49 protein-coding genes (1 of these 49 only partly in view) are annotated in these 51,343 nt (G+C 72.1%); 20 read left to right on the top strand and 29 right to left on the bottom strand.

What is annotated here, in order from left to right; translation table 11 throughout:
• On the top strand, positions 1-731 hold the 3' portion of the coding sequence (locus J4557_RS09710) for a glucose 1-dehydrogenase (protein WP_208266109.1). The gene continues 34 nt to the left of window position 1, outside the view; only the last 731 of its 765 coding nucleotides appear in the window; its start codon lies beyond the left edge, outside the window; it ends in the stop codon at positions 729-731.
• A 262-nt stretch (positions 732-993) separates the two neighbouring features.
• On the opposite strand, the gene J4557_RS09715 is transcribed toward J4557_RS09710, so the two are convergent.
• Positions 994-2,610 carry a carboxylesterase/lipase family protein gene (locus J4557_RS09715; protein ID WP_208266110.1) on the bottom strand — a complete coding sequence of 539 codons (1,617 nt, stop codon included), beginning with the start codon at positions 2,608-2,610 and terminating at the stop codon, positions 994-996.
• A 178-nt stretch (positions 2,611-2,788) separates the two neighbouring features.
• Here J4557_RS09715 and J4557_RS09720 point away from each other — a divergent pair, with 178 nt between their 5' ends.
• Together J4557_RS09720 and J4557_RS09725 are read left to right on the top strand one after the other, a co-directional pair.
• Entirely contained in the window at positions 2,789-3,415 is a 627-nt protein-coding gene (locus J4557_RS09720; protein ID WP_208266111.1) for a TetR/AcrR family transcriptional regulator, read from the top strand.
• Positions 3,412-4,659 carry a PucR family transcriptional regulator gene (locus J4557_RS09725; protein ID WP_208266112.1) on the top strand — a complete coding sequence of 416 codons (1,248 nt, stop codon included), beginning with the start codon at positions 3,412-3,414 and terminating at the stop codon, positions 4,657-4,659. Before J4557_RS09720 ends, J4557_RS09725 begins: the two co-directional genes overlap by 4 nt.
• Positions 4,660-4,770: 111 nt before the next feature.
• Here J4557_RS09725 and J4557_RS09730 read toward each other — a convergent pair whose 3' ends face one another.
• The 5 genes from J4557_RS09730 to J4557_RS09750 all read right to left on the bottom strand — a co-directional run bounded on the left by J4557_RS09730 (position 4,771) and on the right by J4557_RS09750 (position 11,658).
• Entirely contained in the window at positions 4,771-5,943 is a 1,173-nt protein-coding gene (locus J4557_RS09730) for an ATP-binding protein (RefSeq protein ID WP_208266113.1), read from the bottom strand.
• A gap of 159 nt (positions 5,944-6,102) precedes the next feature.
• A complete protein-coding gene (locus J4557_RS09735) occupies positions 6,103-8,238 on the bottom strand; it encodes a SpoIIE family protein phosphatase (protein ID WP_208266114.1) in 2,136 nt (711 codons plus the stop codon).
• Between the two features lie 174 nt (positions 8,239-8,412).
• Positions 8,413-9,549 (bottom strand): PD40 domain-containing protein, encoded by a 1,137-nt coding sequence (locus tag J4557_RS09740; protein ID WP_208266115.1) that lies wholly within the window; start codon positions 9,547-9,549, stop codon positions 8,413-8,415.
• A complete protein-coding gene (locus J4557_RS09745; RefSeq protein ID WP_307799588.1) occupies positions 9,546-10,013 on the bottom strand; it encodes an RNA polymerase sigma factor in 468 nt (155 codons plus the stop codon). The genes J4557_RS09740 and J4557_RS09745 overlap by 4 nt, the downstream gene beginning before the upstream one ends.
• Before the next feature lie 130 nt (positions 10,014-10,143).
• Positions 10,144-11,658 (bottom strand): glycosyltransferase family 39 protein, encoded by a 1,515-nt coding sequence (locus tag J4557_RS09750; protein ID WP_208266117.1) that lies wholly within the window; start codon positions 11,656-11,658, stop codon positions 10,144-10,146.
• Between the two features lie 272 nt (positions 11,659-11,930).
• Between J4557_RS09750 and J4557_RS09755 the strand changes: the two genes are divergently transcribed.
• Complete coding sequence (locus J4557_RS09755) at positions 11,931-12,884, top strand: ferritin family protein (RefSeq protein ID WP_208266118.1); 954 nt, start codon at positions 11,931-11,933, stop codon at positions 12,882-12,884.
• Between the two features lie 153 nt (positions 12,885-13,037).
• On the opposite strand, the gene J4557_RS09760 is transcribed toward J4557_RS09755, so the two are convergent.
• The 3 genes from J4557_RS09760 to J4557_RS09770 all read right to left on the bottom strand — a co-directional run bounded on the left by J4557_RS09760 (position 13,038) and on the right by J4557_RS09770 (position 17,198).
• Positions 13,038-14,462: a DUF1254 domain-containing protein gene (locus J4557_RS09760; RefSeq protein WP_208266119.1), complete on the bottom strand. Its 1,425-nt coding sequence runs from the start codon at positions 14,460-14,462 to the stop codon at positions 13,038-13,040.
• Between the two features lie 151 nt (positions 14,463-14,613).
• Positions 14,614-16,206 (bottom strand): DUF1254 domain-containing protein, encoded by a 1,593-nt coding sequence (locus J4557_RS09765; protein WP_208266120.1) that lies wholly within the window; start codon positions 16,204-16,206, stop codon positions 14,614-14,616.
• A 203-nt stretch (positions 16,207-16,409) separates the two neighbouring features.
• Complete coding sequence (locus J4557_RS09770; RefSeq protein ID WP_208266121.1) at positions 16,410-17,198, bottom strand: alpha/beta fold hydrolase; 789 nt, start codon at positions 17,196-17,198, stop codon at positions 16,410-16,412.
• 62 nt (positions 17,199-17,260) lie between these two features.
• Here J4557_RS09770 and J4557_RS52160 point away from each other — a divergent pair, with 62 nt between their 5' ends.
• Positions 17,261-17,572, top strand: a complete 312-nt coding sequence (locus tag J4557_RS52160) for a LysR substrate-binding domain-containing protein (RefSeq protein WP_372442456.1) — start codon at positions 17,261-17,263, stop codon at positions 17,570-17,572.
• Here the strand turns inward: J4557_RS52160 and J4557_RS09780 are convergent.
• The 3 genes from J4557_RS09780 to J4557_RS09790 all read right to left on the bottom strand — a co-directional run bounded on the left by J4557_RS09780 (position 17,565) and on the right by J4557_RS09790 (position 18,982).
• Positions 17,565-17,792, bottom strand: coding sequence for a hypothetical protein (locus J4557_RS09780; protein ID WP_208266124.1), 228 nt, complete (start codon positions 17,790-17,792; stop codon positions 17,565-17,567). The two genes, J4557_RS52160 and J4557_RS09780, sit on opposite strands and share 8 nt — an antisense overlap.
• 87 nt (positions 17,793-17,879) lie before the next feature.
• Entirely contained in the window at positions 17,880-18,074 is a 195-nt protein-coding gene (locus J4557_RS09785) for a hypothetical protein (protein ID WP_208266126.1), read from the bottom strand.
• Entirely contained in the window at positions 18,071-18,982 is a 912-nt protein-coding gene (locus tag J4557_RS09790) for an arginase family protein (protein WP_243775491.1), read from the bottom strand. The genes J4557_RS09785 and J4557_RS09790 overlap by 4 nt, the downstream gene beginning before the upstream one ends.
• Positions 18,983-19,076: 94 nt before the next feature.
• On the opposite strand from J4557_RS09790, the gene J4557_RS09795 reads away from it, so the two are divergent.
• Positions 19,077-19,727, top strand: a complete 651-nt coding sequence (locus J4557_RS09795; RefSeq protein ID WP_208266127.1) for a CGNR zinc finger domain-containing protein — start codon at positions 19,077-19,079, stop codon at positions 19,725-19,727.
• Positions 19,728-19,884: 157 nt separating this feature from the next.
• Here the strand turns inward: J4557_RS09795 and J4557_RS09800 are convergent, their stop codons facing one another.
• Positions 19,885-20,532 (bottom strand): nitroreductase family protein, encoded by a 648-nt coding sequence (locus tag J4557_RS09800; RefSeq protein ID WP_208266129.1) that lies wholly within the window; start codon positions 20,530-20,532, stop codon positions 19,885-19,887.
• 11 nt (positions 20,533-20,543) lie between these two features.
• Positions 20,544-21,923: an MFS transporter gene (locus J4557_RS09805; protein WP_208266131.1), complete on the bottom strand. Its 1,380-nt coding sequence runs from the start codon at positions 21,921-21,923 to the stop codon at positions 20,544-20,546.
• Positions 21,924-22,060: 137 nt separating this feature from the next.
• Here J4557_RS09805 and J4557_RS09810 point away from each other — a divergent pair, with 137 nt between their 5' ends.
• Entirely contained in the window at positions 22,061-22,510 is a 450-nt protein-coding gene (locus J4557_RS09810; protein ID WP_208266133.1) for a MarR family winged helix-turn-helix transcriptional regulator, read from the top strand.
• 70 nt (positions 22,511-22,580) lie between these two features.
• On the opposite strand, the gene J4557_RS09815 is transcribed toward J4557_RS09810, so the two are convergent.
• Both J4557_RS09815 and J4557_RS09820 read right to left on the bottom strand, forming a co-directional pair.
• A complete protein-coding gene (locus J4557_RS09815; protein ID WP_208266135.1) occupies positions 22,581-23,471 on the bottom strand; it encodes a class I SAM-dependent methyltransferase in 891 nt (296 codons plus the stop codon).
• 125 nt (positions 23,472-23,596) lie between these two features.
• Positions 23,597-24,190, bottom strand: a complete 594-nt coding sequence (locus J4557_RS09820; RefSeq protein ID WP_208266136.1) for a helix-turn-helix domain-containing protein — start codon at positions 24,188-24,190, stop codon at positions 23,597-23,599.
• Positions 24,191-24,301: 111 nt separating this feature from the next.
• On the opposite strand from J4557_RS09820, the gene J4557_RS09825 reads away from it, so the two are divergent.
• Positions 24,302-25,894, top strand: a complete 1,593-nt coding sequence (locus J4557_RS09825) for an MFS transporter (RefSeq protein WP_208266138.1) — start codon at positions 24,302-24,304, stop codon at positions 25,892-25,894.
• Between the two features lie 30 nt (positions 25,895-25,924).
• Here J4557_RS09825 and J4557_RS09830 read toward each other — a convergent pair whose 3' ends face one another.
• Positions 25,925-26,503, bottom strand: coding sequence for a TetR/AcrR family transcriptional regulator (locus J4557_RS09830; RefSeq protein ID WP_208266139.1), 579 nt, complete (start codon positions 26,501-26,503; stop codon positions 25,925-25,927).
• A 113-nt stretch (positions 26,504-26,616) separates the two neighbouring features.
• Here J4557_RS09830 and J4557_RS09835 point away from each other — a divergent pair, with 113 nt between their 5' ends.
• Positions 26,617-27,696 (top strand): Gfo/Idh/MocA family protein, encoded by a 1,080-nt coding sequence (locus J4557_RS09835; RefSeq protein ID WP_208266140.1) that lies wholly within the window; start codon positions 26,617-26,619, stop codon positions 27,694-27,696.
• A 30-nt stretch (positions 27,697-27,726) separates the two neighbouring features.
• Here the strand turns inward: J4557_RS09835 and J4557_RS09840 are convergent, their stop codons facing one another.
• The 7 genes from J4557_RS09840 to J4557_RS09870 form a co-directional block, all read right to left on the bottom strand.
• Positions 27,727-29,001, bottom strand: a complete 1,275-nt coding sequence (locus J4557_RS09840; protein ID WP_208266141.1) for a glycosyltransferase — start codon at positions 28,999-29,001, stop codon at positions 27,727-27,729.
• A gap of 190 nt (positions 29,002-29,191) precedes the next feature.
• The gene (locus J4557_RS09845; protein WP_208266142.1) at positions 29,192-29,434 is read right to left on the bottom strand and encodes an acyl carrier protein; all 243 of its coding nucleotides are present in this window, start codon (positions 29,432-29,434) and stop codon (positions 29,192-29,194) included.
• Positions 29,431-30,813, bottom strand: a complete 1,383-nt coding sequence (locus J4557_RS09850) for a dihydrolipoamide acetyltransferase family protein (protein WP_208266144.1) — start codon at positions 30,811-30,813, stop codon at positions 29,431-29,433. Before J4557_RS09850 ends, J4557_RS09845 begins: the two co-directional genes overlap by 4 nt.
• Positions 30,806-31,834: an alpha-ketoacid dehydrogenase subunit beta gene (locus J4557_RS09855; RefSeq protein ID WP_208266145.1), complete on the bottom strand. Its 1,029-nt coding sequence runs from the start codon at positions 31,832-31,834 to the stop codon at positions 30,806-30,808. The genes J4557_RS09850 and J4557_RS09855 overlap by 8 nt, the downstream gene beginning before the upstream one ends.
• On the bottom strand, positions 31,831-32,934 hold the full coding sequence (pdhA, locus tag J4557_RS09860) for a pyruvate dehydrogenase (acetyl-transferring) E1 component subunit alpha (RefSeq protein ID WP_208266147.1): 1,104 nt from the start codon (positions 32,932-32,934) through the stop codon (positions 31,831-31,833). Before pdhA ends, J4557_RS09855 begins: the two co-directional genes overlap by 4 nt.
• The gene (gene acsA / locus J4557_RS09865; RefSeq protein ID WP_208266149.1) at positions 32,931-34,706 is read right to left on the bottom strand and encodes an acetate--CoA ligase; all 1,776 of its coding nucleotides are present in this window, start codon (positions 34,704-34,706) and stop codon (positions 32,931-32,933) included. The genes pdhA and acsA overlap by 4 nt, the downstream gene beginning before the upstream one ends.
• Before the next feature lie 186 nt (positions 34,707-34,892).
• Entirely contained in the window at positions 34,893-36,107 is a 1,215-nt protein-coding gene (locus J4557_RS09870; protein ID WP_208266150.1) for an NAD(P)/FAD-dependent oxidoreductase, read from the bottom strand.
• A 451-nt stretch (positions 36,108-36,558) separates the two neighbouring features.
• Between J4557_RS09870 and J4557_RS09875 the strand changes: the two genes are divergently transcribed.
• Both J4557_RS09875 and J4557_RS09880 read left to right on the top strand, forming a co-directional pair.
• Positions 36,559-37,056, top strand: a complete 498-nt coding sequence (locus tag J4557_RS09875; RefSeq protein ID WP_208266152.1) for a SigE family RNA polymerase sigma factor — start codon at positions 36,559-36,561, stop codon at positions 37,054-37,056.
• The gene (locus tag J4557_RS09880; protein WP_208266153.1) at positions 37,053-38,048 is read left to right on the top strand and encodes a CU044_5270 family protein; all 996 of its coding nucleotides are present in this window, start codon (positions 37,053-37,055) and stop codon (positions 38,046-38,048) included. Before J4557_RS09875 ends, J4557_RS09880 begins: the two co-directional genes overlap by 4 nt.
• Positions 38,049-38,140: 92 nt before the next feature.
• Here J4557_RS09880 and J4557_RS09885 read toward each other — a convergent pair whose 3' ends face one another.
• Positions 38,141-39,016 (bottom strand): hypothetical protein, encoded by an 876-nt coding sequence (locus J4557_RS09885; RefSeq protein WP_208266154.1) that lies wholly within the window; start codon positions 39,014-39,016, stop codon positions 38,141-38,143.
• Positions 39,013-39,357 (bottom strand): PadR family transcriptional regulator, encoded by a 345-nt coding sequence (locus J4557_RS09890; RefSeq protein ID WP_243775493.1) that lies wholly within the window; start codon positions 39,355-39,357, stop codon positions 39,013-39,015. The genes J4557_RS09885 and J4557_RS09890 overlap by 4 nt, the downstream gene beginning before the upstream one ends.
• 274 nt (positions 39,358-39,631) lie before the next feature.
• Here J4557_RS09890 and J4557_RS09895 point away from each other — a divergent pair, with 274 nt between their 5' ends.
• Positions 39,632-40,204, top strand: a complete 573-nt coding sequence (locus J4557_RS09895) for an RNA polymerase sigma factor (RefSeq protein WP_208266156.1) — start codon at positions 39,632-39,634, stop codon at positions 40,202-40,204.
• Positions 40,197-41,081 carry a CU044_5270 family protein gene (locus J4557_RS09900; RefSeq protein ID WP_208266157.1) on the top strand — a complete coding sequence of 295 codons (885 nt, stop codon included), beginning with the start codon at positions 40,197-40,199 and terminating at the stop codon, positions 41,079-41,081. Before J4557_RS09895 ends, J4557_RS09900 begins: the two co-directional genes overlap by 8 nt.
• A gap of 298 nt (positions 41,082-41,379) precedes the next feature.
• Here the strand turns inward: J4557_RS09900 and J4557_RS49420 are convergent, their stop codons facing one another.
• Positions 41,380-42,006, bottom strand: a complete 627-nt coding sequence (locus tag J4557_RS49420) for a TetR/AcrR family transcriptional regulator (RefSeq protein ID WP_243775494.1) — start codon at positions 42,004-42,006, stop codon at positions 41,380-41,382.
• 183 nt (positions 42,007-42,189) lie between these two features.
• On the opposite strand from J4557_RS49420, the gene J4557_RS09910 reads away from it, so the two are divergent.
• From J4557_RS09910 to J4557_RS09930, 5 genes are all read left to right on the top strand, one after another.
• On the top strand, positions 42,190-43,617 hold the full coding sequence (locus tag J4557_RS09910) for an MFS transporter (RefSeq protein WP_208266158.1): 1,428 nt from the start codon (positions 42,190-42,192) through the stop codon (positions 43,615-43,617).
• 151 nt (positions 43,618-43,768) lie between these two features.
• Positions 43,769-44,005: a VOC family protein gene (locus tag J4557_RS09915; protein WP_344407149.1), complete on the top strand. Its 237-nt coding sequence runs from the start codon at positions 43,769-43,771 to the stop codon at positions 44,003-44,005.
• 252 nt (positions 44,006-44,257) lie between these two features.
• A complete protein-coding gene (locus J4557_RS09920) occupies positions 44,258-45,295 on the top strand; it encodes an LLM class flavin-dependent oxidoreductase (RefSeq protein WP_243775495.1) in 1,038 nt (345 codons plus the stop codon).
• A 228-nt stretch (positions 45,296-45,523) separates the two neighbouring features.
• On the top strand, positions 45,524-46,204 hold the full coding sequence (locus J4557_RS09925) for a GAP family protein (RefSeq protein ID WP_208266159.1): 681 nt from the start codon (positions 45,524-45,526) through the stop codon (positions 46,202-46,204).
• The gene (locus J4557_RS09930) at positions 46,197-47,858 is read left to right on the top strand and encodes a SulP family inorganic anion transporter (protein WP_208266161.1); all 1,662 of its coding nucleotides are present in this window, start codon (positions 46,197-46,199) and stop codon (positions 47,856-47,858) included. Before J4557_RS09925 ends, J4557_RS09930 begins: the two co-directional genes overlap by 8 nt.
• A gap of 50 nt (positions 47,859-47,908) precedes the next feature.
• Here J4557_RS09930 and J4557_RS09935 read toward each other — a convergent pair whose 3' ends face one another.
• Complete coding sequence (locus J4557_RS09935; RefSeq protein WP_208266162.1) at positions 47,909-49,183, bottom strand: MFS transporter; 1,275 nt, start codon at positions 49,181-49,183, stop codon at positions 47,909-47,911.
• A gap of 73 nt (positions 49,184-49,256) precedes the next feature.
• On the opposite strand from J4557_RS09935, the gene J4557_RS09940 reads away from it, so the two are divergent.
• Positions 49,257-50,243, top strand: a complete 987-nt coding sequence (locus tag J4557_RS09940) for an ArsR/SmtB family transcription factor (RefSeq protein ID WP_208266163.1) — start codon at positions 49,257-49,259, stop codon at positions 50,241-50,243.
• Between the two features lie 277 nt (positions 50,244-50,520).
• Here J4557_RS09940 and J4557_RS09945 read toward each other — a convergent pair whose 3' ends face one another.
• Entirely contained in the window at positions 50,521-51,096 is a 576-nt protein-coding gene (locus J4557_RS09945) for a dihydrofolate reductase family protein (RefSeq protein WP_208266164.1), read from the bottom strand.
• Between J4557_RS09945 and J4557_RS09950 the strand changes: the two genes are divergently transcribed.
• Positions 51,074-51,343 (top strand): hypothetical protein (locus tag J4557_RS09950; RefSeq protein ID WP_208266166.1); only part of this gene is annotated, 270 nt, incomplete at its 3' end. The two genes, J4557_RS09945 and J4557_RS09950, sit on opposite strands and share 23 nt — an antisense overlap.

The following is a 51,343-nucleotide window of genomic DNA, read 5'->3' on the forward strand; positions in this document are numbered from 1 at the left end:
TCACCGGTGCCGCGCAGGGCATCGGCGCCGCGACGGCGCGCCTGTTCGCCGCGCGCGGCGCGCGCGTGGTGGTCGCCGACGTCAACGAGGACGGCGGCAAGGAGACCGTCGCCGCCATCGAGGCGGACGGCGGCGAGGCGGTCTTCGTCCGGACCGACATCACCTCCGGCGCCGACGTCGAGGCGGCGGTGGCCGCCGCCGTGCGCGCGTACGGCCGTCTCGACTGCGCGGTCAACAACGCGGGCATCGAGGAGCAGGGCTCGGCGCTGCACGAGATCACCGAAGAGGCGTGGGACAAGCTCGTCGCGGTGAACCTCAAGGGCGTCTGGCTGTCCATGAAGTACGAGATCCGGCAGATGCTCGCGCAGGGCGGCGGCACGATCGTCAACATGGCGTCCGTGGCCGGGCTGGTGGGGCTGCCGCTCGGGATCTCGGACTACTCGGCGACCAAGGGCGGCGTCGTGTCGATGACCCGCACCGCCGCCATCGAATACGTGAAGCAGGGCATCCGGATCAACGCGGTCTGCCCCGGGGTCGTCCGCACCGCGCTGCTCGCCCAGGCGATCGAGGGCGGCATGTTCACCGAGGAGCAGGCTGCGGCGCTGCACCCGTCCGGCGTCCTGATCGACCCGGCGGACGTCGCCGAGACGTTCTCCTTCCTGTGCTCGGACGCGTCCCGGCACATCACGGGCCAGTCGATCGCCGTCGACTGCGGCATGTCCGCCGGCTGACGGGCGATCGGTCCGTGCCGGACACGGACCGTCCAGGTGACGGCGGTCCGCTGCCCCGCGGCAGCGGACCCCGGCCGTCCCCGGCGCGCTCACCGGCGCCGGCGGCGCCGCTGCCGGGCTTCGAGACGAGCCGGTCGCCGGTCGGGCATCGTCACCGACCGTCCGTGGACATCGGTGAGATCACCCGCCGGAAACCGGCCGGCCGAACGATCGGGCGGCGAACCTCGACCGGCGGTCGGCGTCCGTTCCCGGAAGGTCCGGCTCAGCCGGTCGCCCCGGCCCAGAGGTCGCAGTGATGGTCGCGGGTGAACGTGGTGAACGGCCCGGTTCCCTGGGAGGTCAGGCGCTGGATCGGTGGCCGTCCGGGAGTGACGGCCGGCCAGGTGGGGGTGCCGGAGCCGTTGGGGGCGCCGGTCTTCGCGAAGGTCGTCCAGTAGCTCAGCATTTGCTGCGACAGCCGCTGCTGGGCGGCGTTCAGGCCGGGCAGTGGCGGGAGGCTCTGCACTGTCCTGAAGAGGTAGAACAGTTCGGACGAGTGGTAGTCGCCCAGGGGCATCAGCGGGTCGAAGTCCGACAGCGGCGGCTTGGGGTCGGCGAATTCGTACTGGTAGACCGGCTGGGAGCCGGACGACGCCGCGGCTTGGGCGATGAAGTGGGCGGGGCAGGCGAAGAGGCCGTCGGTGGTGTAGGCGGACAGGGCGAGGTCGGCGTCGCCGGCCGACGCTGGCGGGTAGGCGGCGCGCATCGCACCGGCGGCCGCGGGCGTCCGGAGGTCGATCACCCTGTCCAGGTCGTCGGCCTTCGCGCGCCGCAGCTGCTGCACGTGATATCCGAGGGCCGTGAACAGCCGGCCTTCGTCCTTGTTGCTCCCGACGATGAGCGGCACCTTCTGGTAGCGGCCGGCCTTGATCGCCGACGCGGGGTCTTCGGTGACCACGCTGCCGTCGATCACCGGTTCCCAGCCGGGGTCGTCCAGCCTGAACAGGCCGCCGAAGTCGCCGACGAGCTTGTTCGCGGGCAGGCCGCGCAGGCACGCGACGACCGTGCGCGGATCGGTGCATCCGAGGGAGTCCGCGAACGCCTGGCCGGTGCGGTAGGCCTTCGCCAGGGGCCTCGGTCCCAGGGGCGTGCCGACGCATCCCCCGCTTTCGGAGATCGCCTTGTCGAACAGCCCCCGCGCGGTCGGGGAGATCAGCTGCATGCAGACGCTGTGGCCGCCGGCGGATTCGCCGAAGACCGTGACGTTGCGGGAGTCGCCGCCGAAGGCGCCGATGTTGGCGCGCACCCAGCGGAGGGCCGCCTGCTGGTCGAGGAGACCGTAGTTCCCCGTCGTCGCGGACTCGCCGGAGAGCCCGGGCAGCGCCATGAACCCGAGAGGCCCGAGCCGGTAGTTCATCGACACGACGATGACCTGGCCCGTGGCCACGAGTGGGGCGGGGTCGTAGCCCGCCCCTGATCCGAGGATGTACGCGCCGCCGTGGATCCACACCATCACCGGCAGCTTCCGGTGGGCGGCGCCGGGCGGCACGTAGACGTTGAGGGAGAGGCAGTCCTCACTGGTGCTTCCCAGCGGGACCGACTGCGGGCACAGCGGACCCTGCTCGGTGGCGTCGCGAACGCCCGACCACGCCCGGGGCGGCGCCGGGGGCCTGAACCGCAGCGCGCCCGTGGGGGGCGCCGCGTACGGGATGCCGAGGAAGGTCTCGCCGGTGGCGTCGGCTTTGCCGCGCACCGCGCCGCCGGCGACGCGGACCACCGGGCCCTGGCCGGGGGGCGCCGCCGATGCGGGCGCCGGGCTGATGACCATCGCCGCGAGCAGGACGAAGAGCGCGCTGGCGGACAGGGTGCTCCCTCTCGGGCGCCGGCGGAACGGTTTCATGATCACACTCCTGATCGACGGGTCCGCCGACCATAGGCGGCGCCGCGGACGGGCGACCACGCGTGAATCCGAGCGCGGGAGGCGCCCGGGTTGTCGCGTCCATGACAGTCGACCGGGCTGACCTGGCATCTTGAGTGGACACTTGCCTTTTTATTGACACTTGTCCATTATCGTGGGCGTGGCAGCCGAGCCGGCGTCGATCGCCCCCGCCCTGGACCGCCGGGTCCGCCGGTCGAGGTCCTCCCTCATCCGCGCCGCGATCGACCTGGTGTCCGACCGCGGGACGGCGGCCGTCCCGCTCTCGGAGATCGCCGAAGTCGCGGACGTGAGCCGGCAGGTGGTGTACCAGCAGTTCGGCAACCGCGACGTGCTGCTGCTGGAGGCCGCACTCGACCTGCTGCGCCGGGAACTGCTGCCGGGACTGTCCGATCTGCCGGACAGCCCCGACCTGCGCGCCGCAGCGGTGGCCGTGGTCGCCCACTTCGCGGACCACCGGCCGTTCTACCGGGCGATCCTGACGAGTTCGTGCGCCTTCGGGGTCAACCAGGCGCTGACCCGGTTCTTCCTGCCGCACAACCGGCATGCCGTCCGGCTTCTGTGGGGCCAGGACCTCGCGCCGCAGGAGATCGAGGATCTCTCGGCCTTCCTCACCGGCGGCTGGGCGACCCTGATCAACACCTGGGTCGTGGAAGGCGACGACCCCCTCGACATCGAAGGGTTCGCCGACCGGCTGGTGCGGACGGTGTCGGCCGTCATCGGGGCGATAGGGCCGTCCATCGCAGCCGGCAAGGAGCACGGCGGATGAGCGGATCCTTCCACGCGGCGCCGGTACCCCCGCCTTCCTCCGAGGCGGGCGACGGCCTCGGAGACCAGTCGCTCGCGCTGTACTTCCAGTCCCAGCTGCCGGATCTGCCGGAGAGGGTCCTGGAGGACGTCTGGCGGTCGATGCCGGAGGTCGCCCGGGCTTCGCCGCACTGCTCCGAGCACGACGCCCCGTCCGCCGTCGACCCGAGACTGCGCGCCTTCGTCAGGAACATCGCGGACCCGACGAGATCCCCCGAAGACCGGGCGAGGATGCACCGTGCCCTGGGGCGAAGCGCCTACCTCCACGGCGTCGACCCCGTCCTCCTGCAAAGCGCCTACCAGGCCGGCGCACGGTTCGCGTGGCGCAGGCTGGCCGAGGCCCTCCGGCGATCCGGCGCGACCGCCGACCAGCTCCTCCGTGCGACCGAGGCGGTCCTCGCCTCCGCCGAAGAGCTCTCCGGCCACGCGCTCGCCTCCTACAGGGAACTGTCCGAAGACGGCACCGAGGCGCTGCGCAGGAACCGGCAACGCCTGCTGCAGGTCATCCTGGCCGAGCCCGGGAGCGTCGCCCCGGACGCCCTGTCACGGGCGGCGAACGCGGCACGGTGGACCGTCCCGCGATCGATCGCCTGCGTCGTCCTCGACCGGAGGTGGGAGACCGGCGAGCGCCTGTCCCCGGCCCTCGACCCCGACGTGCTCAGCGACCTGCGCCACCCCGAACCCCGCCTGATCCTCCCCGAACCGGACCGCCCCGGCCGGATCGACCGGCTGCGCCGCGCGCTCCAAGGGATGCGTTTCGCCGTCGGCACCCGGGTCGGCGTGGCCGAGGCGGCGCAGTCGTTGCGCATCGCCGAACACGCCCTGTCGCTTCTCCGCCAGGGGGCCTTCCGGGACGCCGACCACGTCCGCTGCGACGATCACCTCTCCACCCTGCTGCTGCTCAACGACGAACACCTGGCACGCCGGCTGGTGGAACGCCGCATGGCCGCGTTGGAACGGCTCGAGACCGAACCGCGCCGGCGGCTTCTCGAGACCCTGCTGGCCTGGCTGAGCACGGGCTCCCAGGCGCAGGCCGCCGTCCGGCTCCACCTGCATCCCCAGACCGTCCGGTACCGCATGCGCCGCCTCGACGAACTGTTCGGAGACCAACTCCACGACCCGGCATGGCGATTCGAGATGGAACTCGCCATTCGCGCCCACCGGCTGCTCCCCCACCCCGCGACGAGCCTGCAGAGAACCGACTGAAGTCCTGCGCTCCGGTGCCGATCAGGAGACACCCGCGGCATCGAGCAGGACCGTGGCCGTCTCCACGGCCAAGCCGTCGAGCCAAGCGCCGATGGGGGCGGCGCCCCGTGACTACGGCGACGTGCTGGGCAAGCGGAGAAGCATGCGGGTCCCGTGAGGGTGGTCGGCGATGTGCAGGTCGCCGTGGTGGGCGCGGGCGATCTGGCGGGCGATCGGCAGGCCGAGACCGGTGCCCTCGGGGTCGCTGCGCCGGGCGTCGGCACGGCGGTAGAAGCGCTGGAACACCGCTTCCCGCTCCTGCGCCGGAATACCGGGACCGTCGTCGATGACCTCGACGACAGCCTCCCCCTCCCGCACGCCGGCCTTGACCTCGATCAGGCTGTCGGCGTGCCGGTCGGCGTTGCCCAGCAGGTTGGCCAGCACCCGGGCGAGCCGGACCGGCGAGCCCTCCACCGTGATGCCGGGGGCGACGTCGACGGCGGTGCGGCAGGCCGGGCCGGCGCGCTCGACCTCGGCGGCCACCAGTGCCGACAGATCGACGGGCTCGGTCGGGAAGGGCGCACCGCCCTCCAGGCGCGCCAGTTCCAGCAGGTCGCCGACGATGTCACCGAGGCGTTCGGCGTCGTGCAGAGCCGCGTGCAAGACCTTCTGCGAGTCGACCTGCGGGTCGGCCAGCGCCTCCTGCAGCCGGGTCTGGAGGCCCGTCAGCGGGCGGCGCAGGTCGTGGGAGGTGTCCGCCACCGCCTGCCGCTGGTGGTTCAGTGCCGCGCGAGCCGCGTCGGTGGCCCGCCGCTCGCGGGCCCGCGCCCGCCGCAGCCGCCGGTTGGTCTCCTCCAGTTCCTGCGCGCGCAGGAACAACTCGGCCTCGGCGGCCTCGACCTGATCGGCCGCGGACCGGCCGCCGCCCGCCCCCACCGACCGCAGTTGCTGGACGTAGGAGGTGACCTCCTCCACCCGGTTGATCACGTAGGCGGCCCGGCCGTCCGGGCCGGGCAGCGGCGCGTTCACCGCGGTCCAGTACCGCTCCTCGAACGTCCCCGGCCGGCCGGGCACTTCAAGGTCATAGCGGACCAGGGGCATCACGTCGACATCGCCTTCGGCCAGCGCGCGCTCCAGCGAGGCGCGCAGCTCCTGGACGCCGCGTCCGGACGGCCCACCGGGGAACACCTCGAAGATCCGATGGCCCAGGAGGTCCCCGCGCCGTCGCTCCATGAGGCGCTCGTAAGCCCGGTTCACCGAGACGTACACCAGGTCCGAGGACAGCACCGCGCACGCGACGGGCAACGCATCGAACGTGGCTGAGAAGTCAAGGCCGGTCACAAGGACCGTTTACCCCGAGCACGCAAAAGCGGCTTCACGCGGTGCCCCGCCCGCCCCAAAGATGACCCGGCCGCTCCAGGTGCATCGGCGGTCGCGATGGTGTCGACCGTGCGGGCGGGCAGGTCACCGGCTGTCCGCCGGTCGATGCGAGTTCCGGATGCGCTGGATGAGGAGGAGCGCGGTGTCGTCGTGCCGCTGCGCGGCCGTGGGGGCGTTGTTCTGGAGGGTGTCGGCGACCTCGTCCATGGTCCGGCCCGTTGCACGGGCGAGTTGGCGAGCCAGTTCGGCCGTGGTTTCGTCGATGTCAGTGCCCGGGACCTCGACCATCCCGTCGGTATAGAGGGCCAGAACGGTTCCGGCCGTCAGGGGGATCTCTGTGGTGGGGTAGTCGGCGTCGGGGTCGATGCCGAGCAGGAGCCCGGGTGCCAGAGGAAGCGTTCCGGTCCTCCCGTCGGGATGTCGGATCAGGGGTGGCGGGTGGCCCGCGGTCGCGAACTGCGCGCGCCCGCGTTCCAGATCGAGCCGGGCGACCAGGCAGCTGGTGAACAGCCCGCGATCCAGGTCGACGAGCAGACGGTTGGTGCGGGCGAGGATGTCGCCGGGCGGTGCGCCGATGGTGGCGTGGGCGTGGACACCGGTGCGGACCTGGCCCATGAGGGCGGCCGCGGTGGGGTGGTGTCCCTGGACGTCGCCGATCGTGGCGACGGCGGTCGTCCGGTCGATGCGGACGAAGTCGTAGAAGTCTCCGCCGATGTCCATGCCGCGGCCCGCGGGCTGGTACCGGGCGGCCAGCTCGAGGCCGTCGATGTGGGGCAGGGTGCGGGGCAGCAGCGCCTCTTGCAGGGCGCGGGCCAGCTGGTGCTTGGTGTCGTAGAGGCGGGCGCGGTCCAGCGCTTGGGCGATGAGCCCGGCCAGCGACATCAACATGGCGCGCTCTGCCCGCGAATAGTGGTGCGGGTGGTCGTAGGTGAGGATGAGGGAGCCGATGACGCGGTCGGACGCGATCAGGGGCAGGAAGGCGCGCGCGTCCATGCCTTCCACGGGGATCGCCTGGGGGTAGGCGCGTGTGAGGTCGGCGAAACCGGCGAAGAAGGCGGGTCTGCCGGACACCAGCGTCTGCGCGGCCGGCACGGCGGAGGTCAGCGCGGTCCCGTCGAGGCGTTCCACCAGTTCGGTGATCTCTCCCCGGTGACCGACGACGCGGAGTCTGCCGTCCTGCGCCGCCATCAGCGCCATGCCGCTGGGCCCGAAGGCGGGCACGATCTGGTCGGCGACGAGGCCGACGACCTCGTCGAGCCCCACCGCCTCGGTGAGGGCGGCGGCCAGATGCGTCAGCTGGTAGATCGCCGACACCCCGGTCGGCTCCGCAGGGACGGGCGGCCGGTGGGGCGCCGTCACCGGTTCCAGGTCGGCGGAGGCATCGGTGCGGGCCGGCTCGATCTGGACGCTGATCCCGGATGCGTCCGGGTGAAGGTGGAATGCCAGCCGGGTGCCCGGCGGGCGCACGGCGGTGAAGGACGACGGCTGGCGGCTGACCACGGCGGCCCGGTAGTGGCCCTCGAAGAGCGTGGGATCGCTGAGCCACGGCACCACCTCCCACGGACGGGAGCCCTTCAGATCGGCGAAGTCGGCGCCCACCAGGTCTGTCGCAGCGGAATTGGCGAAGACGACCCGACCGTCCAGGTCGAGTGCGCAGCAGCCCAACGGCAGGCGTTCGGCGAACATGACCGCCGCCTGCGCCTCCTCGTCCGCCGATGGGCCGGGCAGGACGAGCCGAGGGGGCGGGAGGACGCGCGGTCTGTCCGGGAACCGGATCCGCCCCCCGCCGGGGTTCCCCCGCAGCAGCAGGCTCGCACGCCGGCGGAAGACCGTGATCGCCTCGTGCTCGTCGGGACTCAGCGCCCGCGGTCGCGAGACCGGCCAGAACAGCACCAGTCCCCCCGCCGCTTCCGCGTCGTCGGCGATCGGTACCGCCGCGAGAACGTAGTCATAGGGCAGCGCGATCCCCAGCCGGGGATAGCGGCGTGCGACCTCCTCGGACCCGTTCAGCCACACGAGGCTCCTCTGGCGGACGGCGTCGGGGACCGGGTTCGGGTCGTCCATGGGAATCCGTTCCCAGGGTGCGGCGATCTGCTGGGGTGCTCCGCAGAGCACCGCCAGCCTCAGGACCCGCTCCCCCGCGGGCAGCAGGAACAGCGCCCCGATCGAAGCGTCGACCTCCAGCATCAACTCGACCAAGGCCGTCTCGAGTCGCTCCATGCCGGTGTCGGGAGCGGCGCTCGCAGGAGAGCGTCGCGATCCCATGGGTCCTTACCTCCGTCCACGTACCGGCGGACGGCGGGTACTGAACGTTCGCATGGCGGCCTCCTCGGTGGCGGCAGGCATACCCGCCCTACCTGGACGTACTCCGGGGCGGGTGGAGCCATGCGGGACTCACCAGGCGATCAGGCCCAGGTCAGTGCGGTGCATATCGGGGAGGCGGCGGAAGCCGCCGTCGTCCATGCGGAAGACGGCCCGGTCGTGGCGCGAGCTGACGAGAAGGTGCCTGCCGGTCGCGTCGAGGGCGGTCCGGAAATCCACCGGTGCCGCGGGCGCGATCTGCTCGGCCGTCATGCGGGCGACTTCGCGGACGGGCGCCTTGCGCGACCCCGCCCTGACGGGCAGGGCCAGCTCCACGACCGCCACGGACCTGAGCGTCCCGTCGTCGCCGGTGTCCTCCTTGACGGCCGTGACGGTACGCCCGTCCGGGGAGAGCCTGAAGGAAGCCAGGTCGATGGTGGTCCCCAGGACGGTGCGGGCCTGGGTGAGGTCGGTGCCGGCCGCGCGGGTGTCGAGTTCACGCAGAACGATCCCGGGGTCCTCAACCCTGAAGCTCTCCGGGTTGTCGGCCGCGAAGAAGAGGGTGCGTCCGTCCGCCGCCCACGCCGGGGACCGCACGAACCCCGGTGAGTCGGCGCTCGGCTGCGGCAGGCGCCATCCCCGGCTGCCACCGGACGAGGAGTCGACGACCGCGACGTCGTCGCCGCTGCAACCGGTGAGGTTGTTGAAGACGAGCGCGAGGCGGCCGCCGTCCGCCGTGGCGGCCATCTCGTCCACCCGGGTGTCGAACCCGCCGGGCAGGGTCGTCCTGCTCGCCACGGTCCCGTCGCTTCGGAGGGTCGCCTTGTCGATGCGCGTGCGGCAGGGGCCGGTCTCGTCGGCGAGGAAGGCGGTGCGCCGGTCGGCCGAGACGGCGAGCGCGGAGTAGTGCCCGGCGCGGGGCCGGATGTCGGCGATCATGCGTCCGGTCCAGGAGTCGAAGACCCCGGCGCCGCCCTTGCGGTGGGTCGCCAGGAAGTACGGAGGGCCCTCGTGCGCGCCGAGCGCTTCCGGGCCGCGCAGCGCCCCGCGCAGGGCGACGGTCACGGCCACGACCGCGATCACGGTGAGGACGGCGGCGACGGGCACGGTCCACCGTCCCGCCGGCCGGCGGCTGCGGGCGGCGGGCAGCGTCAGGTGCGGCAGCGACTCGCGCGTCACCTCGCGCGTCTCGGCGGCGGCGGCGTCCTTCAGCAGCCGTTCGATGTTCATGAGGTCTCTCCCAGCATGCGCTCAAGGGCGGTGCGCCCGCGGGACGTGTTGGACCGGACGGCGCCCCGGCTCACCCGCATGATCTGCGCGGTCTCCTCCTCGGACAGGTCGAGGACGAACCGGAGCACCAGCGTCTCCCGCTGCCGGTGCGGCAGGCGGCGCAGCGCGTCGAGGATCTCCTTGCCCTGCTCCATGTCCAGGACCCGGCTCTCCGCCGACGCGACGGGCGGGTCCTGGGCGCCGAGAAGGCGGCGACTCCTGCGGCGCAGCACGGACCGGCAGTTGTTGAGCACCGACGACCTCAGGTAGGTCAGGGCCTTGCCGGTGTCCTTCAGCCGGCCCCACCGCCGGTACAGGCCGAGGAAGGAGTCCTGGACGACGTCCTCGGCCGTCTGCCTGTCGCCGACCATCACCATGGCCAGCCTGACCAGGTCCAGGGCGTGCGCTTCGTACAACTGCGTCACCGCTCTCTCGGGAGAGTGCACCACCAGTTCTGGGGGGCCTTCCTGACGGAAGTTGAGGAGGCTCACGGGGAAGAGACGCATCCGGGGCGGCGATGTTGCACGGGCGGCCGATCTTTTTTCGGCGGGCCGTCTACCGCTGGAACAGCGACAGCGTGACGCCGCGGACGCGCCAGACACCGGCCTGCCGGAAGTCCCGCTGGAGGGCGTCGACCTTCGCGCGGTCCCGCGGGACCAGGGACGGCGCGCGCCAGGGCCCCTCCAGCAGCCAGACCCGGGTCGTCGCGGCGCCGGTCAGCCGGCGGACGATCTCGGCCGGGTCGAACTCGGTGCCGCCGAAATTGCCCGCCTGGGCGGGGGTCCGCCGCAGCGCGACGTCGCGCAACCCGCGGAACGCCTCCGGGTACGCCTCGGCGATCGAGCGCCGGTCCGCCGTGAGAAAGAGGATCCCGTCACCCGGCCGGGCCTCCCGTTCGACGATCGCCGCGGCCCCGCGGAGGTCGTCCCACCAGTTCTCCGGACGGCGCTGCGCGACCTGCAACGGGGCCACCAGGACGGCCATCGCGACGAGCGGCGCGATCCACGTCCGGTGCGGCAGCCGGGCGAGTCCGGCGGCGGCCGGCAGCGCCATGGCGGGCAGGCTGCCGATCACGTAGCGGCCCGTGTAGAAGGGATGGAACTGGGAGACCAGGAGCAGCACCGTCGCGGGCAGCAGCAGCCACGGCAGGGCCAGGGCCTGCAGGCCGATCGGGCCGCGGCGCCGTGCCGTGAGCAGGCCCACCGCCATCGCCGCGCCGAGCAGGTACGCCACGCTGGGAGGGCCGGTGAACGCCTCGGCCAGGTAGAGCGCGTCGCGCCATCCCGGACGCGTCAGCCAGTCCAGGGCGTTGCGCTGGGTCACCGCCAGCGCGATCAGCGGACTCACCGCGACGACCGCTCCGGCCGCGGCGGCGGACCACCGGCGCAGCATCGTCCTGGTGCGGCGCGTCAGCAGCAGGGTCGCCAGGTGGGCGGGCAGGATGAGCAGTGCGAACAGATGGACCAGCCCCAGCAGGGCGATGCCCGCGCCGTAGGCGGCGTACCGGCGCCGCGAGCCCCGTTCCGCCAGGTCCACGAACAGCACAGTCAGCCACACGGTGAGCGCCGCGACCAGGGAGTAGGACCGGGCCTCGTGCGCATAGTGGTTGGCGAACGGAGCCCCGGCGCAGAGCAGGCCGGCGATCAGCCCGACCGATCCGGACATGATCCTGCGGCCGAGGGCGGTGACGCCCGCCGCCATGGCCGCGAACGCCGCGATCGACGGGAGCCGCAGCGCGAACTCGCCGGCCCCGAAGACCTGCACGACGCAGTGCATGAACAGGTAGTAGACGGCGTGGACGGCGTCGATGTGCCGGGCGCACCACAGGATGTCGGGGACCGAGCGGCGGGCGATCTCGGACGTGATCGCCTCGTCACGCCACAGCGGCAGCCGTCCGGCTCCCCACAGGCCCATCGCCAGCGCCGGCAGAGCCGGAACCGAGGGCAGGAGCCAGGCCCTCCACCGCTCCCACCCCGCCTCCCCGCGCCGACCTGCGTCTTCGGTGGGCGGGCCGGGCTGCTCGGCCGGGGCCGGGCGTTCGTCGGGCAGAAGATCCAGTTTTGAGTTCACGCCAAGAGACGCAGGGACCCCCGCCCTGTTGCATCCCTCCGGCGCCCATTTCGCGAAGCCCGCGACCTTCGGAGCCTTGGGACCTCCCGTCCCGAGGCGGTCCCGGATCGCCAAAAGGCATGTTGACCAAGCCTGGACCCTGTTCGGGTGGTCGCGACCGATGCCCGGCGATTATTACAGAATGTGAGCGAATATACACATGGAGTGCATGGCCGGGCCATGCCTCGTGTCCGCTCGCGTGCCACATGTCTTCGAGCATCGAGGTAAACAACGTGACCGTAGCTAAATCCGCCCTGTGCCGGGCCGGCGCCGGGATCGCCTGCACGACCGCCCTCGCGATCGGCGCCCTCAGTCCGGCGGGCACGGCATCGGCGGCCGAGGCCCATCCCGTCACCATGCGCAACACCCTCACCGCCATGCAGGGCGAGGCCATGGCCAACGCCAGCTACCACTTCTACGCGGCCCAGGCAGGGCGCCAGCACCTGCGCGAGGCGCAGGCCCTGTTCGCCAAGACCGCCGAGACCGAACTCCACGACCACTTCACCCAGGAGGCCCGCCTCATCCACTTCGTCCACGACGACGCCGACAATCTCCGCCAGAGCATCAAGGGAGAGATCGAGGAGGCGACGCACCTGTACCCGCGCTTCGCCGCCGAGGCCCGCCAGGACAAGGACGACAACGCCGCCCGGCTGTTCATGGAGATCGCCCAGGACGAGAAACGCCACGCCAAGGCGTTCCAGATGGCGCTCCACGCCATCACCCATCACCACGGCCGCATCCCGACGGGCTACCCCGCGCATCCCGTCACGGTCGTCGCCGGGAAGCCGAAGGTGCACTCGGCACGGACGCTGCGCAACCTGGACACCGCCATGCGCGGAGAGGCGTTCGCCCACGCCAGGTACACCCTCTACGCCGAACACGCCCAGAAGCACCGCCCCAGGCTGGCCGTCCTCTTCCGGCGGACGGCCGCGGTGGAACTGACCGAGCACTTCGCCGAACAGGCGAACCTGGCCGGAGCCGTCCACGACACGGCGGACAACCTCCGCCGAAGCATCGCCGGGGAGACCTACGAGGCCACCACCATGTACCCCGGCTTCGCCCGCGCCGCACGAGCCGAGGGCGACCTCAAGGCCGCACGGCTGTTCACCGAGATCGCCGGCGACGAGGCCGCGCACGCCCGCGCCTTCCGCCGGGCACTCCACCACCTGGACCACAGCCGCCTTTGACGCGGACGGCGAGGGTTCACGCGCCGCGCGCCCACCCCTGACACGGCGGCCGCACGCACGCATCCGATGGATGCGTGCGTGCGGCCGTGGCCCGGTGTCACTCCGCCCCTGTACCGCGGGTTCCGGCCGATCGCCTCCCCATGGCCGTCCGCGTCACGCGGGTTCGATCTCGCCGGGCCGCCAGCTCTGGTCGAACCAGCTTTCGAGCGGGCCGTAGAGCCGCAGGACGACGAACCATCCCTTGCCGGGGACCGTCCGGATCCAGTTCGCCTCCCTGCCGGCCGGCGCGGTCGGGCCGAAATGGACGACCGTGTCGCCGCCGTCCTCGGTCCGCACGGCGTCCGAGAGGCCGTTCACGCTCGGGTAGGGGTCGCCGGTGCGCAGCAGCGACCGCGTCTGGGAGTCGTAGACGTCGACGGCCCAGAAGTTCTTCGCCGGGATGTCCTTGGGAAGGGTGAGCGTGTAGCTCTTCCCGCCGTCGAGCCAGGCGCCGGTGGAGTCCTCCGCCGTGTAGGCGTACTGCGATCCGGCCCCGACCGCCGCCGTCGACATCGCCGGCGTGACCACGATCGCCGCATGATGGTAGATGGCGCGAGCGTCCAGCAGGCGCGCACCCTGCGGCGAGAGGAACTCGTGGCTTCCCGAGGGGAACATGTTCTTCCACGAGCTGCCCCGGTAGTAGTAGAAACTCGGGTCGCGCGGTTTGAAGGTCAGCGTCCGCACGAGCCCCGAACCGATCCGCGCGGCCTTGCCGAGGATCGAGCGCATGCGGTCGTCCGGCCGGAAGGGCTCGCCGGGCACGATGCCGATCGAGGCGAGCTGCCCCGCGCGCTCGGGGTCGAGTGCCTCGGGCGGTTCCTCCTGGACGATCTCGTCGACGTCCCGGAAGAACGACAGGTCGTTGGCGGGGACCGTGGTGAAGGCGGAGTCGGCGAAGTTGACGAAGCGCTGCTCGGGCGGGTCGGCCGCGGCCGAGAGCGGGTACATCCGCGTCTTGAGCAGGCTCTCGACACCCCCCAGCACGCGGAACGTCGCCAGGCAGGCGGAGGTCGGCGACCGCGAGACGAAGTAGCCGTCCGGGACGTCGCCGTCGTAGCCGGGCGGCAGGAAGAGGTACCTGCCCCCTTTGCCCTCGTCGGGTCCGGCGATCCCCATGTCGGCGACGTAGCGCTGCCAGAAGTCGCCGACGACGCTCAGCGAGCCCTCCGGCGCCTCGATCACCGTCGGGCCGTCCTGATCGAGCGCCAGGAAGGCCAGGCCGTACGTGGTCTCGGTGTTGGCCGTGAGTATCAGGGGCGCCGAGCTGCACCGCGGGGCCGTGTAGCCGATCGTGTGGGAGTCGGCGCCGAGGCTCCGCAGCCCGCGCCGCATCGCCGCCATCGCGGCGCCGGGCAGGCAGTTGAGGTACACGTCGATCCCGCGCAGCAGGTCGAGCGCGTCATAGCTCCGGGTGACCGTGTCGGGCAGGGGCAGGCCGTCGAAGAAGCCCATCGCGCCGAAGACCGTCTCCAGCCGGTCCGGGACGCCGATCGACGCGAGGGTCTCGGCTGATACGCCCGGGCTGGGCGCGTCGCTCACATGAGGCACCGTGTTCCTCCCAAAGGGGTCCTTCAGAACTGCATTCCAGTGACGAGCCGGCCGGCGACCGGCTCGCCTTCACCCCGCGCGGCCTGTTCTTCCAACGACGACCGTCCGCACCGTGGCGCCTTCGGGTCCCCGCCGCGCCGGGTCAGCCCACCGCCTCGACCTCGCCCGGCCGCCAGGTCCTGTCGAAGAACGGGGGCAGAGGGCTGTAGAGCCGCAGGACCACGAACCATCCCTTGCCCGGCACGGTCTGGATCCAGTTGCCCTCCGGCACGCCGTCGGGGCGGTCGGGACCGAAGTGCACCGTGGTCGTGCCGTCCGCGCCGGCGACCGCCGCCGGGGTCGGATAGTCCTGGCTGCCGGCCCGGGGGAAGCGTTGCGGCGTGGAGAGCATCGAGCGGGTCTGGTTGTCGTAGACGGTGCACGACCAGAAACGGGCGGCGGGAATGCCCGGCGGAAGCACCAGACGGTAGTGCCTGCCCCCGTCGAGGGCCTGGTCCTGCCGGTCCGCGAACGCGAACAGGTACTGCGAGCCGATGCCGGGCAGCGGTGCGGTGAACGCCGGGCTGATGCCCACCCCCAGGTACCACCACCAGGTCCGCAGGTTGAGCATGCGGGCCCCGTCGCTCGTACGGAGCTCGACGCCGCGGTCGGTGATGTCCGGGGGCGGGGTCATGAAGTCGTAGCCGGACGCGAGCAGGCCGTTGATCCACTGGGAGGACGCGCCGTAGAAGTGGGCCCCCTCCTCCGGGCGCGGGCGGCAGGCGAGGGTACGGGCCGTCGCGTTCCCCACCGCGGCCGCTTCGGCGAGGATCTCCCGCATCCGCGGATCCGGCTGGAAGGGGCGGCCCTTGGCGATGCCGATCGCGGCCAGGGCACCGGCGATCTCGGGATCGAGCGCCTCGGCCGGCTGATCGTGCACGAGCTCGCTCGCGAAGTCGAAGTACGTCGCGTCGGCGGGCGGGACCGTGTTCACGGCGAACCCGGTGCCCTCGACGAAGCGCGGCGGGTCGGGCCTGCGGAGCGCGGCGGTCCACGTCTGGGCGGTCCAGGGCGACGGCGGGGCCGTGCCGCCCGTGACGATCTCACCGATGCTGGTTCCGAAGAAGCCGGGGGCGTAGCGGTGGATGCGCAGCCCCTCCTTGATGCGCTCGACCGCCGGCCTCGGGTCGTCGCCCTCCAGGAACGCTCGCCCGCCCAGGAGGAGCCGCGTGGTGCGGGTCGGCTGTGCGAAGAAGCCGCCTTCCGGAAGGGGACCCTCGTAACCGGGCGGCACGAAGAGGTACTTGCCGCCGGCCCCGCGATCCGGCCCGGCCATACCGGGATCAGCGACCCAGCGGAACCACATGTCATTGACGAAACAAAGGGAGAGGGGCGGCACTTCCACGACCAGCGGACCGTCAGTCAGGTCGAGAAACGTTATGAAGTAGACGGTGTCCGCGTTCCCTGTGAGCACGAGCGTCTCGGGATCCATGAACTCCGAGAAGAGCAGGACGTCGTGGTCCCTGATCCCGGCATCGAGGAAACCCCTGCGCGCCGCCCATATATTGACCCCGGAGTATGCGTCGAGGAACGCTCGGACGGCGTGCACATGGTCCAGGTGGTCGTAGACGCGGTCGACGGTCTCCTCGGTGGGCATGCCCAGCGGGAATTCCAGAGCGCCCAGATGCGTCTCCACCCGCTCGGGCGTCGAGAGCGACGCCATGACCTGAGGCGAGATCCGGTCGGCTTGCTGCAAGACATCGCTCCGTTCTCGGGAGAGGTCTCCCCTCGAGCATGAGCCGTACCTGTCGCGAGCCGGCACTAAACGCAGTGCACTGAGTTATTAATCTCTTGTTACTCGGCACACCGCGGGGACGCCGAAACCGAAACTCGAGCCAGTGCTTTCACCGATGAAGAATTGCCGAGCCGCCGGCACAGACGCACCGGCTGAACAGGCGCCTACGGCTTGCGCGCGGTGGTGAGGAAGTCCAGGACGAGGGGGCTGGCGTGGGAGCGGCACTCCTCGAAGTAGGCATGCCGGCCATGGGCGATCAGGTGAAGTCGGGCGCCGGGGATGCGGTCGGCGAGCAGGGGTGCGTTGGCGGTGGGGTTGAGCAGGTCGTCGGTTCCGTGGACGACCAGGGTGGGGGCGCTGATGTCCGGCAGGAGGTCCCAGGCGTCGTGCTGGTTGCTGGCCACGAGGTGGCGGCGCCGGGCATGGGCGGGCATGCGAGGGTCGCCGAGGGTGCGGTACGGGCCGGGATGGGAGGCGAGCCAGCGGGGGGTGTACATCAGCTCCAGCAGGGCCTGCCGTGCGGCTCCAGGCTGAGGTTGCGCCAGGGCGCCACGGACGTCGTTGCCGCGTTCGACGCTGTGCGGGCCGCCGGGTGAGGTGCAGCCGAGAACCAGGGCGCCTACCCGGTGGGGGTGGCGGGCCGCGATCTGCTGGGCCACTCGCCCGCCCATGGACGTGCCGTAGACGTCGGCCCGGTCGATGCCGAGTTCGTCGAGCACCGCGATGACGTCCTCGGCGAACAGTTCGGTGCTGTAGAAGGTGTCGGGCTTGTCGCTGTCGCCGGTGCCGCGGTAGTCGAGCGTGAGGGTGCTGCGAGCGGGATGGAAGTCGGCGCGGACCTCATCCCACCAGTGGTGGTCGTTGGCCTGGCCCGCCAGCAGGACCAGCGGCGCCCCCTGGCCTTCCTGCTGGTAGGCGATGCGGGTTCCGTCCGGTGTCATGGCGTACGTCATCGACTTCCTCGCTCCAGTCCTTCCGGGGCTCGGCCGACGGGTGTGCCACCACTGCCTGTCCCATGCCCCCAAGAGAAGTTAAAGGAAAGGGTTCAGCGTTCACCCATCAGGTGGCCAGGGCCGAGGCGGAACTGGCCGCACTGCTCGGCCACCTCTCGCTCCGTCTGCGGGTCGGGACGTTCCAGGCGGCTGCCCTGCACCTACTGCCATCGGCGCTGACGGCTCTGCGACACCGCCATCCGGACGCCGACGTCTCCGTCATGGACGTGCTGTCCGGACGCGGAGCGGACGAGATCAGCGCAGGGCGCCTCGACGTTGTTCGTCCAGGTGGCCTTTGGGCGGTCCAGGTACCGCATTGGGGTGTGCTCACCTGAGGCGGTGGGCGCGGACCTCTTGGTCGAGTCGCCAGGTGTGTCCGCCGTCGGTGGAGCGTTCGTTGCGCCAGTGGAAGGTGTCGGAGGTGATGTCGGCGAAGGTCCAGCGGACCAGGGCGTTGCCCGCGGCGCGTTCCATGACGATCTCGTCGTCGATCTGGCGGGCGTACATGTGCAGCAGGTCGCCGTGGGCGGTGCCGTGGAAAGTGAAGCGCCACAATTGCAGGCGGGGGTCCCAGATGCGTACGCACAGGCCGCACTCCTGGTCGGGTGCGCGTCCCGTGGCGGGAAGGTCCTGGCGTGGGGGCTACTGCCAGACGTCCAGGACCGCCCGGCCTTCCAGGGCGTAGCCGAACTCCCATTCCCCGTCGACCCGGCGGGCCGGCGAGCCGTCGGCGGGATAGTGGGTGATCCGGGTCCGCCAGTGTCCGGCCAGACGCCCGAATTGCTGCATCTCGGCCGTGTACAGGTCGCTGGGGCCGTCGGCGAGCAGGGTCTTCATGTGAGTGTCTCCACGGTCGTCAGCGGGGTCACGGCGGAGGCGAGGCAGTCGACGATGGGGGCGGCGTAGGTGCCGTCCGGGTCGCGTTCCGGGTCGTGGATGGCGACGTCGAGCCCGACCGCGCGGCCGGTGCGCACCAGGGTCGAGAGGAGTTCGGCGAGCTGGGCGAAGTCCAGGCCGGGACGGCCCGGGGAGTCGACGGCGGGCAGGACGTGTTCGTCGAGCACGTCCAGGTCGAGGTGAAGCCAGACCCGGTCCAGCCCGCGCCGCTCCAGGAAGGTGATGACCCGCTCGCCCAGTTCGGCGATGCCGATGCGCTGGATCTGCCGGGCGGTGAACCGGGTGACCGGGGGCACCGCCCGGTCCTCCCGGTCCCCGATCTGGATCACGTCCTGGTCGGCGACCAGTGGCCGGCCCACCTGCGGCCAGTGGGTGAGCAACAGTTCGCCGCGGCCGGTGGCCAAAGCCAAGTCCATGCCGGCCGCGGCGCCGAGGGCTGTACCGGCGTCGTGGTTACCGGGGTGCCGGAAGTCGCTGTGCCCGTCGAGATGGACCAGGCCGCAGCGCCCGGTGCGGCGTGCGCCCAGCAGGCTTCCCAGCAGGATGCTGCAGTCGCCGCCCAGCACGACCGGGAACCGGGACGCGGCGAGCGCGGCCTGGACCGCGTCGCCCAACCGAAGCGTGTGCTCGCGCAGCGTCACCCCGTTGCGGATGCGGGTCGCCGGCTGGGCCTCGAGCTCATACGGCGGACGAGCGAGTTCCACCACACGGGCCGGCCGCAACCGCGCGCCCAGCCCTGCCGCCAGCAGCGCGCCCGGGGCCCGCCAGGTGCCGGGTTCGCATCCGGGTGCGGGCGGTCGCAGCCCCAGATTCCACGGAGCCGCGATCAGCTCTACGGCAGCGGCCAAGGCCCTCCCCATTCTCCTTCGACGTCATTTCAACCGGATAACATCCTTACACTGGTTGGACAGGCGGAGGCAAGCCGAGGAGAGGCGGTCACAGGTGGTCGCAGTCGTCCGGACGCACACGTTCGAACAGCGGGACCTGATCGGAGGGCACGTCGTCCTCGACCTGGTGAACACGGTCACGGCCCGTAACGCCGAGCCGGTCGACTGGATCGACGGCTACCCGCGGCTCCTTCAATGGGCCGCCCTCACCGGCCGGTTCGCCGCCGCCGACCTCACCGCCCTGCAGCACCTGGCCCAGACCGATCCCGGCACCGCCGCGCAGGTCCTGGATCTCACTCGCGAACTGCGGGAGGCGCTGCACGACCTGATCACGGCGCTGATCCTCCACGACGCTCCAGCCCCCGCGGAGGCGGTCAGCCAGGTGGAGGGTCACTGGAAGCGCGCAGCCGCCGGTGCCCGTCTCACCGTCCATGGGGACACGCCGCGGGTCCAGGTCGGCGTCGAAACCTCCGGACTCGAATACCTCAACCACGAACTGGCCCTGCAAGCGGTCGACCTGTTGCGGGCCCTGCCGCTGGAACGGACGCGCATCTGCCCTGGGCAGCGGTGCGGCTGGGTGTTCATCGACAGTTCCCGCGGCGGCCGCCGCCGCTGGTGCGACATGGCCACCTGCGGGAACGCCGCAAAAGGCCGAACCCATTATCAACGGAAGAAGCAAACCGCGAGACAGCTCGGCGACCGGTAAGCACATCCTCGCCGAACTCCCCCGCAACCGAAACGCTGACGCGGACCGGGGCGGACTGCACGTGAGCATCGGCGGCGCGTCGGAGGTGGACTTACTCCACGACGCCCGAGCGGTCGGCTCGGGCGTCCGGGGGTCGGTGGGTCAGATGCTCGGGTGTTTACCACCCCTCCCAGTGCAGGACCTCGTCGCGCGAAATGCGGGGCGCCGGTTTGAAGTCAGTGCCGATCGTGTACGCGAGCGGGATGAACGCGGCGAGCATGACCTCGTTGTAGGGGACGCCCAGTGTGGCGGCGAGTTCGCGTTCGAGGGGTCCTTGGGCGGTGGTCCACGTGGTGCCGAGGCCGCGGGCGCGGGCGGCGAGCATGAAGCTCCAGGTGGCGGGCAGGATGGATCCCCACGTGCCGGATTGGACGGCCGCCGAGGCGTGATCGGTGCGTCCTTCGATGGCGGGGATGACGAACGCCGGGACGCGGTGGATGTTGTCGGTCAGGTGCCGCAGCCCGTCGAACACGCCCTGGGTGGAGCGCGGCGCATGGTTCATGCGGCGGATGTCGTGTTCGTTCAGTGGGTGACCCTCCGCGGCGGCGAGCGCGCGGCGGAAGATGTCGCCCACCTTGCGGCGCAGACGCGGCTCGGTGACCACGATGAAGTGCCAGCGCTGCCGGTTCCGCCCGGTGGGCGCCTGGGTGGCCAGGTCGACGCACTCCTCGATGAGCCGGCGCGGGACCGGCCGGTCGAGGTCGAGCCGCTTGCGGACGGCGCGGGTGGTGGACAGCAGTTCGTCGGGGGTCAGGTCGAGGGTCATCGCGGTACTCCTCATGCTCGTGCGGAGGTCGGTGCGGTGGTCGCCGGCTCGCCGGCCGCGGGTTCGGCGCGGGCCCGCAGACCCAGGTAGGCGATGAGCGCGCCGAGCAGCGAGAAGGATCCGGCGGTCAGGAACGCCGCGCGGTAACCGTCCAGCGGGGAGGCCGGGACGGCCATCACGGCCGCGAGCACCGCCACGCCGATGCCCGCCCCGATCTGGACGGCGGAGGTGACCAGGCCGGAGGCCAGGCCCTGGCGGTCGTCGGGCAGGCTGGCGACCGCGGCGATGTTGAGGCTGGGGAACGACAGGCCGTTGCCCACGCCGTGCACGATGAGCGCGGGCAGCAGCACGGCCGCGTAGCCGCTGGACCCGCCCGCGCGCAGGAACAGCAGGATCCCGGCGCCCTGGACGAGCAGCCCGAGCGCGGCGGTGCGCCGCAGGCCCCAGCGTCCGATCAGCCGCCCGGCCAGGTTGGCGGTGACGACGATGGCCAGTCCCATCGGGACGATCCCCAGCCCGGTGTCCAGCGCCGAGTATCCCAGCACGCCCTGCAGGTACAGGACGGCCGCGAACTGCCAGCCGATCGTCGCGCACGCCCAGGCCAGCGCCGCCACGTTGGCAGAGGCGAGCCGCCTCGAACGCAGCACCTCCAGCGGCACCAGCGGGTCCCGCCGGCGCCGCTCGATCGCCACGAACGTCCCCAGCAGCACCAGCGCCGCCCCACCGGCGGGCCAGCTCGTCTCGGTGAGTGCGTAGACCAGCAGCAGGACGCCGCCGGTGACGGCGCCGGCGCCCGCCGTGTCGAATCCCGTGCGCGGGGCGTCGGTGCGTCCGGCCGGGATCACCCTGGGGGCGACGGCGAGCACGAGCAGCGCGACGGGCACCGGCAGGAAGAACACCAGCCGCCAGCTCACGTCTGCGAGCAGTCCGGAGGCGATGAGTCCGGCGCTGTAGCCGGTCGCTCCGGCCAGCGCGTACACACCGAGTGCCCGGTTGCGGCGCGGTCCCTCGGCGAAGGTCGTGGTGATGAGCGACAGTGCCGCCGGGGCGGTCAGCGCGGCCGCGACGCCCTTGGCCACGCGGGTGGCGACCAGGAGCCGGCCGTCGGAGGCCAGGCCGCCCGCGAGGCTCGCCGCCGCGAACACCGCCAGCGATGCCAGGAACATCCGGCGCCGTCCGAGCAGGTCGGCCAGCCTCCCTCCGAGCAGCAGGAACCCGCCGTAGGCGACCGCGTAACCGGACATCAGCCATTGCAGCGTGCTCTCGGGGAGCGCGAGGTCGGCGCCGATGGCGGGCAGCGCCACGCCCATCAGCGACAGGTCCATCGAGTCCAGGAACACCGCCGCGCACAGCAGGATCAGGGCCGCCGTCGCCCGGCGGTCGGAACGCATCACCGGCACATCACTCCATCTTTGAGCAGACGATCTGCAACAGGACGGAACCGTATGACGACAAATAATCTGCTGTCAAACAATTGCTGGCTAGATGGTTCTGGTAGCCTCGGGAGCGTCGACAGTGCAGGAGCCCCATGCCTTCCAAGACCGCCCGGCCGTCGTACTTCCCGACGCTGGCGACCGAACGCCCGGACATCGCGATGTGCCGCGCCTCGGCGTACCTCGCCCGCGCCGCCGACGCCCACGCCGCCCGGCACGGCCTCGGCGTCGGCCAGCACCTGGTGCTGAAGATGCTCGACACCGTCGGCCCCTGCTCCCAGCAGGTGCTCAGCGAGGAACTGCGGATCGACCGCAGCGTCATGGTGAACGTGTGCGACGACCTGGAGCAGTCCGGGTTCGTCCGCCGCGAGCGCAACCCCGACGACCGCCGCTCTTACGCCGTCACCATCACCGACGAGGGCCGCGAACGCCTCGCCAGGGCGGAGAGCACCGTCTCCTCCTACCTGGAGGAGACCTTCGCCCCTCTCACCACCAGCGAACGCGCCCAGCTCACCGCCCTGGTCAGCAAGCTCATGCAGCTCTGACTTCAGCAGCGCCCGAACTCGCGGCGGCCGTCCCCAACCGGACGGCCGCACCGCGCACCCTGCGACGGGCCTACCCAGTGCGGCGGGCTGCCCAGGCGGTGCGCTCGGTGCGTGCCGTCAGGTCGTCGCGGCGCAGGATGCTGTGCGGGCTGCTGGTGTCGAGGAGCTGGTCGAGTGCGGTGAGGTCCTCGGGTGAGAGCGTGCCGGCGGTGACGCTGCGGATGCGTTGCAGGACGCCGAGGGCGTAGAGGCCGATCGCCTCGCTGTGCGAGCCTTCGATGTTCACGGCGATGGTGCGTTCGCCCTCGACGGTGAAGCCGGCGGCGGTCAGCATCGGGCCCCAGTCGGCGCCGCGGTGGGGCATGTGTTGGACTTGGAGACGGTCGGCAGCGGCGTGGACGCGTTCTTCCAGGCCGGGCCGGTCCTCGGGAGCGTTTGCGGCCAGGAAGCGGGGGTGACCGGCCAGTTCGACGACGGCGAACAGGCCACCGGGCGCGAGCGCGTCGTGGACGTTGCGCAGTGCGCGGCCGGGGTCTGCCATGTGGTGCATCGAGGCCGACGCCCAAACCAGGTCCGGTGAGCCGAGGTCGGGCCAGACGTCCTCATCGAGGTCGGCCTGCGCGGTGCGCACGCGATCCTGGACGCCGCGGGCGCGCGCCTTGGTGCGCAGGCGCTCAAGGTGTTCGGCGGACGCGTCGATGGCGGTGACGTGCGCGTCGGGGAAGCGGTCGAGGAGGGCGAAGGTGCCCGCGCCGGTGCCGCAGCCCAGGTCCACGACGTGGTCGGGGCTGGTAGGCAGCGGCAGCCATGCGGTGATGGAGGCGGTGTGTTCGGCGAGGATCTCGGCGTCCAGGTCGAGGATCTCGGCCTGGTCGACGGTTCCGTGGTCGTGGCGGTGACCGTGGGCGTGGTGGCCATGCGGAGCGCCTTGATGGGTGGTGGGCGTGTGCGGTCGGTTCATTCTCTTCACACTAAGACGGCTATGCGTCCATGGCACAGAACCTTGCCGTTTGCGCAAGGCGGTGGCCGGAGGTGCTGCCCGAGGCGCAAGAGGTCACCGCTGCGCCGACCGTTGCGCGTGCACCGTCATTCGGGAGCGCCCTGAGCGTCGCCGCCGGCGCCGTCGCGCTGGTGGCCGCGGCGTGCGTCGCGGTCGAACATGCCCAGGATCTCGCAAGGGCCTGAGTCGGCTCCAATGGCGTGCGGCATCATCGTGGGGAACTCGGCCGCCTGGTTGGCCTCGAGGCGGATGCGGCTGTGGCCGAGCATGAGGATCGCCGTGCCGGACAGGACGACGAGCCATTCGTGCCCCGGGTGGGCGCGCATGCGCGCCGGGTTCTCGGGAGGCGGTTCGGTCAGGCGCTGGCGCACCACGCTCATCCCGGGGCTGGCCTTGATGGTCCAGCGCATCTGGTTGTGGACGGTGTCGATCGTCGGGCTGGTGACCACGTCGTCGGTGGCGGTCTCCACCAGCTGATCCAGCGTGGTGTCCAGGGCGCGGGCGAGCGTGACGAGCTGGTCCAATGCGAGGCGGCGCTGCCCGTTCTCGATGCGGCTCAGTGATGACTGGCTGAGGTGGGCGCGGCCGGCCAGCTCCTCCAGGGACCAGCCCTGCGCCACCCGCAGGGCGCGGATGCGTTTGCGTACGAGGCTGTCCAGATCCCGATCTCCTTGCGTCATAAGCAACATCGTATGCCTTGAATGCAAGCCCGGCTTAGCGTCGTGCGCAGAGCCCGGCGTGGCCGGGAGCGGGTGCGCCAGTACCCCGCACGTCCGTTTCGAGAGGAATCCATGAGCACGAACCAGCCCGCAAAGGCCGCGCAGGCCGGCGGCGGAGGTGTTCCCGACGCGCGTCGGCTGCGCACGATCCTGATCGCCGTGTCCATCGCCCTGATGGCGGTCATCGCCTCGGTGACCGGCCTGAACGTCGCGCAGACCCGCATGGCCGTGGAGTTCGGCGCTTCCCAGAGCACGATCCTGTGGATCATCAACATCTACACCCTCGCCCTGGCCGCGCTGCTGCTGCCGCTCGGCGCCTTGGGCGACCGCCTGGGCCGCAGACCCATGCTCCTCGCCGGCCTCGGCGTCTTCGGCACCGCCACCGTTGCCGCGGGCCTGGCCCCGACGGCGGAGGTGATGATCGCCGCGCGCGTGGCCGGCGGTGTCGGTGCCGCAATGATCATGCCGGTCACGCTCGCCGTCATCACCTCCACCTTCCCCGAAGGGCAGCGCGGCAAGGCGATCGGCGTGTGGACGGGTGTCGCCGGAGGCGGCGGCATCCTGGGCATGTTCCTGGCCGCGCTCCTGGTCGACGTCGCCGACTGGCGCTGGCTGTTCGCCCTGCCGGTGGTCCTGGTCCTCGCGGCCGTGGCCATGACGCTGGCATCGGTTCCGAACTCCCGCGACACTTCCGCCCACCGATTCGACACGGTCGGCGCATCGGTCTCGGCGGTCGCCGTGGTCGGTCTCATCTTCGTCCTGCAGGAAGGCCCCGAGCGCGGCTGGACGGCCCCCGCGACGCTGACCGGCCTCGCCGCCGGCCTCGTCGCCGCCATCGGCTTCGTGGCCTGGGAGCTGCACCGCCGCGACGCCTCGCTGCTGGACGTGCGGCTGTTCCGGGAGCGGGGCCTGGCCGGCGGCTCGATCACGCTGCTGGTGGTCTTCGGCGTCCAAGCAGGCATCGGCGTGGTCCTCTTCCCGTTCTTCCAGGCCGTACTCGGCTGGTCGGGCCTGCTGTCCACGGTCGCGATGATGCCGATGGCCATCATGATGATGACGACCTCCGGCCTGGCCCCCAAGCTCGCCGCACGTATCGGGGCCCGCTCGACCATGGCCGCGGGAGTCGCGCTGGCCGGCGTCGGCATGGCGCTCATGGCCCTGCTCGTCTCCGTCGGCGGCGGCTACCCGTCCATCCTGCCCGGCATGCTCGCCATGGGCCTCGGCATGGGCCTGTCGATGACCCCGTCCACAGAGGCCATCACCGCCTCCCTGCCGCGCGAGAAGCAGGGCGTCGCCTCCGCCCTCAACGACGTCACCCGCGAATTCGGCACCGCACTCGGCGTCGCCCTGCTCGGCGCCCTCGTGTCCGCCGGCTACCGCAACGCCATCGACGGCAGGCTGCACGGCATCCCCGAAGGCGCCGCGGACACCGCCCGGCAAGGCGTCGCCAACGCCGTCGAGGTGGCGAGCAGCACCGGCCCGCACGCACAGGACCTGCTCCACGCGGCCCAGCAGTCGTTCGTCGACGGCTGGCAGCAGGCCATGTGGGCGGGCTCCGCCATCATGGGCGTCCTGCTGGTCTCCATCTCCCTCCGCGGTCCCAGGAGCACGCCTTCCGCTGTCGCGGACGAGGCAGAACCCGCCGAGTCCGGCGCCGCACGCTGACCGCGAGGTCGGCGGCGGTGGTCTGGGCTTTCAGTCCAGCAGAGCGCGCAGCGCCACGTCGCCGATCTGCCGCAGTTCGTCGTGGCTGCGGCCGGCCGCCGCCTGGACGGCGATGCCGTCGGAGATCGTGTGGACGAGTGCGGCCAGGGTGGTCGGTTCGTAGCGGGAGGGCAGGTCGGCGGCCTGCTCCAGTCGCCTGCGCAGCGCCGCCTCACCGGCTTTGCGTACCGCGATGGCGTCCCGGCGGACGGCGTGAGCGTCGGGTCCGCAGGCGTGCACGCTGTTGACGCACAGGCAGCCGTGCGGCGTGGTCCGGCCCGCGGTCAGGTCCACGGCTCCGTGGATCAGCCGCTCGATGACCTCCCGGCCGGTGGGCGCGGCCAGCGCGTCGGCGGTGTAGGCGCCGGGGCCGTCGAGGTAGCGGGCCAGGACCTTGGCGAACAGCTCCTCCTTGTTGCCGAAGGCGGCATAGAGGCTGGGCTTGTTGATGCCCATCGCGGTGGTCAGGTCGGTCAGCGAGGTGCCCTCGTAGCCGTGCCGCCAGAACACCTCCAGCGCGCGGTCGAGCGCGGCGTCCGTGTCGAACGAGCGTGGGCGTCCGCCGGGCATGCCGTCCTCCGTCCCGTCTCACAGTTTTTTACCTATCGGTACATTATCTCTTGCGGGAGGGCGTCGCGTCACCCTAGTTTCATACCGCAAGGTACATAACTAAGGAGTGACGCATGATCAGAGTCGGAGTCGTCGGGGCCACCGGCTGGGCGGACGGCTCGCACCTCCCCGCACTCGCCGCGCTCGAGGCGTTCGAGGTGACCGCCGTCGCGACCACCAGCCAGGCCAGCGCGGACAGGGCGGCCTCCGCCCACGGCGTGCGGCTCGCCTTCGCCGACGCGGGCGAGCTCGCGGCGCACCCCGATGTCGACCTGGTCGTCGTCTCGGTGAAGGCCTCCGGACATGCCGACGTGATCAGGGCCGCGCTCAAGGCCGGAAAGCACGTCGTGTCCGAGTGGCCGTTGGGCGTCGACGCGGAGGAGGCACGCGAGCTGGCCGAGGCCGCCACCGCCGCGGGCGTCGTCCACGCGGTCGTCCTCCAGGGGCACCACTCGCCGAGCGCCCGCTTCGCCGCCGACCTCCTGGCCGAAGGCCGGATCGGCACGCTCGAATCGGTCGCGCTGATCGCCGAGGGCGCGCCCTGGGGCGGCAGTCGCATCTGGCCGAACCTGGTGTTCGGCCTCGACCCCTCAGGGGGGACCACCATCCTGAGCATCATGGCCGGCCATTTCCTGGCCGCACTCGAACGGGTCGCGGGCCCGCTGACCGAGGTCTCGGCACGGCTGCCCCGCACGCACGACCACGTGCTGGTCGCCGGGACGGAGCGGACCGTGCCCAACGCCACCCCCAGCCACGTGCTGCTGCACGGGATGCTGGCGAGCGGCGCCACCGCCTCCGTCACCGTGCACGGCGGCAACGGCCCCATCCAGGACGCGTTCCTGCTCAAGCTCGTCGGCAGCGACGGAACACTGACCGCCACCCCGGCCCAGCGCGAGACGTTCATCCACTGGGGCGACTGGGACATCAGGATCGGAGACGACATCCTCGCCGTGCCCGACACCTATCGCACCGTCCCCGCCGGCGTCCGGTCCGGCCCGCCGGCCAACATCGCGGCCCTCTACCAGGAGGTCGCCGAGGCCATCGCCGAAGGCCGGCAACCGCATCCCAGTTTCGAGACCGCCCTGCGCCATCACCGGCTCCTCGCCGCCATCGAACGATCCGCGGCCGATGGAACCGCCCAGGTCATCCCATGACTCGCGGTGAGGGCACCACCGGGTGACCTTTCACGAAGCAGGCTCGGCCGTACCGGCGAGGGCGAGCAGGCGGTCGGCCGCGGTCAGCGTGCCGCCGGTGCTGATCGTCGGCGCGACGGCACGCGCGGCCGGCGCGGCGTCCAGCGCTCGGCCGAGGGCCTCGTGCACGCTGCCGGCGGGCGGAACCGAGGTGCCCAGCCCGAGGTGACGGACACGCTCCGCGTGGTAGCGCTGGTCGAACATCTGCGGCAGGAGCATCTGCGGCGTCCCGGCCATGGCGGCGACGGTGGTCGTGCCGGCGCCTCCGTGATGGACGACCGCCGCCACCCGGGGGAAGAGCGCCTGCTGGTTGACCTCGCCGATCGAGAGGCAGTCGGGCGCGTCGGCGAAGGGGGCCGGGTCCGCCCAGCCCCGCGAGATCACGACGCGGCGGCCGAGGGCGCGGGCCGCGTCGAGCACCGTCGCGGCGATGCCGTCCGGGGCGCGCATGCTGCCGAGCCCGAAGTAGACCGGCGGCTCGCCGCCGGCGAGGAATGCCTCCAGTTCGGGGTCCAGCGGGCGGGTGTCGTCGAGCAACCAGGCGCCGGTCTGCAGGACGTCCGGGCCGGGCGGGCCGGGCGGGCCGGGCGGGCCGGGCGGGCCGGGCGGGCCGGGCGGGCCGGGCGGGCCGGGCGGGCCGGGCCACGGTGCGAGGACGGCGTCGGCCGCGAGCCACGGACGGTCGGTGAACAGGTGCGAGCGCACGTCCGCGACGGGCTCGAGGCCGAGCCGCCCGCGCTGGACGTTCAGCGGGACCCGCCACAGGGCGTTCCAGCGCTGCTCGTCCTCGGCCCAGAGCTTCTCGGCGTCGACCGGCCCGTCGGCGCGGCTCTGCCCGAGCATGCCGAAGACCGGCGGCGCGTGATGCGGGGACGGCAGCGTGACCGGCGCGAACGCCGCGTACACGTACGGGACGCCCCGCGCCTCGGCGACCGAACGGGCCGCGATCGCCAGCGCTCCCCCGCCGACCACGGCGTCGCACCCGTCCGCCGCCGCCCGGACGGCCCGGAACTGCTCCGCGACCGTCCCCTCGATCATCCGCCGCCGCTCGTCCGGTGTCGGCACCGTCCCGGCGGCGGCCTTGGCCGTCCCCCTCACCTCCGGCCCCACCGGCGCGTAGGCCACCCCGAGCGACTCCGCCCAGGCCCGGAAGTCCGGCGGAGCGCACACCGTCGCGTCGTGCCCGAGCCCGCGCAGGCGCACCGCCAGCGCGATCATCGGCTGGGCCTCGCCGCGCGAGCCGATCGTCGACAGCAGAACCCGCATGCCACTCCCCCGTCCGCGCCCCGGATCTCGGTGCGCGGGCAGCGATTCTGCCCGCCGACCCGGCTCTTGCCGCAAGCCCCGGGCCGCGCTGGACAATGAAGTGGGAGGAGACTCCGCCGCGGATGTTCGCGAGCGGAGCGCCCTCACCCGACGTCGTCGAGAACGGCCCCGCGAGCGCGGCGCCGCGGAGTCACGTCCGGCGGACGAGGAAGTCGACGGAGCCGTCCAGCGTGGCCAGCTCCTGGTAGTCGTCCTCCTCGATGCGGACATCGGACCCCTCGCTCAGCGCCTCCACGAAGCCGAGGAAGTCGAGGGAGTCCAGCCCGAGGTCGTCGCGCAGATCGGCGCCGTCGTCGAGCACGTCGGGGTCGATGTCGGGGGCGACCTTCGTCAGCGAGCGGACGGCCAGTTCGCGTGCTTCCTGGGGTGTCATAGCTCCTCCGGGTGCTGCAGAAGGCGGTCGACGGCCGCGAGCAGGCGCGCCCCGGTCCGCCCGTCGCTGGCGCGGTGGTCGGCCGCGAGGGTCGCGGTGACGACCGGCCGCACGCCGAGCAGCCCGTCAACGGCCCACGGCCGCTCGACGATCTTGCCGAAGCCGAGCAGCGCCACCTGCGGCGGGAAGATCACGCCGGTCACCGACTCCACGCCCTGATCGCCGAGGTCGGTGACGGTGATCGTGGCGTCGCCGAGCTCGGAGCCGCGCATCCGGCCCGTCCGGGCGCGGGCGAGCAGCTCCTTGAGCGCCGCCATCAGGTCGGCCAGCGCGAGCCGGTCGGCCCCGCGCAGCGTCGGGGTGGCCACGCCGGCGCCGCGCATCGCGGTGACGACGCCGAGGTCGACACCGTCCGCGGGGACGAACGCGTCATCGCGCCAGTGGCCGTTCAGTTCGGGAACCTCGCGGGCTCCCAGCGCGCTCGCCTTGAGCAGCATCGCGGCGGGCAGGATCCGGCGGGACACGGGGAGTTCGCGGTTGCGCTCGCGCAGCCAGGCGACCGCCGTGCTCATGTCGATCGTGGTGCCGAGATAGTAGTGGGGTATCTCGCGCTTGCTCCGGGCCATGAGGCGGCCGATCGCGCGGCGCATCGCGGCGGCGCGGTCGGTGGTCTCGGGCTCGCTCTTCGGGCGTTCCTGCCTCGCCTCACGTCCCGCACCGGCTCGTGCCGGGCCCCCGGAGGCCGCCGCGCGGACGTCATCGGCTTTGACGGTGCCGTGGGCGCCGGTCCCCACGACCTGCCCCAGGTCCACGCCCAGTTCAGCGGCGAGCCGCCGTGCCAGGGGCGATGCCCTCAGCCGTTCCGTTGGGCGGGTGGCCCGGTCGAGGTCGGCCCGGACGACCCTGCCCCCATGGCCGGTGCCGTGCACGGAGCCGAGCTCCACGCCCTTCTCCTGCGCGAGACGGCGGACGAGCGGGGTCGCCGTCCGATCGGCGCGCGCCGCAGGACGGGCCTGCTCTTCCCGCGGGCCGCCGTCCTGCGGCGGCGAGACGGCCGCGGGAGGCGCCGCTTCGGCCTCGACCGGACGCCCGGGGCCGGCATGGCCGGGTTCGGCGGGTTCGGCGGGTTCGGCCGTCGTGTCGGACGCCGGGGCCAGCCGGGCGAGCGGTGTGCCGACGGGGACGGAGACGCCCGGCTCGACGAGCAGCGCGTCGACCACCCCGTCGGCGAAGCACTCCACCTCGATATCGGACTTCTCGGTCTCGACCACCGCGACGATGTCGCCCCGGTGCACCCGGTCCCCCGGCTTGACGAGCCATTCGGTGAGCGTGCCCCGGTCCATGTCGGCGCCGAGCGCGGGCATGGTGAAGTCAGGCATCACCGTTCACCACCCGGCGGGCGGCGGCGACCACGTCGGCGGTCTGCGGGAGCGCCGCCTCCTCAAGATGCCGCGCGTACGGGGTGGGCACCTCAGCGCCGCACACCCGCCCGACGGGCGCGTCCAGGTCGTAGAACGCCTGCTCGGTGATGCGCGCGCTGATCTCCGCGGACAGGCTTCCCGACCGCCACGCCTCGTCCACGATCACCGCGCGGTGGGTCCTGCGGACCGAGTCCATCACGGTGGCGTCGTCGAGCGGCCGGAGCGACCGCAGGTCGATCACCTCCGCCTGGACACCGTCGGCGTCCAGCGCATCGGCGGCGTCCAGGGTCTTCGGCAGCGTCCCCCCATAGGTGATGAGCGTGACGTCGGAACCGGGGCGGCGGACCAGTGCCCGGTCGATGTCGGTGGGGCCCGCGTCCGGTGCCAGCTCGCCCGACATGCCGTAGAGCGAGCCGTGCTCGAAGATCAGCACCGGGTCCGGGCACTCCAGCGCCGTCCACAGCATCCCCCGCGCGTCCTCCAGCGTCGCCGGGGCCACGATCCGCAGGCCAGGGATGTGCGCGTACCAGCCTTCGAGGCTGTGGGAGTGCTGCGCGGCCAGCTGCCGGCCCGCCCCGGTCGTCATCCGGATGACCAGCGGCACGCCGAACTGCCCGCCGGACATGTGGGAGAGCGTCGCGGCGTTGTTGAGGATCTGGTCGAGCGCGAGCAGGCTGAAGTTGACCGTCATGATCTCGACGATGGGGCGCATCCCGGCGAGGGCCGCGCCGATCCCCGCCCCCACGAAGGCGGACTCCGACAGGGGCGTGTCCCGGATCCGCTCGGGCCCGAACGCCTCGAGCAGCCCGAGGCTGACGGCGAAGCAGCCGCCGTAGCGGCCCACGTCCTCGCCCATGAGGAAGACGCGCTCGTCCCTCGCGAGCGCATCCCGCAGAGCCGCCCGCATCGCTTCGCGATAGGTGACGGTCGTGCTCCGGGCGGAGTCGCCGGCCGCGCGGCGGGTCGTCGTGGTGCTCATGGCCGCACCTCCTGTTCGGAGTAGACGAACCGGGTCAGGTCCTCGATCGGCTCGGAGGGGGCCGCCCGGGCCGCGTCGACGGCGCCGCTCAGCTCGGTGGCGATCTCCTCCTCCATCGCGGCGAGGTCCCCGTCGGTGAGCCCGTCGTCGGCCCGCATCCGGGCGGCGAGGGCGTCGATCGGGTCGTGCCGCTTCCACTCCTGGATCTCGGCCTTGTCGCGGTAGCGGTCCGGGTCGTACATCGAGTGGGCCCGGTAGCGGTAGGTGCGCAGCTCCAGGAAATGCGGCCCGCCGCCCCAGCGCACCGCCTCGACCGCCCGCTGCGCAGCGGCGGAGACCGCGAGGACGTCCATGCCGTCCGCGGCCCAGGAGACCATGCCGTAGGACGAGGCGCGCAACGCCAGGTCGGTCTGCGCGTGCTCGCGCGGCAGGGAGGTCCCCATGGCGTAGCGGTTGTTCTCGCAGATGAACAGCACGGGCAGGTGCCAGAGCGCGGCCAGGTTGAGGCATTCGTGGAACTCGCCTTCCGCGACCGCGCCGTCGCCGAAGAAGCAGGCCGTGACCCGGTCGGCGCCGCGCATGCGGTCGGCGAGGGCCAGCCCGACCGCGAGCGGCAGCCCGCCGCCGACGATGGCGTTGCCGCCGTAGAAGCGCGTCCGGGCGTCGAAGAGGTGCATCGAGCCGCCGCGGCCGCGCGAGCAGCCCGTCGACCGCCCGAACATCTCCGCCATGATCGCGTCCGCCGGGACGCCGCGGGCCAGGGCGTGCCCGTGCTCGCGATAGGTCGACACGACGGCGTCATCGGGGGCCAGCACCGGCATGACGCCCGCGGCGACGGCCTCCTCGCCGATGTAGAGATGGACGAATCCGCGTATGTCGGACGAGCTGTAGAGCTCGACGCAGCGCTCCTCGAAGCGCCGGATCCGCAGCATCTCGCGCAGGAGGCCGCGATGCCGCTCGACGACGGCGTCATGCGCGCTCGCGTGCTGCGCGCTCGCGTCCTGTGCCCTCGCGTCACGGGCGCTCTCGGCTTCGCTGCGGGCGCGGCGGCTCGACGCGGCCTTCGCCGTGCCCGCTCGCCCGGTCCTGGTCCTGGTCATGGTGTCCGCTCCAACGTCGACACGTCGCCTTCCGGCAGCCCCAGCTCCCGCGCCTTCAGCAGCCGCCTCATGACCTTGCCGCTGCGTGTGTGCGGGAGATGCGGCTCGAACTCGATCTCCCTGGGCGCCAGCGACGCCAGCCGCCGCCGGCCGAAGGCGATCAGCTCGCTGCGCAGGTCCTCGCTCGGCTCGGAGCCGGGACGCAGGGTCACGAACGCCTTGACGATCTCCCCGGCGACCGGGTCCGGCCGGCCGATGACGCCCGCCTCGGCGACGGCAGGGTGCTCCATCAGCGCGCTCTCGACCTCGAAGGGGCCGATGAGGTGCCCGGCCGACTTGATCACGTCGTCCGCACGGGCGACGAACCAGTAGTAGCCGTCCGCGTCCCGGCGCGCGACGTCGCCGGTGAGGTACCAGCCGCCGGCGAACGCTTCGCCGTACCGGGCGTCCTCGTGGAGGTAGCCGCGGAACATCGACGGCCAGCCGGGGCGGAGCGCGAGTTCGCCTTCGGCGCCCGGGCCCTCCACCTCCCTGACATGGCCGTCGGCGCGGCCCAGAGCCCGCCCGTCCGGTCCCCGCTCCAGCAGCGCGACCTCGATGCCCGGCATCGGGCGGCCCATGGAGCCGGGCCGGATGTCCATCGCCGCGAAGTTGCTGATCATGATGGCGCCGGTCTCGGTCTGCCACCAGTTGTCGTGGACCGGCAGCCCGAACGCCTCCACGCCCCACACGACCGCCTCCGGGTTGAGCGCCTCGCCGACGGAGGCGACGAACCGCAGCGCCGACAGGTCATGGCCGCGGGCGGGTTCGGAGCCGTACCGCATCAGCATCCGCAGCGCGGTCGGAGCCGTGTACCAGACCGTGACCCGCTGCTCCTCGAGCGTCCGGTACCAGCGGCGCACGTCGAACTCCGCGGCGTCGACCAGCAGCGTCGCCCCGTGCGTGAGCGGGGCGATGATGCCGTAGGACGTGCCGGTGACCCACCCCGGGTCGGCGGTGCACCAGAACACGTCGCCCGCGCGCAGGTCGAGCGCGAACTCCGCGGTGGCGTGGTGGGCCACGACCGCCTCGTGCACGTGCAGCGCGCCCTTCGGCCGCCCCGTGGTGCCGCTGGTGAAATGCAGGAGGGCCGGGTCCTCCGGGTCGGTCGGGGGGATCTCGAAGACCGGTGCGACGTCCTCCATGATCTCGCGGAAGGAGATCGTGCCGGGCGGCACGTCGTAGCCGCCGACGATCAGGACGTGCGCCAGTCCCGGCAGCTCGTCCCGGATCGGCGCGACCTTCCTCGCGTACAGTTCGGGGCTGGTGACCAGCACCTTCCCGTCGCCGAGGCCGAGCCTCTCGCGGATCGGTTCGGGCCCGAACGCCGGGAACAGCGGCGAGAACACGCTCGTGTTCTTCAGCGTCCCCAGCGCCACCACGTACAGCTCGGGGACCCTCCCGAGCAGCGAGAACACGCGGTCGCCCTTGCCCGCACCGAGCGCTCGCAGGACGTTGGCGAACCGGTTGGTCTCCCCCTGGAGCTGTGCGTAGGTCAGATCGGTGACCGTTCCCCGCTTGTCCAGGCAGCGCAGAGCGGTCTCGTCGCGCAGCTGGCCGGCGGTGTGCCGGTCGACCGCCTCGTGGGCGATGTTGAGGCCCCGTCCGCTCGGCAGCCCGTCCAGCGCCTTGCGGGCCTGCTCCCAGGTAAAGCGGGCACAGGCTTCGGCATAGTCCTCCAGATTCGGAGGGAGGCCGTGATGCTCTGCCTTATGGATCGTTTCCCAGCCCATAGGTTCACCTCAGCAGCTCGCCATCACCTTCCTGTCTAACCACGGCCCCCCGGCGCCGGCAGCGGACAACTGGCATCTCGCACCGGGACTTTGGTCCCTCGCTGAGGGAGGAGGCCCACCCAGCCGGGCGAGGCCGAAGGCGGACGTGCATCGATCGGCTGTGCGACAGCCGCCCCCGACGATGGCTCAGGGCAGGTCGGCCAGGACGGCTTCGGCGGCTCGCCGTCCCGACACCAGGGCGCCCTGGATGGAGCCGGTGTCGCGGTGGTCGCCGCAGACGTACCGCCCGGCGCGCAACCGCACCGGGCGCCGCAGCGGCATGGGCGGCGGCATCGCCGGGAGGGCGGCCTCGACCCGGTACGACGCGATCGGGCGCCAGCCGGAGGTGTCGCCGTAGATCTCGCCCAGCCGGTCGCGCACCCGCGCCGCGTCGGCGTCGATGCCGAGGACGGAGGTCGAGATGAGCGCCCGGTCGTCCGGCGAGTACTCGGGGGCCGCGTCCGTGAGGACGAGCGTGTCGGTGATGATCCCCTCGGCGTCGAGGATCTGGACGGGCTCCTTCAGCGGAGACCGCGGGGCCACGTGGTAGTAGGTCGTGACCGGGCGCATCACCGGAGCCTCGATCTCGGGCACGAGCGCGGCCGCGCCGGCCGGGTCGGCGGCGACGACCACGGCCGCGGCCTCGATCGCGTCGCCGTCGCCGGTCTCCACGCCGTCGTCGGTGACCTGCCGGACGGGCGTACCGAACGACACCGCTCCGTCCGGAAGCCGGGCGGCGAGCTGCTCCGGCATCCGGCCCATGCCGAGCGCGGGGACGCAGATGGTGCCGCGCGCGAAGGACCGCCAGATCAGGTGGAAGAAGCGGCTGGAGGTCTCCAGCTCCCGCTCCAACAGCACCCCGGCGAGGAACGGGCGCAGCAGCTTTTCGACCATCTCGTCCGAGATGCCCCAGTGGCGCAGTTCCTCGCGCGTGTCGCGTTCGGTGCCGTCCCGGACCCGGGAGCCCGGGGCGGCCAGGTCGCGTGCGGTCATCGCGGCCAGCGCGGCCTTGTCCCGGACGGACCCGACGTCGGCGCGGGCACCGCTCAGCGCCTGCCCGGGATGCCGCCACGGCAGCATCACGCGCTCGCGCCGTCCCTCGCGGAAGACCAGCAGGCCCGAAGCGAAGGACCGCAGGTCCAGTGCCTTGAGGTCGAGAACGCGCCGTGCCTCCGGATAGGCGGTGTTGAAGACCTGGAAGCCCCGGTCGAGACGGAAGCCCTCGACGATATCGGTGCGCACCCGGCCGCCGACTCCGTCCGACGCCTCCAGCACCCGCACCGGCACACCGGCCTCGTGCAGCCGCACCGCACAGGCCAGCCCGGACAGCCCGGCCCCCACGACGATCACGCCATCGGACATCTGCCCACCCCCGAGTTCCGCTACGGCCGGAATCCGTCCCTCACCATGCCCGCCGCGGACCGTGCTACCCCCGGTTCCCCGCTCGGCACGCACGTCCGCTCCCGGCTGCACCACGCGCAGCAGGCCTCGCGAGCGACCAACGCCCCGTCCGCCCTGTGCCCCGCTATCCTGCGAATCCTGCGCGGGAACTCCAACCTGACGGGAACCCCCTCCCATGCGGACGAGTTCGCGAACGGGCCCCTTGCAGGCCCCGTCCCCGATGGGCAGCGCCACCTCCAGGACTGGTTCGGCCTCGGAGCCGCTCGAACCCGCGCCGCTACTTCACCGGCTGAGCTCGCGAAACGAGGGGACGGACCCGCCGGCGGCGCATCCACCCCGTTTCGTTTGTGACAAGACGATCGGCTCGCGGCGTCTGTAGGGACGAACCGACGGACGACGCTGGGAAGGCCCGATGGCCGAAGATCCGCATGGATTTCACGAATTCGCCGCCGCGCGCGGCGCCTCGTTGTTCCGCACCGCCTGCCTGATGTGCGGAGACCCGCACCTGGCCGAGGACCTGGTGCAGACGACGCTGGGAAAGCTCTACGCGTCGTGGCGGCGCGTGCGGCGCGCCGACAACCCGGCCGCCTACGCGCGGACCGTCCTGATGCGCACCTACATGTCGCACGTGCGCAAGCACAGCAACCGGGAGACGCCGTCGCGGCGACTGCCCGAGACGGCCTCCGCCGACGCCGACCAGGCGCTCCGCGTGACGCTGCTGAACGGCCTCGCGCAGCTTCCCCCGCAGGACCGCGCCGTGCTGGTCCTGCGCTACTGGGAGGACATGAGCGTGGAGGACGTGGCGTCCGCGCTGCGGCTGAGCGGCGGGGCGGTGCGCAACCGCAGCATGCGGGCGCTGGGCAGGCTCCGCGAGGCGCTGGGCGAGGAGTTCGAGGAGCTCATCCGATGACGCGGGAGAGGGACGAGATGCAGGAGGAAGCGGGAATGAACGCGGTGGAGGACCGGCTGGCCGAGGCGTTGCGGCGCACCGCCGAAGGACTGGAGCCGCCGCTGGACGGGCTCGTCAGCGGGGGCATCGCGCGGGGGCGGCGGCGACGGTTCCGCAACCGTGCGGGCATCGCCGCCTCCGCGGTGACGGCCGCGGCCGTCGCCGCGGGCGCGGTGGTCGTGGTCGGCTCCGGCGGTGACGGGACGGCCGCGCCGCGGCCGCCCGCCGTCCAGCTGGTGAGCGCGACGCAGGTGCTGGGCAAGGCCGCGCAGACGGCCGAGGCGCGCCCGCCCGTCAGGCCGCGCCCCAGCCAGTGGTGGTACACCAAGGCGGTCGAGATGGGGCCCACCGCCGAGCACGGCCCCAAGCCGCACTACTCGGAGGACTGGATCAAGCTCGACGGCTCCCAGGACGCGAGCCTGCTGAACGGCAAGCTGGTGGTCTACCGCCACACGGGCGCGGGAGCCAAGAACTCCAAGGCCGCGACCGACCGCCTGATGTCGCTGCCCAGCGACCCCCGGACGCTGCGCGCCCTGGTCTACAAGGAGGTGGACGCCACACCCGTCCGGGACCGGATGGTCAAGGACCGGGACGGGCAGGCCTTCCGCGTCGCCGCCCAGATGCTGTGGGACGCGCCCGTCACCATGCCGCCGGCGACGCAGGCCGCCCTCTACCGGGTGCTGGCCGCGATCCCCAGTGTCCAGGTCGACCGGAACGTCAAGGACGGCGCCGGGCGGTCCGCCATCGCGCTGTCCCACGGGTTCGGTGAGCAGTTCCTGCTGGACCCGGCCACATACCAGATGGTGGCGCAGCGGAGGGTCAACACCGGCCGCAACGCCCCGGTCTCCAAGATGAAGGGCAAGGACCCCCGGTACAACGTCCCGGTGGGGACCGTCATGTACTCCCTCACCCGCGTGGTCACCAAGCTCGTCGACCGGGCCGGGCAGCGCTAGGAACGAAGGGGCCTGCCTCGCCGGATCCGGCGAGGCAGGCCCCTTCGCCGTTGCGTCCGATGACGGCGCGGGTCTGCGTTCGGCTGTTTCGGCTATCGCGGACGGCGGCGTTCGGGGACGGGCTCGGGTCGCCATGCTGTGGCGACCATGGCCAGCAGGAGCGCGATGAGGGTCAACCAGTAGCCGGTGTCCTGCGCGTTCGACGGCGGGTTGAACAGCGGGGAGGCCACACCGGGCAGGACGTAGACGGCCGCCGCCAGTGCCCAGCGCGGGCTGCGCGCGGTCGCGGTGGCCAGCACCCCGGCGAGCAGAAGGACGCTCTCGATGCCCGCCCTGACCAGCTGCCAGATCTCGCCGTACTCCTGGTTTCCGGGCATGTAGGTGAGCACCAAGGAGGCCGCGGGAATCGCAAGCCACCACAGCGGCCGCGCACGCAGGGGCCGCCGCCTGGCCGCCCGGTCGGCCGCGAGCGCCACGGCCCCGATCGCCAGCACGCCGTAGGGGGCCAGGGAGACCCAGTTGTGGTTCGCCGGTCCGAGGATCTGCGACGGCGAGGACGTCGCCTGAGTCCCCAGCAGCATGGCCCGACCGGTCGAGAGCGCCACCGCCAAAGCGAGTGGGAGGGCCACCAGCGCCCAGCCGCGCAGCAACGCCGCTACCAGCGCCGCCGAGGCCGCCAGCCACCAGGGAGACGAGTGGTCGGCGATGCCGTAGGCCATGTTCGCCAGCGCAAGCGCCAGCAGGCCGAGTTGCAGCCCGTCGGCCCACCACGCCACAGCGGTGGCCGCACGGGCCCGGGCTGCGAAGCCCGCGCTGAGGAGCCCGGCCGTCTCCCGCAGCGAGGGAGCGCGGCGCGGGGTGCCGTTCAGCAACGTGCCGATCATGTCAGCCCCGTACTCGGCGCGGTGACCGGACGGGAACGCCCGCAGGAACAGCCGGTACCAGCCTTCGGTGAGTGCCCCGCTCATGCTCCGGCGTCCCCTGTCAGCAGGGAGGCGCGGCCCGTGACGACCCGGGCGGCCTGCTCCAGCCGCAGAGCCTCGCGGGTGAGCGCCAGGCGCCCGTCCTCGGTCAGCCGGTAGTAGCGACGCGGACGGCCCTGGACGGTCTCCTCGCGATCCACGACGATCAGTCCGTCGCTCGCCAGGCGGTCCAGAGCTCCGTAGAGGGTGCCGACCGCCAGCCGAACCCGCCCGCCCGACTGCTCCTGCGCCCGCTTGATGATCCCGTAGCCGTGCACGGGCCCGTCCAGCAGCGCGGCCAGTACGAAGTACGTCGGCTCGCTCATCACCGTGGTTCGTTTGACCATACGGGAGACGATATATCAGCAGCCGAAGTATTGTGCCCGAGTCGATCAACTTGCCCGGCGGGAAGCGAAGCAGGCCGCGGATCACCCAGGTCGCACCCGGTGGCGACCTCGGCCACGAGGGGCGGAAGGCCGTCTTCAGGGGGCCGGCACCGCACCGGCGCGCTCGCACGGGCCGGCGGGCATCTGCCGGTACGGGAAGAAGGATCGGGGCTGCGGCGAAGTGTGGGGGAAAGATCCGTCGACTTGAGGAGACCCGCATGATGGAGACGCCGACTTGACCGCGGACGTGGGCCGACCGTGGACCGACTCCGAGCTGGCGGAACAGGTCCTTTCGGATCCCGAGGCGTTCACCGCCGTCCACGACCGGTACTTCCGCCCCGTCTACCGGTACGTGGCGGGACGGCTCGACGCGCAGACCGCCGAGGACATCGCGGCCGAGACGTTCCTGGTGGCGTTCGACCAGCGCAAGCGGTTCGACCCGCAGCGGGGCGCGCTGCGGCCGTGGCTGTTCGGCATCGCCACGAACCTGGTGGCGCGGCACCGGCGGGCGGAGGCCCGCCGCTTGAAGGCCCTGGCCCGGGTCGGGCCGGACGTGGTGGCGGGCGGCCATGAGGACCAGGTGGTCACCTCGCTGACCGCCCAGCGCATGCTGCCGCAGCTGGCGCGCGGCCTCGCAGCCCTCAGCCAGGGCGAACGCGACGCGGTGATGCTGCTCGCCCTGGGGCAGCTCGGCTACGAGGAGATCGCCCAGGCGCTCGGCGTCTCGTCGGGCACGGTCGGCTCCCGGCTGAGCCGGGCCCGCACGAAGCTCCGCGCACTGATCGAGGAGGAGAACGTTCATGGATGAGATCGAACTGGTCGGCACGCTGCTGGCGCCGCCGGAGGCATCGGACGAGGCAGCGGGACGGAGCATGGACCGGCTGCGGACCCGGATGCGGACCGGGCCGGTCCGCGACCGCCGCAAGGCATTGATGGCAGGGGGCGCAGGGCTCGGGCTGGCGGCCGCGGTGGCCGCGGCCGCCGTGGTGGTGGCGTCGGGTGACGCCACGCCCGGGGAGGGGCCGCATGGGCCGCCCTCGGTGTCCGCGCCGGCGGGAGGAAGGCAGGTTCTGCTCGCGGCGGCCGGCACGGCTGCGAGATCACCCGAGACGTCCGGTACCTATTGGTACGTCAAGACGGTGATCGGCGGCAGGACGCTGGCAGAGACCTGGCAGACCGACGACCGCTCCTGGACACGCAGCGCGAAGGCGCCCGGGAAGCTGGTCGAGGTGCGGCCGCCGAGGCCGTTCAGACTGGCCGGAGAGCAGGTGACCGCCGCGCGGCTGCGGTCGCTCCCGACGGAGCCCGCGGCGTTGCGTGCGTGGATCGAGCGGGCCGTCCGCCACAGTGACGCCAGGACGAGCAGCGGCGCCCTGACCGCCGGCGACCGGCGCAGGCTGGCGTTCGACTCGCTGGTCGCGCTGGTCGGCGAACTGCCCGCGCCGCCGAAGGTCAGGGCGGCGGCGTTGCGCGCGATCGCCGATATGCCCGATGTCCGGAGCCTGGGGCCGGTCCAGGGCGGCGAGGGGCTGTCGATCGGCGGCCGGCGGCTGGTCGTCGATCCGGCGACCGGGCGTATCCGCGGCACCGACTTCCTCGTGACCATGGACGGCGCCGAAGGGCTGATCAACGAGCCGGGCGGCGCGACCGTCATCGCGTATTGGACCGACACCCCGCCCCGGTAGGCGGCTGCGAACGGCTCACTCGGCGCCTGGCGGGTCCCGGCGTCAAAGCCCGTCTCACTGGTTCCGGCCGCCCTGCGGCGCCGGACCAGTGAGACGGGCGGGTCCGTCGGTCGGCGCAGATCGCGGGGACGCTGGTGCAGGCCCGTGGAGGCGATGCTTTCTCGAGGACTACGGCCGGTCGGCGGCGGCCCGGGTCGAACGGAATCGAAGCCCCGTCCAGGACTGGGGCTGTGCGGCGGGAAGGGCGGGCTGTACGGTCCGTCGGCGGCATCTGGACGCGGGGACGGCCGTGGTGGCCTCATCGGGTGCCGTGCTGGAGTCGTTGCAGGTCGGCCAGCTTCAGGGTGGGGCCGCCGAGGGGTGAGGCCGCCGGGTCGGCGCGCAGGCCGGCGAGGAAGATGTCGGCGTGCCGGTGGGCCAGGGCGTTCTGCGTCTCGTCGGGAATCGCTCCGGGCAGTGGCCGGGACAGCCGGGTGAGCAGCAGGCCGATGTCGCCGAAGTCGACGTCTGCGCGGAGCCCGCCGGTTCTGTGGGCCTCCTCCAGCAGTTCCTCGACGAGCCGCGCCGAGGTGGTGCGGGCGGCCTTGAGGTGCGGCTCGTCCAGATCGAGCGCGCCCAGCAGCGTCGGGATCACCGCCGAGGTCCGCAGGTCCAGGACGGCGTGGACGTAGGCGGCCAGCGCGTCGAGCGGGTCGGGATGGTCCTGCCGGGCTCGTCGCACGGCTTCGATGGTGCCGGTCAACGCGTGGAGGACGACGGCATGCATGAGCGTGCCGCGATCCTTGAAGCGCCGGTACAGCGTGGCGATTCCCACCTCGGCGCGCCGGGCGATCTCCTCCAGCGACGCGCCCGGACCCTGCTCGACGAAGACGTCCCGTGCCGCCTCCAGCAGCCGCTCCTGGTTACGGCGCGCGTCGGCTCGCATCCGCCTCCCCCTCCTGACCCGGCCTCACCCTATCCCACTAGACGGAGGGAAGTCCTTCGCTTAACCTAAACGAAGGATACCCCTTCGCTTATTGGGCGGTGGAACGCGATGACCGACGCATGTCCCACAGGCGAAACCCGGCCGGGAGGGCGAGGCCGGCCGGCGGGTCGCTGGTTCACGCTGGTGGTGATCGCCACCGCGCAGCTGATGACCGCGCTGGACGCCACGATCGTGAACATCGCGCTGCCCTCGGCCCAGCGGGCGCTGGAGTTCAGCGACGCGCAGCGGCAGTGGGTGGTGACCGCCTACACCGTGTGCTTCGCCGGCCTGCTCCTGTTCGGCGGACGGGTGGCCGACGCCCTCGGACGGCGCCGATCGTTCCGGCTCGGGGTCGCCGGATTCGGGGTCGCCTCGCTGCTCGCCGGGCTGGCGCCGACGCTGCCGGTCCTGGCCGCCGGGCGCGCCCTGCAGGGGGCCTTCGCCGCGTTGATCGCGCCGACCGTGCTGTCGATGATCGCGGTCACGTTCACCGAACAGCGGGAGCGGACCCGGGCGTTCGCCATCTACGGGGCGGTGGCCAGCAGCGGCGCGGCGGCCGGGCTGCTGGCCGGGGGCGTGCTCACCGACCTCCTCGACTGGCGATGGTGCCTGTTCGTCAACGTGGCCATCACCGGTGCGGTGCTGGGCCTCGGCCATTTCGTCCTGCCCGATCCGCCTCGCTTCGGCGCCGCCGGCGTCGACGCCGCCTCGGCCGTGCTGGCCACCGGCGGGCTCGCCGCCGTGGTGTTCGGCTGCAGTCAGGCCGCCGCGGGCGGCTGGGGGCGGCCGACCGTGATCGGCGCACTGGTCGGCGGGGTCGCGCTGGTGGCCGTGTTCGCCGTGCGGCAGGCACGGATTCCCGACCCCCTGCTCCCGCTGCGCATCCTCGCCGACCGCGGCCATGCCGGCGCCTACCTCGCCGTCGCCTCCGCCGTCGTCGGAGCGTTCGGGACATTCCTCATCCTGACCTATCACCTGCAGGTGGTCCTGCACTACTCGCCCGTCCGCACCGGGCTGGCGGTGCTGCCGATGACGCTGGCGAACGCGGTCAGCGGCTACCAGCTGGGCAACCGGCTGATGCCGCTCCTGCCGCCGCGGACGCTGATCGCCGGCGGCCTGCTGGTCGCCGCGTCCGGGCTGGCCCTCATCGCCCGGCTGACCCCCGACAGCGGGTACCTCGCGACCGTCCTGCCCGCCCAGGTACTGATCGGGACCGGCATGGGCGCGCTGTTCCCGCCGGCCTTCCGACTCGCCGTCCACGGCGTCGGCCAGCAGGAGGCGGGGGTCGCCTCGGCCATGATCAACGCCGCCGCCCAGGTCGGCGGCTCCATCGGCACGGCCGTCCTGAACACGCTCGCGGTCACCGCCACCGCCACCTACCTCGCCGCACACCCCGCCGCCCCCGGCCTGCACCGGGCGGCGCTCGTCCACGGGTACGCGACCGCGACCGCCTGGGCCACCGGCCTGCTCGCCGTTATGTCCGTACTCGTCTACTTCCTCATTCCCGCACCACGACCACGACCCGAGCCCGAGCAGACGCCCCGCACGCAGACGGCAAGAAAGGAAACCTGAATGCCGATCCAGCTCAACCACACGATCGTCCCCGCACGAGACAAGCACGCCTCCGCCGGCTTCCTCGCCGGAATCCTCGGCATACCGACCAGCCCCGAACGTCGCCAGGTTCGCCCCGCTCACCCTGGGCAACGGCGTCACGCTGGACTACATGGACCTCGCCGACGACCCCATGCGGCACTACGCGTTCCTCGTCTCCGAGGACGACTTCGACGCGATCTTCGCCCGGATCACCGCGGCCGGGCTCCGCTATCACGCCGCTCCCAACGGCGACCTCCCGGGCGAGATCTACCGCTCCCGCACCGGCGGCCGCGGCGTCTACTTCCCCGACCCCGACGGACACCTCATGGAGATACTCACCCGCGACCTGACCGGCCGGACGATCTAACGCACCACGAGGTCGGTGCACGGGTACTCGGGGCCAGCACCTTCGGGCTCGGCGGCCGTCACTGCCTCGGTGCGGCACTGGCCCGCCTCAGGGGCAGGATCGCGATGGAGGAGGCTGGGAGCCCCTCCCTCTCGAGCGGTTCCCTCCAACGCAGAGGCGTCCGCCCGATGCCAGGCGCCGAGCACCGGGCGGATGCCGTCTGCGTGCTCGGGGACCGCGGGTCGGCCGTGCTGGAATCTCACAGGCGCTGGGATGGTTGACGCCGGTGTGAAGAAGATCGGTTTTCTCTCCTTCGGTCACTGGAGTGACGGTGCGGGCTCGCGGACGCGGTCGGCGGCGGACGCACTGCTGCAGTCGATCGATCTCGCCGTGGCCGCGGAGGAACTCGGCGCCGACGGCGCCTATTTCCGGGTGCACCATTTCGCCAGGCAACTGGCTTCTCCCTTTCCGCTGCTCTCCGCGATCGGCGCGAAGACCTCGCGCATCGAGATCGGTACCGGCGTGATCGATATGCGGTACGAGAACCCGATGTACTTCGCCGAGGACGCCGGGGCCGCCGACCTGATCTCCGGCGGACGGCTGCAACTCGGCATCAGCCGGGGATCGCCGGAACAGGTCATCGACGGGTGGCGGTACTTCGGGTACGAGCCGCCCGAGGGCGACACCGACGCCGACATGGCACGCAAGCACACCGAGGTACTGCTCACGGTGCTGCAGGGCAGAGGCTTCGCCCAGCCGAATCCGCGGCCGATGTTCCCCAATCCACCCGGACTGCTGCGCCTCGAGCCCCACTCCGCAGGGCTCCGCGACCGCATCTGGTGGGGGTCGAGCTCCAACGCCACCAGCGTGTGGGCGGCCGAGCTCGGCATGAACCTGCAAAGCTCCACGCTCAAGGACGACGAGACCGGCGAGCCGCTGCACGTCCAGCAGCGCAAGCAGATCGAGGCCTACCGGCAGGCGTGGAAGGACGCCGGACACCGACGCGAGCCGCGCGTCTCGGTGAGCCGCAGCATCTTCGCGCTGACCAGCGACCTGGACCGCGCCTACTTCGGCCGGAACGCCGACTCGGGCGACCACATCGGAATGATCGATGAGAAGACCAGGGCGGTCTTCGGACGCTCGTACGCGGCCGAGCCGGACGCCCTGGTCAAGCAGCTCGCCGGCGACGAGGCCATCCAGGCCGCGGACACCCTGCTGCTCACGGTCCCCAACCAGCTCGGTGTGGACTACAACGCGCACGTCCTGGAGAACATCCTGACCCACGTCGCACCCGAACTCGGCTGGCGCTGAGGAAACAGCCGGCCCCGCCCGTCACGGGCCGGCCCTCGCGATGTTGCGCATCCATGACCGTCCGTTGCAATAGTGACCCCTTTATTTTTGCGTCGATTTAGGAGACGGGGACCCTCGCAAAGGAGATGAATGCGAGGGTCCAAGAAAGCTCTCCGGGCGGTATTCGGCCTTGATCGAAGTGGGTATTGCGATAGTCCGGCGACCATTACCGGCGGGTTCGGGGGCGACATGGGCGAGGTCATCGGGACGCTGCTGCCGCTGGCGATCGGGGTGGCGATCAGCCCCATCCCCATCATCGCGGTCATCCTCATGCTGCTGGCGCCGCGCGCCCGCGTCACGGGTCTCGGCTTCCTGGCGGGCTGGGTCGGCGGTGTGCTCGCGGTGACCGTCGTGCTCCTGCTGATCGCCAACGGGCTGGGCATGAACGCCTCGTCCGGGCACCCCAAGACCGGAGTCTCCTGGATCAAGCTGCTGCTGGGCGTGCTGCTGCTGATCCTTGCCGCCAAGCAGTTCACCGCCCGTCCCCATCCCGGAGAGCAGGCCGAGATGCCGGAGTGGATGAAGGCCATCGACACCTTCACCCCCGTCAAGGCGGCGTCGCTGGGCGTCCTGCTGTCCGCGGTGAACCCGAAGAACCTGATGATGTGCGTCGCGGCCGGGATCGCCATCAGCGAGGGAGAGTTGAGCGTCGGCGACCAGATCGTGGCCGTCGCCGTCTTCACCGTGATCGCGGTGTGCAGCGTGGCCGTCCCCGTCATCGTCTACGTCGCCGACACCGAGCGCATGCGCCGGCCGCTGGACTCCCTGAGGACCTGGCTCGAGCGCAACAACACCACGGTCATGGTCGTGCTGCTCCTGGTCATCGGCGTCGTCCTGATCGGCAAGGGCATCGGCGGGCTCATTGGCTGACCGGCCCGCCTGGCTGGCCACCGGGATCGCGGGCGTCCGCCGCGGCGCGCTGTCGCGCGAGGTCCTCGCCGGCGTCACCCTCGCGGCTCTGGCGATCCCGCTGAACATCGGCTACGCGCAGATCGCCGGGCTGCCGCCGGTCGTCGGGCTCTACGCCGCGATCGTCCCGCTCCTGGTGTTCGCGCTGCTGTCCTCGTCCCGCCAGCTCGTCGCCAGCCCGGACGCGCCCATCGCCGCGCTCATCGCCTCACTGCTCACCGCGATCGTCGCGGCACCCGGCAGCCGGCAGTACGTCGAGCTCTCCTACGCGCAGGCGCTGCTCTGCGCCGTCGTCTTCCTGCTGTTCGCGGTGTTCCGGCTCGGTTTCCTGGCCGACTTCCTGTCCGAGCCGGTCCTCGTCGGATTCATCGCCGGACTGGCCATCGAGATCCTCACCAGCCAGACCGAGAAGATCCTGGCCGTCAAGACCACCGCCGACCACTACTTCCCGAAGCTGTGGCAGATCATCACCCAGGTCCCGGACGCCCGCGGCTGGAGCGTCGCCGTCGGCCTCGGGACCATGGCGGTGATCGTCCTGCTGCGGCGCCTCGCCCCCGCCTGGCCCGGCCCGCTCATCGCGCTGGTCATCGCCACCGCCGTCGTCGCCGCCACCGGCCTGGACCGGCACGGGGTCGCCATTCTCGGCAAGGTGCCGTCCGGACTGCCGACCCCGCACTGGCCGCGCGTCTCGCTCGCCCACTGGGCCGCGCTCGTCCCCGGCGCCATCGCGATCTGCGCCGTGACCCTCGCCGACGGCCTGCTCACCGCCCGCCGCTACGCCGAGCAACGCGGCTACCCCATCGACGCCGACCAGGAGCTGCGTGCCTTCGGCCTCGCCAACATCGCCGCCGGACTCACCCGGTCCATGACGGTCGGCTCCAGCGCGTCCCGCACCGCCGCGATGGACGCCGCCGCGTCCCGTTCCCAGATCCCCAGCCTGACCTGCGCCGTCCTCGTCGCCGTCCTGGTCACCTTCTTCAGCGGGATCCTCGCCTACCTGCCGAGCACCGCGCTGGCCGCGATCGTCGCCGTCGCCGTCGTCAGGCTCATCGACGTGCCCGCGTTCGCGCGGCTCTGGCGGCTGCGCCGCTCGGAATTCTGGATCGCCGCCGGCTGCGCGCTCGGCGTCCCCGTCCTCGGCTCCCTCACCGCGGTCATCGTCGCGTTCCTGCTGTCGGCGGTCGAGGTCGTCCGCCGTGCCGCGCGCCCCGCCACCGCCACCCTTCAGGCCGGCCCGAACGGGCACTACCTGCGCACCTCACCGGACCCCGAGCCGGGTACCCCGGCACAGGCCGCCCCCGGCCTGGTCATCTACCGCTTCGGAAGCCAGCTGTTCTTCGCCAACGCCACCACCTTCAAGAATCAGGTCCTCGCCCTCGCCGGCGACGGCGTCCGCTGGATCGTCCTGGACGCGGAGGCCGTCACCGACATCGACACCACCGCCGCCCAAACACTTCACGAGGTCACAAGAACCCTCACCGACCGCGGCATCACCTTCGCGATCAGCCGCGTGACGGCCTCCGTCACCGGCATGCTCACTCACTACGGGCTGGACGGCATCCCTCTCTACGACTCCAACGAAGCAGCCGCCCAAGCCTTCCAATCAACCGGCTGACCTCACCGCCGCACCTCCGCGCTCGGACTCTTGTTCGCAGGCAGTGATGGTCAGGCGCGATCCGGGTCGGGTAGCGCGGCCGGGCGGGGAAGCCCGGCCGTGTCCGGGAGGGCGGACATCCGGCGGAGCGGGGAGAAGAACAGCAGCAGCCACGAGACGGCGGGAACCGCGGCGCCGAGCCACAGGACCGCCCGCGGTCCTGCCTGGTCACCGATCAGCCCTGCCAGGAAACCACCGATCGTCAGGGCTCCCATCAGCAGCAGACGGAACGTGGCGTTCATTCGGCCGAGCAGGTTTCCGGGGGTGATCCGCTGGCGGAAGCTCACCTTGATGACGTTGTCGATTCCGACCTTGGCCGCTGTCACCAGCCACGCCGCTCCGGCGAGCCACATCCAGGGGCCGCGTCCGACCAAGGGCACGAGGAGGCCTGCGGGTGCCAGCGCCAGGCTGGTCCCCCACAGCGCGCGGCCCTGGCCGAGCCGGCCGCCGATGCGGCGTGCGGCCATCGCCCCGGCGAGCAGGCCCACACCGCCGGACGCCAGGAAGCCGCCGAGCGCCGCGCCGGAGAATCCGAGCCGGCGGATGAACACCACCGGCAGCATGGTCACGGTGAGCTGGATCGACAGGTTCGTGCAGGCGCCCTCCAGCAGGATCGGCCTCAGTACCGGGTGGCCGAGCACGTAGCGAAGGCCGGTGCGGATGTCGTGGGTCAGCCGCCCGCGCGGCACCGGCGCCGGCGCCGGCTCGCGGCCGCGGATGCCCAGCAGGCACGCCGCCGACCACAGGTACGTCAGCGCGTCCAATCCGACCGCCACCGGCGCCGACAGCGCCTGAGCCAGGTACCCGCCGATGCCGCGGCCGCCGATGTCTCCCGCCGCGTCCAGCATGACCAGGTGGGCGTTGGCGTTCTCCAAACGGCCGCGGCCGACGGCCTGCGGTAGATAGCTGAGCTTGGCGATGTCGAAGAACACCGTGGCCGCACCGGTCGCCAGCACCACCGTGTACAACTGCGCCATGGACAGGACGCCCTGCCACCAGGCGAGCGGGATCGAGCCGAGCAGGACGGCGCGGGCCAGATCCGCGGCCACCATCACCCAGCGGCGCCGCATCCGGTCCACCCACGCGCCCGCCGGCAGGCCGATGGCCAGGAACGCGACCGTGCTCAGCCCGGCGAGGACCCCCACGTCACCAGGCGAAGCGTGCAGCGCCACCACCGCGACCAGCGGAACGGCCACATAGCTGATCTGGGTGCCGATCTCGCTGACAGCGGCGGCGGCGAAGACACGGCGGAAGGGCTGGACGGCGAACACGCCTCGATACGGCATGCCGCCCAGCGTCACCGCCGGAAGGGCCGAGCCGGAATCGATTTAGACTGGCCGGAATCCGTCGGGAGGCCCCATGCTGGACTTGGAGTTCTCCACGGGCGACCTGGCCCGCACCCGGTTCGCGTACTCACCCCTGTGGGAGTGCGTGGCCGCGCTGCGCACTCTGCGGCGGCCCGCCGCGCATGTGCTGCACCGGCCCTGGCTCGCGGTCGCGGCGCCCCGCATCGCCGAACTGCGCTCGTCCGGACGCATCGCGCTGCTGGACGCGCTGGTGCCGCCGCCTCCCCGGGCGCTGCCGTCCTTCCTCGCCCCGACGCCCGCCGTCCCCTCCCCCGATCTGGACGACGAACTCGCCGCGCTACGTGCCGTCCCGGCGGCGGAGGTGCGTGCCGAGCTGAACCAGACCCGCGGCGTCCCGATCGCGTCGCTGCGGGAGTTGTACGCCCGCCCGTCCAGCGGGCTGGATCGGCTCGCCAGGGAGATCCGCGCGTTCTGGGAGGCGGCCCTGGCCGAGGACTGGCCGCGCGTGCGGGCACTGCTGGAGGCCGACGTGCTGTACCGCGCGCGGGAGCAGACCGACGGCGGGCCCGCCCGGCTGCTCAACGCGCTCGACCCCGCGATCCGCTGGCGCGGTGACACCCTGTCGATCCGGCTGGTCCACCACTCCGCGGCCCACCGGCTGGATGGACGGGGCGTCGTGCTGGTGCCGTCGGCCTTCGCCTGGCCACGCGTCCTCGTCAAGACCGGCCCCGTGTGGCCGGTCACCGTGCGCTACCCGACGCGCGGCGTGGGCCTGCTGTGGACCGCCGACCGTCCGGCCGCACCGGATGCGCTCGCCGGAGTGCTCGGCGCCACACGGGCGATGCTGCTCACCGCCCTGACCTCGCCCGCCTCCACCACCGAACTCGCACGCCGCCTCCGGCTCTCACCCGGCGCGGTCTCCCAGCAGCTCACCGCCCTGCGAGCGGCCGGTCTCGTCACCGCTCGGCGCAGCGGCAGGTACGTTCTCTACACTCGCACGGCCGTCGCGGAAGCCTTCCTCACGGCCGCCGGCACCTGAGGGACGGAGCGCCACGCTCCACATCACCGTTGAGCTGAGCACCAAGGCTGTGCGGGGCAACCACGAACGCCGCGCTCGCCGAGAACTACGCGCCCGCACGGGGCGGCTGTCTCGGCCGGTCGGTGCTCCTGTGGGGATCCCCAGCGGAACGCCAGGATCGTTCTCACCGCTGACGGCTGTCCGCAGGCGGGTTACCGGAGGCGGGGATCGGGGCGGATCGGTACGCGATCCGGATCGACTTCGTGGTGTCCTTCGGCGACACGATCGTCCCTGGCGGTCAGCGGACGACGCGGTAGGAGAGGTGGGTCGCCGCCGGGGTCGCGATCACGCGGGTGCGTTCGAGGGTGATCGACGAGTCGAGCGCGCCGAACAACGGCGTACCGCCGCCGACCAGGACCGGGATCACGTGCACGCGGATCTCGTCGACCAGGCCGAGCGGGAGCGCCTGCTGCATGACGGTCGCGCCGTGCAGCCCGACGACCTTGTCGCCCGCCGCCTCACCGGCCTGCTCGATCGCGCCGGCCACCCCGTCGGTGACGAAGGTGAACACAGGCGGGTACGGCCTGGTCGGTGCTCGGTGAGTGACCACGAAGCACGGGACATCGCCCATCGGGCCGCCCTCGCCCCAGCCGCCCTCCCCCTCGTTCTTCTCGAATGACCTGCGGCCCATCACCACCGCGCCCCAGTCTTCGGCCACCTGCTTCAGGATGGCCCGATCCTCTTCGGTCGCCTGGTCGGACATCCACTTGTGCAGCATCCAGGCACCGTCACCGAACGGGTTCTCGCGGCTGTCGTTCGGGCCGGTGACGTACCCGTCGAGCGAGATGGACATGTCGCAGATCACCTGTGCCATGGGGTACCCCTTCTCTCCGTCGGTGTTCTCGGTTCGCTGTCTACGACTCGGCGGGCTGGCCGAACTCATCGGTGACCTGTGGATCGCCCGTTACGTGGCGCTCGCCCGCGCGTCCTGGCGGAGGCGGTCCACCGCCACAGCGGACGTGCCGCCTCTGGCCGTGGCGGCCGCGGTCGAGCGGGCCCCGCGGCCCGCGGGTGTTGATGAGGAGCATGCGGGTACGCCTTCGCGCGAAATTACCCGGCGG

Origin of the sequence: Actinomadura nitritigenes, assembly GCF_017573545.1 — a bacterium.
Classification (GTDB): Bacteria; Actinomycetota; Actinomycetes; order Streptosporangiales; family Streptosporangiaceae; genus Spirillospora; species Spirillospora nitritigenes.

Excerpts from the sequence above, each read along its gene's own strand:
- J4557_RS09825 (WP_208266138.1), top strand. The coding sequence starts at position 24,302 with ATGAGCACGAACCAGCCCGCAAAGGCCGCGCAGGCCGGCGGCGGAGGT.
- acsA (WP_208266149.1), bottom strand. The coding sequence starts at position 34,706 with ATGGGCTGGGAAACGATCCATAAGGCAGAGCATCACGGCCTCCCTCCG.
- J4557_RS09835 (WP_208266140.1), top strand. The coding sequence starts at position 26,617 with ATGATCAGAGTCGGAGTCGTCGGGGCCACCGGCTGGGCGGACGGCTCG.
- J4557_RS09925 (WP_208266159.1), top strand. The coding sequence starts at position 45,524 with ATGGGCGAGGTCATCGGGACGCTGCTGCCGCTGGCGATCGGGGTGGCG.
- J4557_RS09935 (WP_208266162.1), bottom strand. The coding sequence starts at position 49,183 with ATGCCGTATCGAGGCGTGTTCGCCGTCCAGCCCTTCCGCCGTGTCTTC.
- J4557_RS09845 (WP_208266142.1), bottom strand. The coding sequence starts at position 29,434 with ATGACACCCCAGGAAGCACGCGAACTGGCCGTCCGCTCGCTGACGAAG.
- J4557_RS09715 (WP_208266110.1), bottom strand. The coding sequence starts at position 2,610 with ATGAAACCGTTCCGCCGGCGCCCGAGAGGGAGCACCCTGTCCGCCAGC.
- J4557_RS09740 (WP_208266115.1), bottom strand. The coding sequence starts at position 9,549 with ATGAACATCGAACGGCTGCTGAAGGACGCCGCCGCCGCCGAGACGCGC.
- J4557_RS49420 (WP_243775494.1), bottom strand. The coding sequence starts at position 42,006 with ATGCGAGCCGACGCGCGCCGTAACCAGGAGCGGCTGCTGGAGGCGGCA.
- J4557_RS09870 (WP_208266150.1), bottom strand. The coding sequence starts at position 36,107 with ATGTCCGATGGCGTGATCGTCGTGGGGGCCGGGCTGTCCGGGCTGGCC.
- J4557_RS09880 (WP_208266153.1), top strand. The coding sequence starts at position 37,053 with ATGACGCGGGAGAGGGACGAGATGCAGGAGGAAGCGGGAATGAACGCG.
- J4557_RS09735 (WP_208266114.1), bottom strand. The coding sequence starts at position 8,238 with ATGGAGCGACTCGAGACGGCCTTGGTCGAGTTGATGCTGGAGGTCGAC.
- pdhA (WP_208266147.1), bottom strand. The coding sequence starts at position 32,934 with ATGACCAGGACCAGGACCGGGCGAGCGGGCACGGCGAAGGCCGCGTCG.
- J4557_RS09785 (WP_208266126.1), bottom strand. The coding sequence starts at position 18,074 with ATGAAGACCCTGCTCGCCGACGGCCCCAGCGACCTGTACACGGCCGAG.
- J4557_RS09770 (WP_208266121.1), bottom strand. The coding sequence starts at position 17,198 with ATGACGTACGCCATGACACCGGACGGAACCCGCATCGCCTACCAGCAG.
- J4557_RS09920 (WP_243775495.1), top strand. The coding sequence starts at position 44,258 with ATGGTTGACGCCGGTGTGAAGAAGATCGGTTTTCTCTCCTTCGGTCAC.
- J4557_RS09820 (WP_208266136.1), bottom strand. The coding sequence starts at position 24,190 with ATGACGCAAGGAGATCGGGATCTGGACAGCCTCGTACGCAAACGCATC.
- J4557_RS09800 (WP_208266129.1), bottom strand. The coding sequence starts at position 20,532 with ATGACCCTCGACCTGACCCCCGACGAACTGCTGTCCACCACCCGCGCC.
- J4557_RS09915 (WP_344407149.1), top strand. The coding sequence starts at position 43,769 with ATGGACCTCGCCGACGACCCCATGCGGCACTACGCGTTCCTCGTCTCC.
- J4557_RS09840 (WP_208266141.1), bottom strand. The coding sequence starts at position 29,001 with ATGCGGGTTCTGCTGTCGACGATCGGCTCGCGCGGCGAGGCCCAGCCG.
- J4557_RS09875 (WP_208266152.1), top strand. The coding sequence starts at position 36,559 with ATGGCCGAAGATCCGCATGGATTTCACGAATTCGCCGCCGCGCGCGGC.
- J4557_RS09725 (WP_208266112.1), top strand. The coding sequence starts at position 3,412 with ATGAGCGGATCCTTCCACGCGGCGCCGGTACCCCCGCCTTCCTCCGAG.
- J4557_RS09945 (WP_208266164.1), bottom strand. The coding sequence starts at position 51,096 with ATGGCACAGGTGATCTGCGACATGTCCATCTCGCTCGACGGGTACGTC.
- J4557_RS09810 (WP_208266133.1), top strand. The coding sequence starts at position 22,061 with ATGCCTTCCAAGACCGCCCGGCCGTCGTACTTCCCGACGCTGGCGACC.
- J4557_RS09900 (WP_208266157.1), top strand. The coding sequence starts at position 40,197 with ATGGATGAGATCGAACTGGTCGGCACGCTGCTGGCGCCGCCGGAGGCA.
- J4557_RS09830 (WP_208266139.1), bottom strand. The coding sequence starts at position 26,503 with ATGCCCGGCGGACGCCCACGCTCGTTCGACACGGACGCCGCGCTCGAC.
- J4557_RS52160 (WP_372442456.1), top strand. The coding sequence starts at position 17,261 with ATGCCCCCAAGAGAAGTTAAAGGAAAGGGTTCAGCGTTCACCCATCAG.
- J4557_RS09940 (WP_208266163.1), top strand. The coding sequence starts at position 49,257 with ATGCTGGACTTGGAGTTCTCCACGGGCGACCTGGCCCGCACCCGGTTC.
- J4557_RS09890 (WP_243775493.1), bottom strand. The coding sequence starts at position 39,357 with ATGGTCAAACGAACCACGGTGATGAGCGAGCCGACGTACTTCGTACTG.
- J4557_RS09855 (WP_208266145.1), bottom strand. The coding sequence starts at position 31,834 with ATGAGCACCACGACGACCCGCCGCGCGGCCGGCGACTCCGCCCGGAGC.
- J4557_RS09885 (WP_208266154.1), bottom strand. The coding sequence starts at position 39,016 with ATGAGCGGGGCACTCACCGAAGGCTGGTACCGGCTGTTCCTGCGGGCG.
- J4557_RS09805 (WP_208266131.1), bottom strand. The coding sequence starts at position 21,923 with ATGCGTTCCGACCGCCGGGCGACGGCGGCCCTGATCCTGCTGTGCGCG.
- J4557_RS09815 (WP_208266135.1), bottom strand. The coding sequence starts at position 23,471 with ATGAACCGACCGCACACGCCCACCACCCATCAAGGCGCTCCGCATGGC.
- J4557_RS09850 (WP_208266144.1), bottom strand. The coding sequence starts at position 30,813 with ATGCCTGACTTCACCATGCCCGCGCTCGGCGCCGACATGGACCGGGGC.